General features: G+C 71.4%; 60 protein-coding genes and 2 pseudogenes (1 of these 62 cut by a window edge). 29 read left to right on the forward strand and 33 right to left on the reverse strand.

The genetic code is table 11. The features are described from left to right. Both OM076_RS21915 and OM076_RS21920 read left to right on the forward strand, forming a co-directional pair. Positions 1-394: pseudogene (locus OM076_RS21915) on the forward strand (DUF5666 domain-containing protein); the annotation flags it as partial. A 20-nt stretch (positions 395-414) separates the two neighbouring features. Next, complete coding sequence (locus OM076_RS21920) at positions 415-1065, forward strand: hypothetical protein (protein ID WP_270042204.1); 651 nt, start codon at positions 415-417, stop codon at positions 1063-1065. A gap of 333 nt (positions 1066-1398) precedes the next feature. Here the strand turns inward: OM076_RS21920 and OM076_RS21925 are convergent, their stop codons facing one another. The 5 genes from OM076_RS21925 to OM076_RS21945 form a co-directional block, all read right to left on the reverse strand. Then, complete coding sequence (locus OM076_RS21925) at positions 1399-2418, reverse strand: hypothetical protein (RefSeq protein WP_270042205.1); 1020 nt, start codon at positions 2416-2418, stop codon at positions 1399-1401. A 46-nt stretch (positions 2419-2464) separates the two neighbouring features. After that, positions 2465-2683, reverse strand: a complete 219-nt coding sequence (locus OM076_RS21930) for a hypothetical protein (RefSeq protein WP_270042206.1) — start codon at positions 2681-2683, stop codon at positions 2465-2467. Positions 2684-2815: 132 nt separating this feature from the next. After that, entirely contained in the window at positions 2816-4684 is a 1869-nt protein-coding gene (locus OM076_RS21935) for an alpha/beta hydrolase-fold protein (RefSeq protein WP_270042207.1), read from the reverse strand. 22 nt (positions 4685-4706) lie between these two features. Next, positions 4707-5699, reverse strand: a complete 993-nt coding sequence (locus OM076_RS21940; protein WP_270042208.1) for a LacI family DNA-binding transcriptional regulator — start codon at positions 5697-5699, stop codon at positions 4707-4709. A gap of 39 nt (positions 5700-5738) precedes the next feature. Further along, positions 5739-7121, reverse strand: a complete 1383-nt coding sequence (locus tag OM076_RS21945; RefSeq protein ID WP_270042209.1) for an MFS transporter — start codon at positions 7119-7121, stop codon at positions 5739-5741. A gap of 57 nt (positions 7122-7178) precedes the next feature. Here OM076_RS21945 and OM076_RS21950 point away from each other — a divergent pair, with 57 nt between their 5' ends. Next, positions 7179-7691 carry a PadR family transcriptional regulator gene (locus tag OM076_RS21950; RefSeq protein WP_270042210.1) on the forward strand — a complete coding sequence of 171 codons (513 nt, stop codon included), beginning with the start codon at positions 7179-7181 and terminating at the stop codon, positions 7689-7691. An 87-nt stretch (positions 7692-7778) separates the two neighbouring features. Beyond that, positions 7779-8471 (forward strand): 2OG-Fe(II) oxygenase, encoded by a 693-nt coding sequence (locus tag OM076_RS21955; protein ID WP_270042211.1) that lies wholly within the window; start codon positions 7779-7781, stop codon positions 8469-8471. Here the strand turns inward: OM076_RS21955 and OM076_RS21960 are convergent. Beyond that, on the reverse strand, positions 8468-8902 hold the full coding sequence (locus OM076_RS21960) for a hypothetical protein (protein ID WP_270042212.1): 435 nt from the start codon (positions 8900-8902) through the stop codon (positions 8468-8470). The genes OM076_RS21955 and OM076_RS21960 overlap by 4 nt on opposite strands. Positions 8903-9022: 120 nt before the next feature. Here OM076_RS21960 and OM076_RS21965 point away from each other — a divergent pair, with 120 nt between their 5' ends. Continuing rightward, complete coding sequence (locus tag OM076_RS21965; RefSeq protein ID WP_270042213.1) at positions 9023-10507, forward strand: APC family permease; 1485 nt, start codon at positions 9023-9025, stop codon at positions 10505-10507. Here the strand turns inward: OM076_RS21965 and OM076_RS21970 are convergent. Both OM076_RS21970 and OM076_RS21975 read right to left on the reverse strand, forming a co-directional pair. Beyond that, the gene (locus tag OM076_RS21970; RefSeq protein ID WP_270042214.1) at positions 10482-10931 is read right to left on the reverse strand and encodes a VOC family protein; all 450 of its coding nucleotides are present in this window, start codon (positions 10929-10931) and stop codon (positions 10482-10484) included. The genes OM076_RS21965 and OM076_RS21970 overlap by 26 nt on opposite strands. Before the next feature lie 2 nt (positions 10932-10933). Next, positions 10934-12382, reverse strand: a complete 1449-nt coding sequence (locus OM076_RS21975; RefSeq protein WP_270042215.1) for a WS/DGAT/MGAT family O-acyltransferase — start codon at positions 12380-12382, stop codon at positions 10934-10936. A 136-nt stretch (positions 12383-12518) separates the two neighbouring features. Between OM076_RS21975 and OM076_RS21980 the strand changes: the two genes are divergently transcribed. Beyond that, complete coding sequence (locus OM076_RS21980; protein WP_270042216.1) at positions 12519-12680, forward strand: hypothetical protein; 162 nt, start codon at positions 12519-12521, stop codon at positions 12678-12680. Here OM076_RS21980 and OM076_RS21985 read toward each other — a convergent pair. Next, positions 12677-12922, reverse strand: a complete 246-nt coding sequence (locus OM076_RS21985; RefSeq protein ID WP_270042217.1) for a hypothetical protein — start codon at positions 12920-12922, stop codon at positions 12677-12679. The two genes, OM076_RS21980 and OM076_RS21985, sit on opposite strands and share 4 nt — an antisense overlap. Before the next feature lie 172 nt (positions 12923-13094). Here OM076_RS21985 and OM076_RS21990 point away from each other — a divergent pair, with 172 nt between their 5' ends. Further along, positions 13095-13259 (forward strand): hypothetical protein, encoded by a 165-nt coding sequence (locus OM076_RS21990; protein WP_270042218.1) that lies wholly within the window; start codon positions 13095-13097, stop codon positions 13257-13259. On the opposite strand, the gene OM076_RS21995 is transcribed toward OM076_RS21990, so the two are convergent. Together OM076_RS21995 and OM076_RS22000 are read right to left on the reverse strand one after the other, a co-directional pair. Further along, the gene (locus OM076_RS21995; protein WP_270042219.1) at positions 13252-14493 is read right to left on the reverse strand and encodes an alpha-hydroxy acid oxidase; all 1242 of its coding nucleotides are present in this window, start codon (positions 14491-14493) and stop codon (positions 13252-13254) included. The two genes, OM076_RS21990 and OM076_RS21995, sit on opposite strands and share 8 nt — an antisense overlap. Positions 14494-14524: 31 nt before the next feature. Continuing rightward, the gene (locus OM076_RS22000; protein WP_270042220.1) at positions 14525-16933 is read right to left on the reverse strand and encodes a WD40 repeat domain-containing protein; all 2409 of its coding nucleotides are present in this window, start codon (positions 16931-16933) and stop codon (positions 14525-14527) included. 120 nt (positions 16934-17053) lie between these two features. Between OM076_RS22000 and OM076_RS22005 the strand changes: the two genes are divergently transcribed. From OM076_RS22005 to OM076_RS22035, 7 genes are read left to right on the forward strand one after another with little or no spacing between them, the layout of a single operon-like run. Next, positions 17054-17275, forward strand: a complete 222-nt coding sequence (locus OM076_RS22005; RefSeq protein ID WP_270042221.1) for a hypothetical protein — start codon at positions 17054-17056, stop codon at positions 17273-17275. Then, positions 17275-19302 carry a hydantoinase/oxoprolinase family protein gene (locus OM076_RS22010; RefSeq protein ID WP_270042222.1) on the forward strand — a complete coding sequence of 676 codons (2028 nt, stop codon included), beginning with the start codon at positions 17275-17277 and terminating at the stop codon, positions 19300-19302. The genes OM076_RS22005 and OM076_RS22010 overlap by 1 nt, the downstream gene beginning before the upstream one ends. A 1-nt stretch (position 19303) precedes the next feature. Then, positions 19304-21268, forward strand: coding sequence for a hydantoinase B/oxoprolinase family protein (locus tag OM076_RS22015; RefSeq protein WP_270042223.1), 1965 nt, complete (start codon positions 19304-19306; stop codon positions 21266-21268). After that, positions 21265-21879, forward strand: coding sequence for a TetR/AcrR family transcriptional regulator (locus OM076_RS22020; RefSeq protein ID WP_270042224.1), 615 nt, complete (start codon positions 21265-21267; stop codon positions 21877-21879). Before OM076_RS22015 ends, OM076_RS22020 begins: the two co-directional genes overlap by 4 nt. Then, positions 21876-23729: a flavin-containing monooxygenase gene (locus OM076_RS22025; protein WP_270042225.1), complete on the forward strand. Its 1854-nt coding sequence runs from the start codon at positions 21876-21878 to the stop codon at positions 23727-23729. The genes OM076_RS22020 and OM076_RS22025 overlap by 4 nt, the downstream gene beginning before the upstream one ends. Then, positions 23726-24469, forward strand: a complete 744-nt coding sequence (locus OM076_RS22030; RefSeq protein ID WP_270042226.1) for an SDR family NAD(P)-dependent oxidoreductase — start codon at positions 23726-23728, stop codon at positions 24467-24469. Before OM076_RS22025 ends, OM076_RS22030 begins: the two co-directional genes overlap by 4 nt. Positions 24470-24473: 4 nt before the next feature. Continuing rightward, entirely contained in the window at positions 24474-26066 is a 1593-nt protein-coding gene (locus tag OM076_RS22035; RefSeq protein WP_270042227.1) for an AMP-binding protein, read from the forward strand. On the opposite strand, the gene OM076_RS22040 is transcribed toward OM076_RS22035, so the two are convergent. From OM076_RS22040 to OM076_RS22050, 3 genes are all read right to left on the reverse strand, one after another. Continuing rightward, positions 26056-26925: an aminoglycoside phosphotransferase family protein gene (locus tag OM076_RS22040; protein WP_270042228.1), complete on the reverse strand. Its 870-nt coding sequence runs from the start codon at positions 26923-26925 to the stop codon at positions 26056-26058. The two genes, OM076_RS22035 and OM076_RS22040, sit on opposite strands and share 11 nt — an antisense overlap. Further along, positions 26925-28175, reverse strand: coding sequence for an alpha/beta hydrolase (locus OM076_RS22045; RefSeq protein WP_270042229.1), 1251 nt, complete (start codon positions 28173-28175; stop codon positions 26925-26927). The genes OM076_RS22040 and OM076_RS22045 overlap by 1 nt, the downstream gene beginning before the upstream one ends. An 86-nt stretch (positions 28176-28261) precedes the next feature. Next, positions 28262-28828 carry a CGNR zinc finger domain-containing protein gene (locus OM076_RS22050; RefSeq protein WP_270042230.1) on the reverse strand — a complete coding sequence of 189 codons (567 nt, stop codon included), beginning with the start codon at positions 28826-28828 and terminating at the stop codon, positions 28262-28264. 62 nt (positions 28829-28890) lie between these two features. Here OM076_RS22050 and OM076_RS46240 point away from each other — a divergent pair, with 62 nt between their 5' ends. Both OM076_RS46240 and OM076_RS22060 read left to right on the forward strand, forming a co-directional pair. Continuing rightward, on the forward strand, positions 28891-29565 hold the full coding sequence (locus OM076_RS46240) for a GNAT family N-acetyltransferase (protein ID WP_270042231.1): 675 nt from the start codon (positions 28891-28893) through the stop codon (positions 29563-29565). Positions 29566-29612: 47 nt separating this feature from the next. Beyond that, on the forward strand, positions 29613-30077 hold the full coding sequence (locus OM076_RS22060) for an Lrp/AsnC family transcriptional regulator (RefSeq protein ID WP_270042232.1): 465 nt from the start codon (positions 29613-29615) through the stop codon (positions 30075-30077). On the opposite strand, the gene OM076_RS22065 is transcribed toward OM076_RS22060, so the two are convergent. Further along, on the reverse strand, positions 30064-31284 hold the full coding sequence (locus OM076_RS22065; protein WP_270042233.1) for a hypothetical protein: 1221 nt from the start codon (positions 31282-31284) through the stop codon (positions 30064-30066). The two genes, OM076_RS22060 and OM076_RS22065, sit on opposite strands and share 14 nt — an antisense overlap. Further along, entirely contained in the window at positions 31265-31825 is a 561-nt protein-coding gene (locus OM076_RS22070) for an RNA polymerase sigma factor (RefSeq protein WP_270042234.1), read from the reverse strand. The genes OM076_RS22065 and OM076_RS22070 overlap by 20 nt, the downstream gene beginning before the upstream one ends. A gap of 53 nt (positions 31826-31878) precedes the next feature. Between OM076_RS22070 and OM076_RS22075 the strand changes: the two genes are divergently transcribed. Both OM076_RS22075 and OM076_RS22080 read left to right on the forward strand, forming a co-directional pair. Further along, positions 31879-32841 (forward strand): hypothetical protein, encoded by a 963-nt coding sequence (locus OM076_RS22075; protein WP_270042235.1) that lies wholly within the window; start codon positions 31879-31881, stop codon positions 32839-32841. 127 nt (positions 32842-32968) lie between these two features. Beyond that, on the forward strand, positions 32969-34123 hold the full coding sequence (locus OM076_RS22080) for an alanine--tRNA ligase-related protein (RefSeq protein ID WP_270042236.1): 1155 nt from the start codon (positions 32969-32971) through the stop codon (positions 34121-34123). Here the strand turns inward: OM076_RS22080 and aqpZ are convergent. The 3 genes and pseudogenes from aqpZ to OM076_RS46915 form a co-directional block, all read right to left on the reverse strand. Then, positions 34120-34869 (reverse strand): aquaporin Z, encoded by a 750-nt coding sequence (gene aqpZ, locus OM076_RS22085; protein ID WP_270042237.1) that lies wholly within the window; start codon positions 34867-34869, stop codon positions 34120-34122. The two genes, OM076_RS22080 and aqpZ, sit on opposite strands and share 4 nt — an antisense overlap. An 81-nt stretch (positions 34870-34950) precedes the next feature. Beyond that, positions 34951-35100 carry a hypothetical protein gene (locus OM076_RS22090; RefSeq protein WP_270042238.1) on the reverse strand — a complete coding sequence of 50 codons (150 nt, stop codon included), beginning with the start codon at positions 35098-35100 and terminating at the stop codon, positions 34951-34953. Positions 35101-35126: 26 nt separating this feature from the next. Then, a pseudogene (locus OM076_RS46915) lies at positions 35127-35516 on the reverse strand (isochorismatase family protein); the annotation flags it as partial. A 14-nt stretch (positions 35517-35530) separates the two neighbouring features. Here OM076_RS46915 and OM076_RS22095 point away from each other — a divergent pair. Further along, on the forward strand, positions 35531-36607 hold the full coding sequence (locus OM076_RS22095) for a hypothetical protein (protein WP_270042239.1): 1077 nt from the start codon (positions 35531-35533) through the stop codon (positions 36605-36607). 10 nt (positions 36608-36617) lie between these two features. Then, the gene (locus OM076_RS22100; protein WP_270042240.1) at positions 36618-36968 is read left to right on the forward strand and encodes a TFIIB-type zinc ribbon-containing protein; all 351 of its coding nucleotides are present in this window, start codon (positions 36618-36620) and stop codon (positions 36966-36968) included. Between the two features lie 159 nt (positions 36969-37127). On the opposite strand, the gene OM076_RS22105 is transcribed toward OM076_RS22100, so the two are convergent. After that, the gene (locus OM076_RS22105) at positions 37128-37742 is read right to left on the reverse strand and encodes a DedA family protein (RefSeq protein ID WP_270042241.1); all 615 of its coding nucleotides are present in this window, start codon (positions 37740-37742) and stop codon (positions 37128-37130) included. Between the two features lie 66 nt (positions 37743-37808). Continuing rightward, on the reverse strand, positions 37809-38549 hold the full coding sequence (locus tag OM076_RS22110) for an SDR family NAD(P)-dependent oxidoreductase (RefSeq protein WP_270042242.1): 741 nt from the start codon (positions 38547-38549) through the stop codon (positions 37809-37811). A gap of 25 nt (positions 38550-38574) precedes the next feature. Between OM076_RS22110 and OM076_RS22115 the strand changes: the two genes are divergently transcribed. Further along, entirely contained in the window at positions 38575-39168 is a 594-nt protein-coding gene (locus OM076_RS22115) for a TetR/AcrR family transcriptional regulator (RefSeq protein WP_270042243.1), read from the forward strand. 50 nt (positions 39169-39218) lie between these two features. Here the strand turns inward: OM076_RS22115 and OM076_RS22120 are convergent, their stop codons facing one another. From OM076_RS22120 to OM076_RS22130, 3 genes are read right to left on the reverse strand one after another with little or no spacing between them, the layout of a single operon-like run. After that, positions 39219-39638 (reverse strand): vitamin K epoxide reductase family protein, encoded by a 420-nt coding sequence (locus OM076_RS22120; RefSeq protein ID WP_270042244.1) that lies wholly within the window; start codon positions 39636-39638, stop codon positions 39219-39221. Continuing rightward, a complete protein-coding gene (locus tag OM076_RS22125) occupies positions 39638-40381 on the reverse strand; it encodes a DsbA family protein (protein ID WP_270042245.1) in 744 nt (247 codons plus the stop codon). The genes OM076_RS22120 and OM076_RS22125 overlap by 1 nt, the downstream gene beginning before the upstream one ends. Positions 40382-40427: 46 nt before the next feature. Next, on the reverse strand, positions 40428-40988 hold the full coding sequence (locus OM076_RS22130; RefSeq protein ID WP_270042246.1) for a hypothetical protein: 561 nt from the start codon (positions 40986-40988) through the stop codon (positions 40428-40430). Between the two features lie 107 nt (positions 40989-41095). On the opposite strand from OM076_RS22130, the gene OM076_RS22135 reads away from it, so the two are divergent. Genes OM076_RS22135 through OM076_RS22155 form a run of 5 tightly spaced genes read left to right on the forward strand, consistent with a single transcriptional unit; the run spans position 41096 to position 45795 of the window. Next, positions 41096-41938 (forward strand): BadF/BadG/BcrA/BcrD ATPase family protein, encoded by an 843-nt coding sequence (locus OM076_RS22135; protein ID WP_270042247.1) that lies wholly within the window; start codon positions 41096-41098, stop codon positions 41936-41938. Next, a complete protein-coding gene (gene murQ, locus OM076_RS22140) occupies positions 41935-42825 on the forward strand; it encodes an N-acetylmuramic acid 6-phosphate etherase (RefSeq protein ID WP_270042248.1) in 891 nt (296 codons plus the stop codon). Before OM076_RS22135 ends, murQ begins: the two co-directional genes overlap by 4 nt. Continuing rightward, on the forward strand, positions 42822-43913 hold the full coding sequence (locus OM076_RS22145; protein WP_270042249.1) for an anhydro-N-acetylmuramic acid kinase: 1092 nt from the start codon (positions 42822-42824) through the stop codon (positions 43911-43913). Before murQ ends, OM076_RS22145 begins: the two co-directional genes overlap by 4 nt. Then, the gene (locus tag OM076_RS22150) at positions 43910-45016 is read left to right on the forward strand and encodes a hypothetical protein (protein ID WP_270042250.1); all 1107 of its coding nucleotides are present in this window, start codon (positions 43910-43912) and stop codon (positions 45014-45016) included. Before OM076_RS22145 ends, OM076_RS22150 begins: the two co-directional genes overlap by 4 nt. Before the next feature lie 11 nt (positions 45017-45027). Then, positions 45028-45795: a sulfite exporter TauE/SafE family protein gene (locus OM076_RS22155; protein ID WP_270042251.1), complete on the forward strand. Its 768-nt coding sequence runs from the start codon at positions 45028-45030 to the stop codon at positions 45793-45795. 48 nt (positions 45796-45843) lie between these two features. On the opposite strand, the gene OM076_RS22160 is transcribed toward OM076_RS22155, so the two are convergent. Next, positions 45844-47721 carry a hypothetical protein gene (locus OM076_RS22160; protein WP_270042252.1) on the reverse strand — a complete coding sequence of 626 codons (1878 nt, stop codon included), beginning with the start codon at positions 47719-47721 and terminating at the stop codon, positions 45844-45846. A 75-nt stretch (positions 47722-47796) separates the two neighbouring features. On the opposite strand from OM076_RS22160, the gene OM076_RS22165 reads away from it, so the two are divergent. Further along, the gene (locus OM076_RS22165) at positions 47797-48528 is read left to right on the forward strand and encodes a MerR family transcriptional regulator (RefSeq protein ID WP_270042253.1); all 732 of its coding nucleotides are present in this window, start codon (positions 47797-47799) and stop codon (positions 48526-48528) included. Here OM076_RS22165 and OM076_RS22170 read toward each other — a convergent pair. The 6 genes from OM076_RS22170 to OM076_RS22195 form a co-directional block, all read right to left on the reverse strand. Continuing rightward, entirely contained in the window at positions 48500-48931 is a 432-nt protein-coding gene (locus OM076_RS22170) for a group III truncated hemoglobin (protein ID WP_270042254.1), read from the reverse strand. The genes OM076_RS22165 and OM076_RS22170 overlap by 29 nt on opposite strands. Next, positions 48931-49341, reverse strand: coding sequence for a nuclear transport factor 2 family protein (locus OM076_RS22175; RefSeq protein WP_270042255.1), 411 nt, complete (start codon positions 49339-49341; stop codon positions 48931-48933). Before OM076_RS22175 ends, OM076_RS22170 begins: the two co-directional genes overlap by 1 nt. Positions 49342-49347: 6 nt before the next feature. Continuing rightward, a complete protein-coding gene (locus OM076_RS22180; RefSeq protein WP_270042256.1) occupies positions 49348-49788 on the reverse strand; it encodes an SRPBCC domain-containing protein in 441 nt (146 codons plus the stop codon). After that, complete coding sequence (locus OM076_RS22185; protein WP_308214352.1) at positions 49788-50102, reverse strand: ArsR/SmtB family transcription factor; 315 nt, start codon at positions 50100-50102, stop codon at positions 49788-49790. Before OM076_RS22185 ends, OM076_RS22180 begins: the two co-directional genes overlap by 1 nt. A 96-nt stretch (positions 50103-50198) precedes the next feature. Beyond that, the gene (locus OM076_RS22190) at positions 50199-51119 is read right to left on the reverse strand and encodes a hypothetical protein (RefSeq protein WP_270042257.1); all 921 of its coding nucleotides are present in this window, start codon (positions 51117-51119) and stop codon (positions 50199-50201) included. Beyond that, positions 51112-51630 (reverse strand): RNA polymerase sigma factor, encoded by a 519-nt coding sequence (locus tag OM076_RS22195; RefSeq protein WP_270042258.1) that lies wholly within the window; start codon positions 51628-51630, stop codon positions 51112-51114. The genes OM076_RS22190 and OM076_RS22195 overlap by 8 nt, the downstream gene beginning before the upstream one ends. Positions 51631-51687: 57 nt before the next feature. On the opposite strand from OM076_RS22195, the gene gnd reads away from it, so the two are divergent. Both gnd and OM076_RS22205 read left to right on the forward strand, forming a co-directional pair. Beyond that, positions 51688-53109: an NADP-dependent phosphogluconate dehydrogenase gene (gene gnd / locus OM076_RS22200; RefSeq protein WP_270042259.1), complete on the forward strand. Its 1422-nt coding sequence runs from the start codon at positions 51688-51690 to the stop codon at positions 53107-53109. Continuing rightward, entirely contained in the window at positions 53106-53813 is a 708-nt protein-coding gene (locus OM076_RS22205) for a YaaA family protein (RefSeq protein WP_270042260.1), read from the forward strand. Before gnd ends, OM076_RS22205 begins: the two co-directional genes overlap by 4 nt. Positions 53814-53945: 132 nt before the next feature. On the opposite strand, the gene ligD is transcribed toward OM076_RS22205, so the two are convergent. Both ligD and OM076_RS22215 read right to left on the reverse strand, forming a co-directional pair. Next, entirely contained in the window at positions 53946-54863 is a 918-nt protein-coding gene (ligD, locus tag OM076_RS22210; protein WP_270042261.1) for a non-homologous end-joining DNA ligase, read from the reverse strand. Further along, positions 54863-55105, reverse strand: partial view of a TetR/AcrR family transcriptional regulator gene (locus tag OM076_RS22215; RefSeq protein WP_270042262.1) — the 3' end only. Its footprint extends 318 nt past the window's final position; the window shows 243 of its 561 coding nt (coding positions 319-561); the start codon falls outside the window, past its right edge; it ends in the stop codon at positions 54863-54865. Before OM076_RS22215 ends, ligD begins: the two co-directional genes overlap by 1 nt.

Genomic DNA, 55105 nt, shown 5'->3' on the forward strand with positions numbered 1-55105 from the left:
CGCAGGCGCAGGCGCGACGCGCGGCGGGTTCGGCGGCGCGGCCGCGGGCGGCGCGGGTGCGGGTGCGGGTGCGGGTGGAGCGGGCGCGGCCGGCGGCGCGACCGTCGGCCAGGTCTCCAGCGTGGACGGCAAGACGCTCTACGTCGACGAGGCGAGCGGCAACACGGTCCGCGTCCGGCTCGCCAAGGGCGGCAGCGTCACCCGCACGGCCAAGGCCGACCCGACCGCGATCCACCCCGGCGACACCGTGATCGTCCAGGGCGAGACGGCGTCCAGCGGGACGGTGGTGGCGAGCACGATCCGCGCGACGGCGTCCAATGCCGCCGGCGGCGGGTTCGGCGGATTCGGCGGCGGTGCCGCACCGGGTGCCCAGGGCACGCCGGGCGGCGGTTAGATCTTCAAAGGAGAACCGAGATGTCCCAGGACAGCCACGACGTGCAGTTTGAGGAATACGAGGAGAGCTGGACGGGGCGGCTGATCGTCGCCGGCGTCATCGCGCTCGCGCTGATCGCGGGCGCGTTCTTCGCAGGCAAGGCGATGGCCGGCAGCAGCTCCAGCGGCCCGGCGACTCTGGCCGAGGCCGTTCAACAGGCGCAGAAGGGGACGCTCCCGTGCGGCGACACGGCGACCGCGGCCGCGACACCAGCCGCGACGCCCAACGCCAACGGCGGCCCGCCCGCGGGCGGCGGCGCCTTCCTCCTGCGCGGGATCTGCAGCCGGAACGGGCAGGGCGCCGGCGGTCAGGCCGGCCAAGGGCAGGGCCAGGGCCAGGGCCGCGGGCGCTTCGGCGGCGCGGGCGGCTTCGGCGGTCAGACGGTCACCGCCGTCAGCCCCGACTCGATCACCGTCCAGGGCCAGAACGGCTCCAACACGATCAAGATCGACTCCTCGACCACGGTCAGCAAGACCTCGGGCGCGACCGTGGCCGACATCAAGAAGGGCGACTCGGTCATCGTCGGCGGCTTCGGCGGATTCGGCGGCGGCGGCGGGGGCGCAGGCGGGGCGAACAACCAGAACGCCGCCGCCCGCAGCATCACGATCCTCCCGCAGACGGGCTCGAACTAGGCCCGAAAGTCAACTGCTCCGGTGAGGGAGGGGGCCGCTTCGGTGCGTCGGCCGGTTCTGTCTCGCCGCGCGTCGGGAGGGTGGCCGGCCTCCCCACCTCGCGCGGTGGTCGAGACTGACCGTCAAGGTACGGGCCACGGAGACGGAAAGTGCGTTCTCACGCACGCCGATCACCCATCGGGGGCAAACGACCACCCGCCGCGAGGGCGGTGTGGTCACTAAACCGTGCTATGCGACGTTTAGTGACCACATCCCGCGAGCGAGCCGAGCCGCTCAGCGGATGGCGGCAGCCAAGAGCGAGCGGCACTGCCCACGCAGTTGACGTTCGTCCCTCTAGCCCGCGTACTTCGCGGTGAGCGTGTAGGGCCCGGCGGTGCCGCCCGATCGCCGGATGATCGTGATCTTCAGGGTCTCGGTCCGGCGGTCGCGGCAGGCGAGCTTGTAGTTGATGGAGTCCTGGGAACCCGGGCGGGTGGTGCGGTCCTCGACCTTGCCACCCGACCGCACGATCAGGTCGTAGTTCGCGGTGGCCGGGCCGTCGAGCTTGAGCGTGAAGGCGCCGTCGAGCGTGATCGGCAGGCTGAAGGTCTTGGTGTCCGTGCCCTGGAACGTGGTCGTCACCCGCTTGGTCCAGGGCTGCGCGACGTCGGCCATCGCGGCCAGCGCGGAGCCCTGCGTCGGCTTCAGCAGCGGCGTGAAGCGCCAGGCCTCGGCGGGGAAGACGAGGCGTGCGTAGGCCTCGGCCCACGCCTCGCCCGGGTTGGAGAGGTAGTTGGCGCCTTCGTCGGCGGGCGCGAGCTTCCCGTCGAGCGTGTTCGAGCACACCAGCTCATACGACGCCCAGCGCTTGGGGCCGAAGTCGAGCGCGTTCAGGGGCGCGTTGGAGCGATGGGCGGCGATGTGGTGCCCGTACTCGTGGGTGATGACGTAGTCGACCGAGATGTCGCTTCCGGCGGCCTGGTCCCCGGGCACGATCATCGTCTGGTCGCTGTCGCCGTAGCAGGCGAGGATGCCGTCGCTCGGTGACCCGCCGCAGTCGGACGCGACCTCGGAGGAGGGGACGACGGTGACCTTCAGCGACGCCAGTTCGGGCCCGTGGGGGAGGGTGCCGAGGAACGTCGCGTAGGTCTGCGCGACCGCGGGGTCGCCCGTATAGGTCGAGGCGAGCGTGACCGGGATGCTGATGCTCCCGTCACCGGTTGGGTACATCTGCGTGGTGCCTTGAATCTTCGAGGCGTGTGCGTGCACGCCCGTGATGACCTTGTCCTTGAAGGGCTCGGCGCTCGCTGCGGCGGGGAAGGCCAGCAGCGCGGGGAGGGCGAGCGCCGCGAAACGGCAGCGGGGGAGCGGCATTGCATCGAAGCTAGAGCCGGTTCCTTAACCGGCGCGAAGAAGGTGTTCAGGCGGCCGGGCGGCCGAGGAGCTCGATCGCCCGCTTGAAGCGCTGGTGCGCTTTCTCGGCCTCGCGGCGGGTGGCGAACCGCGCCGCCTGCACGGTCTCGTCCAGCCCTTTGACCGAGAAACACCACTCGCGCCGCCCGTCGCTGGTCTCCTCGGAGGCGACCTCGGTGACGGAGAGCGGCTGGCTCGGCTCGAATCTGCGACCGGATTCGCTCACGACCATGCAGCCTATGCCCAGCGGTGCGTCAGAGCAAGCGGCCTCGATGTCTCCATGGAGACTCAAGCAGCGGCCATCCGCTGCCGATAGGGAAGCTGAGCCGCCCCGCATCACGAGGCGGCTCATCTCGTTCTACGGGGTGGTCGTGGACAGCGTGAAGGTCAGCGTCTTCGAATAGGCGCCCGTGCGCAGCGCGTCCGTCGCGTCGACGTGCTGCTTGAACGTGATCGTGACCGCGTCGTTGGACACCGGCGCGCTCCACGCCGACTTCGAGAACGTCACCGCCAGCGGCGACGGCAGAGCGAACGTGCCGTTCATCAGATGCCCGGGATCGGAGACCGTCAGCATCGCGTCGCCGGCGGTGCTGAGGACGTTGGCGCTGGTCGTCGCGGTGTAGTCCTTCATCACGCCCGGCGTGAACGGCCCGAACGACGCGGGGGCGCCGAGGGTGAGCGCGAGCGTCGCCGCGACGGTGCCGCCGGCGGTGGTGTCGGCGCTGTCGGCGGAGTACGCCGCCGTGCCCGCGCCGGCGTTGTAGAGCGCGTCTCCGCTGTAGGAAGCGGTCACCGACGCGGCTCCGCCCGTATCGGGAACGGCGATCGTGGCCTTGCCGTCGACCAGCGCGACCACGGGCCCGCCGGTGGAGAGCGTGACCGTGCCGGTCGGCACGGCGGGCTCGGTCGTCGCCGCGCTCACGCTGACCTGCAGCTTGTTGCCCGGCAGCGGCGTGACGACGGTCTTGGTCGAGCGGAACGCGACCTTGCTCGCGAACTCGCGCAGGTTCAGCCGCCACACATGCCACTCGTGACCGCCGTTGAAGTTGTCCGCGATGACCGGCACACCGGCGGCCGCCAGGCGCGTCTGCAGGTTGATCGTCTGCGACAGGATCGGGTCCTGCAGGCCCCCGCTGGTGTGGATCGCCAGGACCTTCTTGAGGTCCGGGTTCGCCAGCAGCGGACTGCCCGCGGCGGGCGTGCTGCCCGCGTTGCTCCAGACGCCGTAGTAGCCGAACGAGGTGGTGCGGTTGAAGAGCAGTTCGTTCGTGCGCTGCCCGCCCAATGAAAGGCCGCCGACGGCGCGATCGTCGGGCAGCTTGGACACGTTGTAGTTGGCCTCGACGTACGGGAGGATGTTGTTCATCAGGTCGTTCGTGAGGCCGGTCTGGCCGCCCGAGATCGAGTTGATGTTCGGGAAGATCACGACCGCGGGCTGCATCTTGCCGCTCGCCAGGACGTTGTCGAGGATGCGGTTCGCGACGCCCTGTGTGAGCCAGTGCGCCTCGTGCCCGCCGCCGCCGTGGTGGATGATCATCAGCGGGTACGGCTTGGTCCGCTTGGAGTCGTAGCCCGGCGGGAGGTACACGCCGAGGTAGTGCTTGCCGACCGGGTTGGTCGAGATCGAGGACGGGTACTCGACGTCCTCGAGCTTGCCCGCCGCTGCGATCGGGGCCTGCCAGGAGAGGTCCTCGCTCCCGAACGCGGGATCGCTCGGCACGTACACCTGGCTGGTCGGCTCGACCGTGCCCTTGCCGGTGTTCCACGGCGGGTTCGACGGATCGCTCGTCGCCGTGCAGCCGGTCAGGTTCGGCGGCGTGGCGTTGCAGTTGCGATACAGCGCGTACGTGAACGTGCCGGGCGGCAGCGGCGTCGTGAACGACCAGACGCCGGTCGCGGGATCGAGCGTGAGGTCGTTGACCGGCCAGTTCGGGGCCAGCGCGTTCGGGAACGGCATCGGGAAGTCGCCGGGCCGCCACTGCGACGGCAGCCGTCCCGGCGAGGTCGCCGGCACGCCGGAGGACTCGGACGCGCTCGAGAAGTACCACTCGCCCTTCACCCGGACGCGGGTGGCGGTCGGGTCAAAGACCCGGATCGTGACTTCGTAGCCCGTCGGCCCGGTGCCGGTGTGCTTGACCTCGGGCGACACGACGGTCTGCGCCTGCGCGGCGGCGGGCGCGAGCAGCACTACAGCGCCGAGCGCCCCGGCGACATTCCTCCAATGCATGTGGTTAATCGTGTAACCACTGTCAAGTGCTCCCGTGCGGGACGACGTGCGGGTGGACCACGATCGGCGACAGATCGTCGCTTACGCCCTCGATCGTGTCGTGCAGGCGGGCGACGATCCGCGACCAGTTCCCGGGCGCGCCGAAGGACACCGAGCTGAGCCCGAGGCGCCGCGCGACCATGCTGTCGTCGGTGCCGATCACCGCCAGCTGGACCTCGCCGAGCGCCTCGATCGCGGCCACCGCGAACTCGTCGTTGAACGCGTAGAGCGCCGTCGGCTGGTGGGAGAGGATGGGCGCCAGTGCGGCGGCGATCGCCCCGGGGTCGCAGGGCACGTGCAGCGGGTACGCGGTCGCGCCGTGCGCGTCGGCGTAGGCCTGGGCGCCGCGCAGCCGCTCCTTACCGAGGAGGGCGAACTCCGGCTCGGTCGGCATCACCACCACGATCCGCTCGTGCCCGCGCTCGACGAGGTGGTCCATCGCCGCCTCGCCCACGGTCCCCTGGTCGACCACCAGCGTGGCGACGTGGTCGAGCGGCCGCGGCGCGATCGCGAGGACGGCGCGCGTGCCGTTCTCGCGCAGCGCCGCGACCCGCGCCGGTGGGAGATCCTCCTCCGGCGCGATCAGCGCCACCGGCCGCACCCGGTCACACGCGCGGGCGAAGACGCGGCTGTCACCGCCCGCCTGGAAGTGCACCAGCGCCGTATAGCCGCGGCGCTCGAACTCGGTCACGCCCGCGGTCACGAACTCCGCAACCGCCGGGCCCAGTGGCCACGACGGCATCGCGAGCAGGATGATCTCCGTCCGGCCGGCGCGCAGGGCGGAGGCGACCGCGTTGGGAACGTAGCCGAGCCGCTCGGCGGCGTCGTAGACCCGGATTCGGGTGGCTTCGGAGATGCGGTCGTGGACGCCGTTGAGGACGTAGCTCACCGTCGCGCGCGACACACCGGCGGCGGCGGCGACGTCGGCGCTCGTCACGCGCTGGCCGTTCAGGGGCCGTGGACGGTCGGAACTCACGTCCGCCATGCTACGGCGGGCCCACGAAGGGCGACCCCGCTACGCCGGCGCCATCGCCGGCGCCGGGAGCCGCCCCGCTCCGCGCGGGAGCGAGATCAGTGCGAGCGCGGCGATCAGCGAGCCGACCAGGCCGATCGTCAGCACGCCGGTGCCGGTCGAGACCGCCGGGTCGCTCCCCGCGCGGTAGACGGTCTCCGCGCTTGCCAGCGCCACCGCGCCGCCGACCTGGCGCAGGAGCAGGAGCGTGCCCATCGCGCCGCCGATCTGCTGCGGCAGCACCGACCGCTGCAGCGCGATCTGCAGGCCGGAGAGCGCCGGCCCGATGCCGAGGCCCATCAGGCCCATGAAGATCAGCGACTGCCAGTCGGGCGTGGAGGCGTCGAAGGTCGCGAAGCCGAGCGCGCCGAGCGCCGCCAGCCCCGCGCCCGCCAGCACCGTCCCGCGGAACTCCAGCCGCCGCGCGATCAGCATGCCGGCGACGTTGACCGACACGAGGATGCCGAGCAGCAGCGGGTAGATCAGCAGGCCGGAGTGGGTGGCGCTGACGTCGCGGACCTGCTGGAAGTAGCGCGGCAGCAGTAGCGCGCCGGCGAACAGGCCGAACGTCGACGTCGCACCCGCGATCATGATCGCCGCGACCTTGCGGTCGGCGAACAGCTTGAGCGGGATGATGGGGGCGACCGCGCGGCGCTCGACCGCCAGGAAGCCCGCGATCACCACGAGCCCGCCCGCGATCAGCACGAGGTGGCGCTCGTTGAGGCCGATGAGCAGCAGGCCGACGCCGAGCGTCAGCAGCGCGATGCCGGTGAGGTCCAGCGGCGTGCTGCGCCGCTCGCTACGGCCCACCGAGGCGGGCAGGACGGTGGCGACGACGGCCAGCGCCACGGCGCCGATCGGCAGGTTCACGGTGAACACCGATCGCCAGCCGACGTGGTCGGTGAGAAAGCCGCCGACGAGCGGGCCCGCGATGAAGGCGACGCCCATCAGCCCCGCCAGCGCGCCCTGCAGCGCGGCGCTGCGGCGCCCCGCGAAGAGGTCGGCGACGAGGATGAACGAGAGGCCTTCCAGCGCACCCGCGCCGAGACCCTGCAGCCCGCGGTACCCGATCAACTGCTCCATGTTCTGGGCCGTCGCGGCGAGGCCGGACCCGAGCAGGAAGAGCGCCATGCCGATCAGCAGCAGCGCTCGGCGGCCATGCCGATCCGAGAGCCGCGCGTAGATCGGCAGCGAGACCGTCGCCGTCACCAGGTACGCCGTCGCGACCCACACGTAGAGGTCGTTGCCGCCGAGTGTCTGCACGATCGTGGGGAGCGCCGTGCCGACGATCGACTGGTCGAGCATGGCCAGCAACAGGCCGGACATCACCGCGGCGAGGAGCCAACGGCGGCGGTTGGGGGAGAGCTCACTGGCTGCACCGTTCATATGTCGAAATGTACATGTCGATTTCGACATGTCAAGTCCGTCATTACACTGCTGGGGATGTCCCTTCGCCACGCCGTCCTCGGGATGCTGAGCGTGACCTCGTGCACCGGCTACGAGCTCACGCAGTGGTTCGACAGCTCCCTGCAGCACGCGTGGCATGCGAGCCACAGCCAGATCTATCCCGAGCTGGCCAGGCTCGAGGCCGAGGGGCTGGCCGAGGTCGTGGAGGAGGGCGCGCGGCGCTCGAAGACCTACGCGGTGACCGACGCGGGCCGCGAGGAGCTCAAGCGCTGGCTGATGGAGACCGAGCCCAACCGCGCCCAGCGCAACGAGACCGCGCTGCGCTGGTTCCTCGTGTTCCGCCTGGACCCCGACGACCGGCGCGCCGCGCTCGAGCGGGAGCTCGAGTTCGTCGAGGCCGCGGCCGCCCAGCGGCGCGCGCTGACCGAGCAGCTCGACGCAGAGGGCAAGACCGGCGGCTTCCGCCCGGTGCTCGACCTCGCCGCCCGCGTCGATCCCGCGATGATCGGCTGGCTGCGCGACCAGATCGAGGCGACGAAGACGGAATGACCGGGGGGTGCCCGGTCCAGGTATCGCCAGGCGAGAGTTAGACGGGGCACCCCTCACACTCGCGCCGCGCACGGCGTTACACCGAGCGTGACCATCACCGAACGCGTCGACGCCCTCGACTGGGCTGACCTGACCGCACAGCTCGACGGCCGCGGCTTCGCCGTGACCGCGCCGCTGCTCACCGACGGCGAGAGCGCCGAGCTCGCCGGCCTCTTCGACGGCGGCCACTTCCGCTCGACGATCGACATGGCCCGCCATCGCTTCGGCGACGGCCGCTACCGCTACTTCGAGCATCCGCTGCCGGACACGATCGGCGCGCTGCGCGGCGCGTTCTACGCCCACCTGGCGCGGGTCGCCAACGTGTGGTCGGAGCGGATCGGCGGGGCCACCTTCCCGCTCACGCACGAGGCGTTGCTCGAACGCTGCCACGAGGCGGGGCAGCAGCGGCCGACGCCGCTGATCCTGCGCTACGGCGAAGGCGACTGGAACGCGCTGCACCAGGACCTCTACGGCGACGTCTACTTCCCGTTCCAGATCCTCACGGTGCTGACCGACGAGCACGAAGGCGGCGAGTTCGTGCTGCTGGAGAACCGACCGCGGGCGCAGAGCCGCGCCCACGTCCTGAACCCGCTGCGCGGCGCGTTCGTGATCTTCCCGACGCGCGAGCGGCCGGAGCTCGGCAAGCGCGGCTACTACAAGGTCGGCCTGCGCCACGGCGTGAGCACCGTGACCGCAGGCCACCGCACCGCGCTAGGCGTGATCTTCCATGACGCTCGCTAAGGGTTGATCTTCTTCGCCGCGCTCGAGATCTGGGTCAGCGACTTGTTGATCGTCTTGATCGCCGCCCTGGCCGAGGCTTCGCCCCCTCGGCCGTTGGTCTTGATCGCCTGCGTCAGCGCCGTCCGCAGCTTGTCGAGGCCGTGGTTGTACGTCGCCAGGCCCTTGAGCAGCTGGGTCCGGCCGGCCTTGACCTGATCGGTGTCGGCCTGCTCGGCCCTGACGGCCTTGCGGAACGTGTCGACCGACTTCTGCTGGCGGACCGTCGCCGTCCGCGCCTTGATCGCCTTCGCCCTACTGGTGATCGACTTGGTGGCCTTCTTGAACTTCGCGTCCTCCTTGACCTGGCGCGCCGCCTGGTCCTTGACCACCTGGCGCAGGGAGTCGTCGCTGGCCCGCGCGAGCGGTGTCGCGACCAGCGAAGTCGCGATCACCAAACCAATGAGCATCGACCGTCGCATTGCGTACCTCCTGTACGAATTGACTGGAAGACGGGGCTACCCGAACGGGGCACCCCGCAGTCCGGTCCGGGGTGAGGCGTAAGTTCCCGCGACATGACCACCGCGACGCAGTCGGACGACGCGGCCCAGCTCGCCGAGTTGGGCTATGAGAGCCGCTTCGAGCGGCGGATGGGTCTGTGGGAGAACTTCGCGCTGGGGTTCACCTATCTCTCGCCGGTCGTCGGCGTCTACTCCACGTTCGCGATCGCGTTCGTGGCAGGCGGGCCGCCGATGATCTGGAGCATCGTCATCGCCGGCCTCGGCCAGCTGCTGGTCGCGCTCGTGTTCGCCGAGATCGTGGCCCAGTTCCCGGTCGCGGGCGGCATCTATCCGTGGGCGCGGCGGCTGATCGGGCGACGCTGGGCGTGGATCACCGGCTGGATCTACGGGTGGGCGCTGATCGCCACCGTGGCCAGCGTCTCGACCGGCGCGGTGCCGTTCATCGGCTCGCTCTTCGACTTCACGCCGAACCGGACGACGACCGTGATCATCGCCGCGGCGCTGATGCTGATCGCGCTGGTGATCAACCTGAGCGGGACCAGGACGCTCGGGCGGGTCGCGATGGCGGGGTTCGTCGCCGAGCTGATCGGGGCGCTGTTCGTCGGCCTGTGGCTGCTGCTGTTCGAGCGCCACCACGACTTCGGCGCGCTCTTTGACTCGCTCGGCACCGGCGGCGACGGGTCCTACCTCGGCGCGTTCCTGGCCGCCGCGCTGCTCGGCCTGTACCTCTTCTACGGCTTCGAGGCCTGCGGCGACGTCGCCGAGGAGGTCCCCGACCCGGGCAAGACGATCCCGGTGGCGATGCGCCGGACGATCTACATCGGCGGCGCGGCGAGCCTGCTGATCACGGCGGCGCTCATCCTCGCGCAGCCGGACTTCAACGCGATCCTGAGCGGCGAGCAGGCCGATCCCGTCGGGGCGGTGCTCAGCGACGTCTTCGGCACCGTCGGCTCGAAGATCATCACCGTGATCGTGCTGATCAGCTTCGTCTCCTGCGTGCTCTCGCTGCAGGCGGCGGCCTCACGCCTGATCTTCTCCTACGCCCGCGACCACATGGTCTTCGCGAGCGAGGCGCTGTCGCGCTTCTCGCCCGCTCGCCACGTCCCGCCGGTCGCCCTGACCGTCGCCGCCGTCGTGCCCGCCGCGATCGTCGCGATCGCCGAGATCATCTCTGACAGCGCGCTGCTGAAGGTCATCTCCTTCGCCGCCGCCGGGATCTACATCGCGTTCCAACTGGTGGTGCTCGCGGCGCTGATCGCCCGTTCCCGTGGGTGGGTCCCGCGCGGGAAGTTCACGCTCGGCGCCTGGGGCCTGCCGGTCAACATCGCCGCCTTCGTCTACGGCGTCGCGGGCGCGCTGAACCTCGCCTGGCCGCGCCAGGTGGAGGGGGCGAACTGGTACGACGAGTGGATCGTCGTGCTCGGTTGCGCGATCGTCGTCGGCTCGGGGCTGCTCTACATGCTGCTCGGCCGGCCCTACGCCCGCGGTACCTCGCCGGCCGGAGACGCGGTCATCAGCCGTCGCGTCGGGGAGGCGTGAGCCGGGGTTCGGAACCGGTCACCGCGACGCCCATCTCCATGATCTCGATGATGTTGCGGTCCGGGTCGGTGACGAAGGTGCGCCGCACGCCGTCGCCGCGGGCGATGATCTCCCCGCCGGGCTCGACGCCGGCCGCGCGGACGCGCTCCACGGTCGCGTCCAGGTCGTCGACCACCAGCGCGAGGTGGTTGCCGTAGCCGATCGCGATCTCGGCCGGGTCATACCCCGGGTTCATCTCGCGCGAGCGGCCCTCGTCGGTCTCCCCGATCAGGTGGATCTGATGGTGCTCGCCCACCTGCAGCCACGCCCCGGGCGTGTCGAATGTCGACGGGCGCGGCACCTGTTCGAGCCCGAGCGCACTCGTGTAGAAGCGCACCGCGCGGTCGACGTCCGATACCAGGAGACCTCCGTGATCTAGGCGCATGCTCAGAGAGTGTGCACGAGCGCGCCCGTCAGCTCTTCGAGAGCGCGCCGGAGGCCGGCGAGCATCGACCAGGCGTCGTCCACCTGCTCGCGGTCGGCGATGATCCCGAAGTCGAGGTGGTCGAGATAGCTCATCACGGTGATGTTGAGCCCGACGCCGTCGACCACGACCGACACGGGGTACTGCGCCTCGAGCCGAGCGCCCGCGAGGTACAGCGGCGTTCGCGAGCCGGGGACGTTGGAGATCACGAGGTTCAGCGCCGGCCTCGTGCGGCCGAGGATCTCCATCGTCGTGCGCGCGGCGAGGGCGGCGACCGCGGGCGGGATGAACGCGGTGGCATCGGTCAGGACGTTCGCGGGCAGCGCGCTGTGGCGCTCCTTGGCGGACACGAGCAGGTCGTGGGTGCGCTGGAGCCGGCGCAGCGGGTCCGGCTCATCGGTGGCGATCGGCACGATCATCATCGAGACGCGGTTGCCGAACGCACCGCGTTGCTCCTTCGTCCGCACCGACACGGGGACCATCGCCACCAGCGGCTCTTCGGGGAGCGCGTCGCGCTCGAGCAGCCATTCGCGGACCGCGCTCGCGCACAGCGTCACGACGACGTCGTTGACGGTGCACCCGACCGCGTTCTTGAGCGCCTTGACGGTGTCGAGGCTGAGCTGGCCGAACGCGAAGCGGCGATGGGCCGAGATCCGCCCGTTGAACGGCGTCGACGGCGCCCGCGCGGTGGTCTCGTCCAGCACCCGCGGGTCCTGGCGCATGAAGCGGCCGACGGTCCGACTCAGCATGGGCCCGGCGGGAAGCGCGGTGATGCCGGGCAGCTCGGTGAGGTGGGGGAGCGCGCCCGGGATCGAGCGGGCGGCGCGGAACGGCGCCTTGACGAGGCCGAGCGCTCCGCGGCCGGCCATGGCGAGGTCGTGCGGGACGCGGTCCGGACGGGGCGAGGTGCCCGGCGGGATCTCCCGCCCCGCGGGCTCGGCGTCGAGCAGCACGCTGAGGATCTCGTTGCCGGAGACACCGTCGACGACGGAGTGGTGGATCTTCGTCAGCAGCCCGACCCGCCCGTTGGACAACCCCTGGATCAGGTAGATCTCCCACAGCGGGTGGTTGCGGTCGAGCGGGCGGGCGAAGATCCGCGCGACCGTGTCGGCCAACCGCTCGTCGTCACCGGGCGGCGGCACGGCCGACTCGCGGATGTGGAAGTCCAGGTCGAAGTCCGGATCCTCGATCCAATACGGGTGATCGAGCCCGAACGGCACCTCGACGAGGCGCCAGCGAAACGGCGGCAGCAGGTGCAGTCGCTGACTCACCAGCCGGCACAGGTCCTGCACGGTGAGATCACCGCCGGGCGCCGTCGCCGGGTCATACACCGCGAGCGTGCCCACGTGGCCGTAGGTCCTTGCGGACTCGACCGCCAGGAACTGCGCGTCGAGCGTGGTGAGCTGCCGCATCGTCTCTCTCCTCCGTCGTTCGAGAGCGTTGCTACCCACTGACGCGCCAAATGGTCAGTTCACAAACGCAACCTTGTTCGGGAAATCGCGGGTGCTGGGTAGTCAGCCGTCGTCCTTGAATGACGCACGGAGGCTCATGACCGACCCGACCAAACCGACGCCCGCGCGGCCCGCGCCGCCGATCGCGGAGGTTCGCCGCCTGCTGGATCGCTACCGGCGGACCGCGAAACCCGCGCAGCCGCGCCGGCTCACCGATCCGCCGGCACTCTCGACGCCGGTCCGTAAGCGCGGCGACTAGCTCTCGCTGTTGTCCTGAGCGCGCTCGCCGCGGATGGTGCTCGCCCGCGGCAGCGTTCCGATCTTGCCGGGCGACTGGTGGATCGCGGCCTTGTGCGGGGGAACGCGCGGGGTGGTCTCGGCCGCGTGGGCAGAAGCGGCGAACGGCGCGCTGGCGGCGATCGTGACCGCGGCGACCGCGGTGGGAAGGAGCTTGCGGAAGCGCCGGTTGGGGAGACGCTGACGAAGGTGGTCGTTGGGCATGTCCACACCTTCCTTTCGCCGTGTGGGAGCGGCCTCGGAGGTCCCTGGGAGGGACCTGAGCCTTCGACCAGGGGTCCGGCGGCCGCGGACGAACTGGCACCCCCCCCGCCCGGGGGGTCATCGTCCGCGCCGGAGCGGATCCGCCGCCGCGACGTTCAAGGTTTGTGGGGTGATGACTCCCGATAAGCCCCAGACGGCCACGTCTCACAACGACACGCCGCCGTTTCCCCACCACGCCGCCACGCCCCAGACGCCGCTCGAGGCCGCTGAACGTCAGTACGCCGAGCGCCCCACGGGCGTCCCCAACTGGCAACCCGAGGACGGGGATTTCACCTAACGAGGTGGATCATCTCGGGCCCGAGGTCTGAGATCCGCGGGTAGCCCGCGAGCGCGAGGGCGGTCGCGAGCTCGCCGTGCAGCAGCTCGAAGGCGCGGCGCACGCCCGCCTCGCCCGCGGCGCCGAGGCCGTAGACCATCGGGCGACCGATCAGGACCGCCCGCGCGCCGAGCGCCAGCGCGGTGATGATGTCCGTCCCGCGCCGGATCCCGCCGTCGAGATAGAGCTCGGCGCGGCCGCCGACCGCTTCGGCGATCGCGGGCAGCGCTTCGATCGTGGACCGCGTGTGATCGAGCTGGCGGCCCCCGTGATTGGAGACGATGATCCCCTCGACGCCGTGCTCCACGGCGCGCACGGCGTCGTCCGGGCGCATGATGCCCTTGATCAGCAGCGGGCCGCCCCAGTGCTCGCGGAACGTCGCGAGGTCATCCCAGGTGACCGACGGGTCGAACTGCCGGTTGACCCACTCGGCGTGGGCCACCGCGCCCCCGCCCGCGGGCACCCGCGGCGAGGTCGTGTTCCCGGTGGTCAGACGGGGGCGCGCGATGAAGTTGCGCGCCCAGCGCGGCCGGACGAGCCCCTGCGCCGCCGCCCGCAGCGTCAGCCGCGGCGGGATCGAGAACCGGTTGCGCACGTCGCGCTCGCGCACGCCCGCCACCGCGACGTCGACGGTGAGGACGAGCGCCTCGTACCCGTGCGCGGCCGCGCGTTGGAGCATGTCGTAGGCGACGCCGCGGTCGGTCATCACGTAGAGCTGGAACCACTTCGGCCCCGGGGCCATCGCGCTGACCTCCTCGATCGAGAGCGAGGACAGCGCCGACTGCGTGTAGATCGTGCCCATCGAGTGCGCGGCGCGCGCGACCGCGCCTTCGCCGTCGGGATGGGTGAGCCCTGTCGTCCCGGTCGGCGCGCCGATGATCGGGAGCGCGATCTCCCGCCCCAGCGCCGTGGTCGCCAGCTCGAGCTTCGACACGTCGACGAGCATCCGCGGCAGCAGCTCGAAGCGTTCGAAGCCGTCCCGGTTGCGCCGGCGGGTGACCTCGCCCCAGGCGGCGCCGTCGACGTAGTCGAAGATCGGCTGCGGGACCGAGCGCTTGGCCATCACCCGCAGGTCCTCGATGTTGTGGCAGCGAGCGGCGCGGCCCTCGTCCGAGAAGCGCCGGCGCGTCGCGGCGGGCACGCCGCGCAGATCGGCCGCCAGCTGGCGGGCGACGAGATCGACGAAGTCGTTCACAAGTCCGGAACGTACCCGCTCCGGCCCCGGCTCACTTCCCCCGGACCTTCGGCCGGATCGGCGCGATCGGCACCGGACCCGGCGCGGGGGTGGGGGCGGGCTGCCCGACGCGGCGCGGCGCGGGGGTCGAACCGGCGGGACCCGCGACGATCGTGACCGGCGCGCTACCGGCCGCCGGCCCGCCCGCCGCGACCTCGCACTGGACCGGAAGACCGGCGTCGGCGGCGGTCAGCAGCAGCGAGCGGGTGTCCGCGCCGGGCACCGCGACGCCGCCGACGCGCCAGCCGAAGGCATACGCGGCCGGGTCCCCGGACCAGGCGCCCGGATCGCACGCGACGAACGCGTTGGCCGTCGCGCTGCCGACGACCCGCGGCGCCGCGTGGTTGAGCGGCGTCGCCGCGTCGCGGTCGCCGCCGAAGCGCACGCAATAGCCGGAGATGAACCCGCGGGCCGTGCGGTAGCTGGAGTCCCCGCCGGCGTGCAGCGTGTGCCCGTCGGGGTCGAAGACGATCTCCGAGATCGCGGCGCCGTCATCGCCCTGGAAGCCGGGACCGGCATCCCAGCCGAGCTTGGCGCCGGTCGTCCCGTCCAGCGCCAGCAGCCAGCGGTACTCGTGCGTGATGGGGTCTTCGAACCCGCCGCCGAGCACGACCGTCCGCCCGTCGGGTGACGCCGCGATCTGCGCGCCGCCGTACGAGGTCGACCACGCGACGGTCGCGTCGGTGGTGCGCAGCGCGACCGCGCCCGTCGTCGCGCGGCCCGCGATCCCCTGGTAGGAGCCGACGAGATAGAGGCGCGAGCCGTCGGGCGAGAGCTCGAGGTCGGCGATCCGCCCTTCCTCGGCGTTCACGCGCGCGTCGAAGCCCAGCAGCGCGCCGGTGCGCCCGTCGAACGCCGCCAGGTCCTTGCGCGGCGCGTCGAAGCGCCCACCGGCGTAGACCGCGTCGCCGTGGGTGGCGAGCGTGGCCACCGGTCCACCGGTCACGACCGGCGCCCACGGGAGGACCGCGCCGGTGGCGGTGTCGATCGCCGCGAGGCCGGAACGGGGCGCGCTGAAGGCGCCGCCCACATAGAGCGTGTGCTGGTCACTCGACAGCGCGACCGCATTCGCGGTCCCGGTGAGAGGGACACGCCAGCGCAGCGTGCCGTCCGGGGTCGTCGCGCTGACCGAGCCGTCGTCCCCGCCCTCGCGCGCGGTGTAGACGGCCCCGGCGGCGTCGATCGCCGCCGCGGTCGCCACGCTTCCGTCGGCGAACGCGCCGTCGCTCCACGGCACCGGTTGGCCGGTCTCGTCGAGCAGCGCGGCGCGCTCCGCGCGGACGGAGCCCGCCGACGAGGCGCCGAGCAGCACGGAGCCGCCGCCCGCCGCGACCGCCACGGTGTACAGGTCCCCCGCGACGTTCGGCAGCCAGGCCAGGACCGCGGCGTCGGTGGTCGAGAGCGCGACCGCGCCCTGGCTCGGCCAGCCCGGCTTGAACGCGTTGGTGACGTAGGCGACGGACCCGTCGCGCGACAGCGCCAGCTCGCCCGGATCGCCGGTGAAGCCCCTCGGCGCCCAGTCCAGCAGCGCGCCCGTGTCCGTGCGGAGCGCGCCGAGCGGGGCGGACATGTAGAGCGTGCCGCCGTCGGGGCTCAGCACGAGCGAGTCAGGATCCCGGTCCGCGCGGGTCCAGCGTTCCTGCAGGCCGGGCGTCGCGTACGCGGTGACCTCCGCTCCCGGGCGGTCCGCGTTGATCAGGCTGACGTAGACGGTGCCCGGTGCGGCCACGAGCGCGCCGGCGGTCCCCGCCGGGCCGCGCGCGAGCACCGCGCCCGTGCCGGCGTCCAACGCCAAGAGCGCGGCGCCGGTCGACGAACGGCCGGCGAAGTACAGGACGCCGCCCTCCTGCGCGACCTCCCACCCCTCGGCGGCCTCCGAGGCGTTGAAGGCCCGCAGCGCGCCGTCACTCGTGGCGACTGCCGCCACCGCCCGCCGCAGCGCGCCGTCAACCGTGGACAGGTTCCCCGCGAGCCACAGCGTCGCACCGTCGGGGGAGAGCGCGATCGAGCGGATGAACCCGCCGACCGCGACGCTGAACAGCGGGTCCACGGTCCCGTCCGCCCGCAGGTGGCGCACGCCGGACTCGCCCGCGACGTACCAGCCACCGGCCGGGTCTGCGACCGCGTCGTCGATCACGCCGAGCCCGGCGTCGTCGGGCACAGCGCGCAGCGCGCCGCTCACCGGTGAGACCACCGCCGTTCCGAACGTTCGCGTGGCGAACATCGTCGCGCGCTCGGTGGCGACGTATGTGCGCGAGCCGTTGACCGCGATCGCCAGGGCCGTGCGATTCGGGTTGGCGGCCGACAGATCCGGCAGCGACGAGAGGTCCGCTGCCGCCGTCGCGGGTGCGAGGAGGGCCAGGCCGGCGAGGGCGGCGACGAGGAAGCGTTCGGGGTTCATCCAGCGGAGCGTCATCCCCCTGGAAAACGGTTCTCTAACCCGACGCTCCGGCTTGACGGCTCCGCGACGTGGTTGGTACAACATACCGACCGGTCGGAATGTTCACGGGAGGAGCGACTGATGCAGGTGTATCCGCGTCCGACGGAGAAGCGCGTCGACGTCCCTAGGGAGGACGTCGAGGGCGAGTGCCCAGAGTGCGGCGAGGCGTCGTTGCAGGCGTACCCGGTGCTCTCCGAAGGGGGCTGGTGGAACGTGACCAAGTGCCAGAGCTGCCTGTGCTCGGTCAAGCGTGAGCCCGGCCCGCTGCTCGGCGGGATCCAGCTGCTGATCGACGCCGTCTGATGCTCGGCGTCGACGTCGGCGGCACGTTCACGGACGTGGTCGCGGTCCGCGACGGGCGGATCATCACCACCAAGGTCCCAACCCAGCGGACCGACACCGAGCACTCGGTGCTGGAGGGCGCGAAGACCGTCGGCGTCGAGGGCGCGACCGTCTTCAACCACGCGTCCACGGTCGGCCTGAACGCGATCATCACCCGCAACCTGCCCAAGATCGCCTTCCTCACGACCGAGGGGCACCGCGACATCCTCGACGTGGGCCGGACATGGCGCCCGCTGGAGGCGCTGACCGACCCCGGCTGGCGCCGCTCGTTCGGCGACGCCGCGCGCCCGCTCGTCCCGCGCTACCTGCGGCGCGGCGTGAAGGAGCGCCTGCTGGCGACCGGGGACGTGTTGATCGAGCTCGACGAGGACCAGGCGCATCACCAGCTCGAGGTGCTCAAGCGCTGCAACGTCGAGGGCGTCTCGATCTGCCTGATCAACTCCTACGTCAACGCCGCCCACGAGGAGCGGCTGCGCGAGCTGACCCACGAGGTGCTCGGTGATGACATCGCGGTCAGCATCAGCGCCGAGGTGTCACCGCTGGCCAAGGAGTACCCGCGCGCGTCGACGACCGTCGTCGACGTCTTCATGAAGCTGATCTACAGCACGTACTCCGACCGACTGGACGCCGGCCTCACCGACCTCGGCTTCCCGGGCCAGCTCAACTTCGCCGACTGCGCCGCGCAACTCGTGGCGCGCGACCACGCGATGGCCGCGCCGTTCCGGGTCGTGTTCTCCGGCCCCGCCGCCGGCACGGTCAGCGCCGCCCACTTCGGCGACCGGATCGATGTCGCCAACCTGCTCTGCGCCGACGTCGGCGGGACGAGCTGTGACATCAGCATCGTCACCGACGGCCAGCCGACCGTCAACACGACCTTCGAGCTCGAGCACGACCTCGTCGTCAATGCCCTTTCGACCGAGATCTCGTCGCTGGGCGCCGGCGGCGGATCGATCGTGTCGATCAACCGGGCGGGCGAGATCCAGGTCGGCCCGGGCAGCGCGGGTGCCGATCCCGGGCCCGCCGCGTACGGCAAGGGCGGCACCGAGCCGACGATGAGCGACGCGTTCCTGCTCATCGGCATCCTCGATCCCGGCCGCTTCGCCGGCGGCAGCCTGAGCCTGGACAAGGCGCTCGCGCAGGGAGCCTTCGAGACGCTCGAATCGAGCCTCGACCTGGGCGAGCGCGTCGCCTACGCCTACCGCATGGGCCTGAACAACATCGCCGAGGGCATCGTCGACATCTCGATCGGCCACGGCGTCGACCCGCGCGACTACTCGCTGCTGGCCTTCGGCGCCGCCGGCCCGATGATGCTCCCCGCGCTGCTGGACGAGACGCGCGTGAAGAGCGTGATCGTCCCTCCGCATCCGGGGCTGTTCTCAGCGCTCGGCCTGCTGTCCTCCGACCTCGTCTACGCCGACAGCCGCAGCTCCTACCAGGTGCTCAGCGCCGACACCGCGAGCGCCGTCGACGACCTCTTCACGCAGATGGAGGACGGATTGCGCCAGGAGCTCGGCGAGGGCGTGCAGGGCGTCGAGTTCGGGCGCTCGATGGACGCCCGCCTCGTCGGCCAGACCTGGGAGACGCCGTTCATCGCCGTGCCGGGCGGCACGATCGACGAGGCCGCGATCGCGACGATGATCGAGAGCTTCCACGTCGCCTACCTGCAGCGCACCGGCAACCGCTTCGACGCGCTCCCGGTCCAGGGCGTGACCTACCGCGTGCAGGCCAGGGTGCCGATCGAGAAGGTCGCCTACCAGCCGATCGATCGCCGCAATGGCGGCGCGCCCCACGCGGGCCGCGAGATCACCTTGAAGTACATCTACGGCGCGGAGGTCAGCGCACGCGAGTACGACCGCGCGCTGCTGCAGTCCGGCGATGTCATCGAGGGCCCCGCGATCATCCGCGAGGAGCTCTCCACCACCCAGGTCTGCCCCGGCCAGCAGGCGACCGTGGGCCAGTACGGCGAGATCGTGATCGAGAGGATCTGACATGACCGCGACCGACCTCCTCTACGAGCAGCCGTCGAAGCTGATCCGCGACCTCAGCGACGCGGAGTTCGAGGAGCGCTACGACTGCGAGCGCTTCACGGCCAGCGTCCTCGGCAGCCGCTACCGCTACATCGTCCAGCACATGTGCACCGGCCTGCTGAACAACGCGTTCAGCGTGATCCTGCGCGACTGGTACGACTTCGCGGCGACGATCTCCGGCCCGCCCGAGCACGAGTACTCGATGCCCGCGCTCTCCAACAGCCTCGTGCTGTTCATCGGGACGATGACCGACGCGGTGCGCTCCGCCGTCGTCGAGTACGGCCCCGAGAACCTGCACGAGGGCGACATCCTGATGGTCAACGACCCGTACCGGATCGGCACCCACGTCAACGACGTGTGCTTCATCCGGCCGGTGTTCAAGGACGGCCGGATCGTCTCGTTCGTCAACCTCCAGGCGCACATGCTCGACATGGGCGGCGTCGTGCCGGGCGGGTTCGCCGGCACCAAGCAGAACGTCTTCGAGAACGGCCTGGTGATCGCGCCGCAGCTGCTCTACCGGGAAGATGTGCCGGTCAAGTCGGCCTGGAGCCTGATCTTCGACAACGCCCGCTTCGGCGGCCTGCTGCTGCCGGACATCAAGACGATCTGCGAGAACCTGCGCTTCGGCGAGCGCCAGCTGAAGGAGACGATCGACCGCTACGGCCTCGACGCCGTGCACGGCAGCATGCGGTACGCGTGTGACGTCTCCGCCGAGACGATGCGCGAGGCCGTGACCGAGCTGCTGCCCGACGGCGTCTACGAGGCCGAGGACATGTTCGACGCCGATGGCATCGACGACTCCGAGGGCGGCTACACGATCAAGGTCAAGATCACCAAGCGCGGGCACCGCGTCGAGGTCGATCTGAGCGGGTCGTCGCGGCAGGCGCCGACCACGATCAACGCCGGCTGGCTGGACACCAAGACCGCGGTCGGCGTCGCGTTCAAGATGCTCTTCGACCCGCGCTCGCCGTTCACGAGCGCCGCCTACCGGGACATCGACATCGTGCTCCCGGAGGCCAGCGTCGCCAACGCCTACCCGCCGGACGGGCCGATCTTCCTCTACTGGGAGAGCTCACAGACCCTGCTCAACGCGATCCTCCGCGCGCTGGACAAGCCGCTCGGGGATCGTGCGGTCGGCGGCGACTTCGGCTCCTTGAGCATCCACAACGCCCACGGCGCGCTCGACGACGGGACGCCGTGGCTCTCCGTGGCGCAGGTCGGCGGCGAGCACGGCCCGTGGGGCGCGACCCGCGACGGTGACGCCGACAGCTACCAGGTCTTCTACCTGGCCAACAACCTCGACCCCGCCACCGAGGCGATCGAGGCCGACATGCCCGCCGTGGTGCTGCGCAAGGAGTACGCGCCGGACACGAGCGGCGCCGGCTACAACCGCGGCGGCGCGGCCGTGCTCAAGGACACCATGTTCCTGCGCGACGCGCACCACTTCTCGATGCCACTGCACCTCAAGAAGCCCAGCGGCACCGGCGTCAACGGCGGCGAGTACGGGCCGACGGGCGGGACGTGGGTGATCGAGCCGTCGGCGTTCGACGTCTCCGAGCGCGGCGAGCTGCCGCTCACGGGCGCCGACTCGCCGAAGGACATCACGCCCGTGGCCGGCACGCTGGACCCCGAGACCAAGCTGCCGGACCCGGAGGGCGAGTACTTCTACTTCGCCCGCGTGCCGATGTGGGACACCAAGCCGCACACGATCTTCCGCTACCTGACCAACGGCGGCGGCGGCTTCGGGAATCCGCTCGAGCGCGAGCCTGAGCGGGTGATGACCGACGTGCGCGACGGCTACGTGACGATCGCGGGCGCGCTGCGCGACTACGGCGTCGTGGTCACCGGCGACCCCGAGAACGACCCGGAGGGCCTGGCGATCGACGCGCCGGCGACCGAGCGAGCGCGGGCTGAGCGCGCCGCATGACACAGGCACCGACTGCCGGGCGCCGCAGGGCGCGCGACCCCGAGGCGACCCGGCAGGCGCTGCTCGACGCCGCGACGGAGCTGTTCGGCACGGCCGGGTTCGATGCCACGTCGGTGCAGTCGATCGTCGACCGCGCGCAGGTCACGAAGGGCGGCTTCTACCACCACTTCGCCTCCAAGCAGGCGCTGCTGCACGAGATCCACGATCGCTTCATCGAGTTCCACCTGGAACAGATGCGCGAGCTGCTGGCCGAGCCCGATGTCCCCGCCGAGGAGCTGCTGCGCCGCCTGATCCGCGACATCCTCGTCGTCGGCGCCGTCCGCTGGCGCAATGACATCGAGATCTTCTATCAGGAGCGCCGTCAGCTCGCGGGCGAGCAGTACGCGGCGGTCCTGCGCAAGCGGCACGAGTTCGAGGGCTGCGTGATCGAGGTCGTCCAGCGTGGCATCGCGGAAGGCGTGCTCGCCGACCGCGGCGATCCCAAGGTCGTCGCGTTCGGGATCATCGGCATGACGATGTGGGCGTACCACTGGTTCGACCCGGCGCGGGGCGGCGAGCGCGAGGTGGGGGAGCTGTACGCCGGGATGGTGCTGGACGGGTTGCGGGCATGAACGTCTCCGAAGCGATCGCGAGCGCCAACATCCCCGCGCTGATCCCGACGCTGGCCATGCTCACCGGGGACGAGAAATGGCTCCAAGCGCCCTACGCGCCGGCACGCCAGAGGGGCCTGGACGACAACCACGACGGCGGTCTGCCGCCGGAGATCCAGGCGGAGATCCGCGCTGCGGCGGCCACGGCGATCGCGGACGGTACGGTGCGCCTGCCGGAGCCCTCGCACGAGCAGCTCGTGCGGATGCTGAGCGTGGCGATGGGCGAGCCGGTCCCGCCCGAGTACGGGCCGATGATCGCCCACGAGCTCGGCCTCGGTGACCCGCCGCCCGCGCCCGAGGCGGTGCCCGAGGGCTTCCGGGCGATCGTCGTCGGCGCCGGCATCAGCGGCCTGGCGACCTCGATCCGGCTGGCCGAGGCGGGCATTCCGCACACCGTGCTCGAGCGCAACGCGACCGTCGGCGGGACGTGGCTCGAGAACCACTACCCCGGCGCCGGCGTGGACACGCCGAGCGCGCTCTACTCCTTCTCGTTCGCGCAGCAGGACTGGTCGATGTACTTCGCCCTGCGCGACGAGCTGCACGGCTACCTGGAACGCCTGGCGGACGACTTCGGCGTGCGCGGGCGGATCCGCTTCGGCACCGAGGTGCTCGGCGCGGCCTACGACGAGGACGCGCAGCAGTGGGTGGTGCAGACCGACGCGGGCGAGACGCTGCGCGCGAACGTCCTGATCACCGCCGTCGGCGGCTTCAACAAGCCGAAGTGGCCGGCGCTGCCGCTCGCGGACTTCGAGGGTCCGGTGGTGCATACCGCGCGCTGGCCGGCGGGACTCGACCTGCAGGGCAAGCGGGTGGGCGTGATCGGCAACGGCGCGTCGGCCATGCAGCTCGTGCCCGCGGTCTGCGAGGCGGCCGCGCACGTCACGGTCTTCCAGCGCTCGCCGCAGTGGGCGGCGCCGTTCGACCAGTTCCACGAGGCGGTGCCGGAGGGCGAGCGCTGGCTGATGCGCAACGTGCCGCTCTACCGCGCCTGGTACCGGCTGCGCAGTGGCTGGACGTTCAACGACAAGGTCCATCCGGCGCTGCAGAAGGACCCGGAGTGGGAGCACCCGGACCGGTCGGTGAACAAGGTCAACGACGGGCACCGCGAGTTCTTCACCCGCTACATCGAGTCCCAGCTGGGCGACCGGCCGGACCTGATCGAGAAGGTGCTGCCGCGCTACCCACCCTTCGGCAAGCGGATCCTGCTCGACAACGGCTGGTACGCGGCGCTCAAGCGCGACGACGTCACGCTCATCACCGATCCGGTGACATCGCTCACCGCGGGCGCCGTGAACGGCGTAGAGCTGGACGTGCTGGTGTGCGCGACCGGCTTCGACGTCGTGCGCTTCCTCGCGCCGATGGAGATCCGCGGGCGCGGCGGCGCCGTGCTGCGCGAGGTGTGGGACGACGAGGACGCGCGGGCGTACCTCGGCACCACCGTTCCCGGCTTCCCGAACCTCCTGATGGTCTACGGGCCGAACACGCAGGCGGGGCACGGCGGGTCGCTGATCGGTTCCGCGGAGGCGCAGCTGCACTACATCCTCGACCTACTCGAGCGGATGCTGGCCGCGGGCGCCGGTGCCATCGAGGTCCGCCAGGACGTCTACGAGGCGTACAACCGGCGGGTCGACGAGGCCCACGAGCAGATGGTCTGGACGCACCCGGCGATGGAGACGTACTACCGCAACTCGCGCGGGCGGGTGGTCGTGACGACCCCGTTCCGCGTCGTGGACTACTGGCACATGACCCGCTCGGCGGATCTCGGCGACTACGTCGTCGAGCCGGCCGTGCGGGAGGAGGTCCGGTCATGAGTGGGCAGTTGGAGGGGCGCGCCGGGATCATCACCGGCGCCGCGGGTGGCATCGGCCGCTCGCTCGCGGGAGCGTTCGTCGAGGCGGGCGCGCAGGTCGCGGTCCTGGACGTCGACGCCGAGGGCGCGGCGCAGGCCGCACGCGAGCTCGGCGGACTCGGCTTCGGGGTCGACATCACCGACGCCGGCGCCGTCGAGGAGGCGGTGGCGCGGATCGCGTCCGAGTTCGGGCATCTGGACTTCCTCGTCAACAACGCCGGCATCCGCCACCAGGCGGCGTTCCTGGACCACGGCCTGGCGGAGTGGCGGCGCACGCTCGACGTCAACCTGACCGGCGGGTTCATCTGCTCGCAGGCCGTGATCCGGCGCATGAAGCCGGGCGGCCGCGTGGTCAACATCGCGTCGATCGCGGGTGTATTGGGGTTGAAGAACCGGATCGCCTACTCGACCACCAAGGCGGGCGTGATCGGGATGACCAAGGCGATGGCGTTCGAGCTGGGCGAGCGTGGCATCTGCGTCAACGCGATCGGGCCCGGTGTCATCGAGACGTCGCTGACGAAGGCCTACTTCGAGGACGAGGCGTTCGCGGAGCTGATCCGCTCCAACGTGCCGCTCGGGCGCTGGGGTCAGACGTCCGACCTGCACGGCGCCGCGGTGTTCCTCTGCGGGCCGGGCGCGGAGTACGTTTCGGGGCAGGTGCTGTGCGTCGACGGCGGCTGGGTCTCCGGCAAGGGGTACTAGGGCGATGATCGTGCGAGGAGAGAGCGGCGACCGCTATCCGTGGGAGCCGATCACGTTGGCGCAGCAGCTCGCGCGCACCGCGGAGGCGCATCCCGACCGCGACGCGCTGGTGTTCGAGGGGCGACGGCTCAGCTGGGCGCAGACGCAGACCGAGGTGAACCGCGTCGCGCGGGCCCTGCAGGCGGCGGGCGTCGAGCGCGGTGACCACGTCGCCGTGTGGGTACCGAACCACATCGAATGGATCCTGCTGTGGCTGGGCGCGAACTCGATCGGCGCCGTGATCGTGGCCATCAACACCCGCTACAAGACCGAGGAGGTCGCGTACATCCTGCGTCAGTCGGACGCGAAGCTGCTGGTGATGGTCGGCGCGTTCGCGGGCATCGACTATCTCGCGATGCTCGCCCGGCTGCGCAAGGAGGACCTGCCGGAGCTGCGCGACGTCCTCGTGATCTCCTCGCCCGAGTGGGACGCGTTCCTCGATGCACCGGAGGTCGAGATCGACGTCGACGCGATCGCCTACGACGACCCGAGCTTCATCGTCTACACGAGTGGCACCACCGGCTACCCGAAGGGCGCGGTGCACTCCAGCCGCGTGCTGCGCAACGAGTGCTCGATCGCTGAGGCGATGGACATCGACGCCTCCAGCCGCGTCATGAACCACATGCCGTTCTTCCACATCGCCGGGGCGTGCACGGGCGTGCTCCCGCCGCTGATCACCGGCGGCGCGATGATCCTGATGGAGCGCTGGGACCCCGCGCACGCCTTCGAGCTGATCGAGCGCGAGCGGGTGACGGTGCTGAGCGGCATCCCGACCCACTTCATCGACCTCCTCAACCACGACGCGCTCGAGACGGCCGACGTCAGCACGTTGAAGACCGGCTGGATCGGCGGCGCGAACAACCCGCCCGAGGTGATCGCGGCGATCGTCTCCTCGCTCGGGATGAAGGGCATCCTGCCGGTCTATGGCATGACCGAGACGACCTCGATCACGACGATCCCGAAGCTCGACGACCCGCCGGCGCTGATCGCCTCGGGCAAGGGCTTCCCGGTGAGCGACTTCGAGCTCAAGGTCGTCGACACCGTCAGCGGGGCGGAGCTGGACGCGGGCGCCGAGGGCGAGGTCTGCGTACGCGGCCACCTCGTGATGCAGGGCTACTACGAGAACCCCGAGGCGACCGCGGAGGTCATCGACGACGACTGCTGGTTCCACACCGGCGACCTCGGTGTCATCGATCCGAACGGCTACCTCGCGATCACCGGCCGCAAGTCCGACATGTTCATCGTCGGCGGCTCCAACGCCTACCCGGCCGAGATCGAGCGGGCGCTGAGTGAGCACCCGGCGATCAAGCAGGCCTACGTCGTCGGCGTGCCCGATCCCCGCCTCGGCGAAGTCGGCTTCGCCTATGTCGAGTTGCGCCGCGACGCGGACCTCGACCACGCCGGTGTCATCGCGTTCTGCAAGGGCCGGCTGGCCGACTTCAAGGTCCCGCGCCACGTCGAGTTCGTGACCGAGTGGCCACTGACGGCGACCGGCAAGATCCAGCGCTTCCTGCTGCGCGAGCGGGCGGAGGAGGCGAGGACCGAAGTCAGTCGCTGAGGAGCTGCTGGATCGTGCGGACGGCCATCGCGGTGAACGCGGAGTTGCTCTCGCGGTAGTACGGGACGATCATCGCGGCCTGGTGTAGCGCGATGCCACGCGCTCGCTCCCACGTACCGTCACCGACCTTCAAACCGGCGCGGTAACGCGTTCGCGCGGCCGGTCCGAACACGCTCCACGCGGGGATGACGTCGGTCGCCGGGTCGCCGACGCCCGCTCCGCCGAAGTCGATCGCGGCGGCAAGCCCGCCGTCGCGCACCAGGAGATTGGGCGGCAGAAGGTCGCCGTGGATCCATACGGGCGTCCCGTCCCAGACCGGCGCCTCGAGCGCGCGCTCCCAGGCGGCCGTGGCGGCGGTTGCGTCGACGTCACGAGCGGCCGCGGCGATGGCGTCGCGGGTCATCGCGTCGAGTTCACGAAGCGGGCGGCGCCCGCCGCGCGGAGCCCCGGAGACGGGCTCGATCCGGCGCAACGCCGCCACGAAGTCGGCCAGCGCGTCGGCGACAGCGCACGGGTCGTCGACGAGCGCCTCGGCGTAGGGGTCGCCGTCGATCCACGCATAGATCGCCCAGGAGAACGGGTACGCGTCCCCGGCCCGCCCCTGCCACACCGGCGTCGGAACCGCCAGCGGGAGGAGCGGCGCCAGTCGCGGCAGCCACTCCCACTCGCGCTCCAGGTCGGCCGCCCACTTCGCCACCCGCGGCAGCCGCGCGTAGAGATCGTCGCCGAGGCGATAGATGGCGTTGACGGTCCCGGTGGACCGGACGGCCTGAACCGGCCGGTCCGCGAGGGCGGGGAACTGCGCGGCCACCAACCGGGTCACCAGCGCTGTGTCGATCTCGACCTCGCCCTCGTGCATCACCCCAGGTTGGCAGCGAAGAACGCCGTCACGCGCTGCTCGTATTGGCGCGGGGCCGCGTGCAGCCCGCCGGTGTGGCCGGCCTGCGGGAGGTTCCAGTGCTCGACGTCGCGGTCGCCGGCCACCGCGTCGTAGTGGACGTTGAAGTCGTACTCCACGTCGCGCCCGCCCGACACGAGCAGCAGCGGCGCATGGCCGTGGCGGACCATCTCCTCCAGCGGCGGCCCGGACTTCGCGCCCGACGTCAGCCGGACGGTCGCGAACTCGGCGGCCAGGAACGGGGTGAAGCCGGTGATGCCCTGCAGGCGGCGCCAGTCCTCGAACGAGCCGGCGGCGGTGCCGTCGCCGACGACCGCCCGCAGGTCGTCGTGCTGGCCGGCGGCCTCGACGAGGACGTCGGCGCCGGTCGAGAGGCCCAGCCCGCCGATCCGGCGCGGGTCGACCTCCGGGCGGGTCTTCAGGAACGCGACGGCGCCGGTGACGTCATGACCCCAGCCCCACCCGAACGAGTTCTGCGTGCCCTCGCTGCGCCCGCGGCCACGGGCGTCGTAGAGCAGGACGCCGTAGCCGTGCCGGGCGAGCATGCGGGCGTGGGCGACCGCGCCGGTACGGTCGCCACCGCCGCCGTGGAGCACGATCACCGTCGCGCCGTTGCGGGTCGGCCGGTACCAGCCGGAGAGCTTGACGCCGTCGTCGGCCTTGAACGCGACCTCGCGATAGTCGCCGCTGGGGGCGGCCCCGATGGGCGTCCGGAACTTGTGCGTCTCGGTCAGGGCCACGCCCATCATCACGATCATCAGCAGTCCCACCAGCGTGGCCGGAACCGCGAGCACCCGGTACGCCCAGCGGCGCCGCGTGCTCGTTGCGCCCGCGCCGCGGTGCCGGAACGGGATGTAGGCCGCGAGCAGGACCAGCGCGCCGCCGGCGACCGCCGCCAGCACGCCGGTCAGATCGCTCGCCGCCATGCTCTCGGCGCCGAGGTGCTTGATGTGCAGCGCCCCGTTGACGAGCGCCAGCGAGCCGAAGAGGAGCGCGAACGCGGCGCGGGCGCTGGGGCGCACGCGCGGGAAGAGGGACACGGCACCCACCGCGCCGAGCAGCGCCACGAGGGCGCCGAGCGCGTGCTGCATGAAGCCGACGCCCGGCTGGCGCCCGAGGAAGGCGTCGTCGAGCGCGTGCAGCAGCGCGACTCCGGTGGCGGCGGTGAAGACGACGGTCTCTGGAGTCCGGCGTGCGAGCTTGGCGGGCATTCCGTACACCGTGCCGAGCGCCCGTCGTCGCGCCGAGGGAGGCTCCCGGTGTCTCGGCGGCTCGAATCGCCCCGGCGGGGGTGCGGTTAGCCCCGCGCCCGCCGAGCGCGAGAGGCGCGCAGGTTCATGACATTGCCGCACGTCTTGGTGTCATGCCACACGCGGCTCCCGTTGCGGGTGCGGTCGTAGAACGCCGCGCCGCACACGGGGTTCTCGCAGGTCTTGATCCGCTCCCACGCGCCGGCGTGCTGGGCGAGAAGAAGCTCGACGTGGACCAGTCCGGAGACGCTGCGCCAGCCCTCCCCGGTCGGACGGTAGGTGACCTCGCCGCCGGTCAGCTCGAGCTCGATCCGCTGCGACGGCACCGCCGGCACCGCGCGCTGGAGCAGGATCGCGCGGACGGCTTCGCGCAGGGCGCGCAGGCGGGGGAGATCGCTCGCGGTGAGCGTGACGGTGGGCGCGGCGCGCCGCGTCGACTCCGCCCAGATCAGCAGCGCCGCGTCGAGCCAGCCCTGGGCGCTCTCGACGCTCGCCAGGAGGTCGGGGACGCGGCTGTGCGGGTCCAGCAGCGCGGTGTTGATCAGCTCCTGGACCAGGGAGAGCCCGGCGGGGGCGAGGTCGAGGCCGAAGCGTGCGCTGCTGCCTTGAGGCATGACCCAAGAGTAGTGACAGAAGCTAATTGACTTAGCCACTGTCATGTCGTAACGTGAAGCCTGTGCTCCCCCTCGACAACCCGATCTACTCCGCCCTCGCCACCGACCAGGCTCCATTCGCGCTCACCAACGGACTCGCACGCCGGTTCCCACTCGAGGTCTCCCCGCTCGCCGGACTGCGCGACGGTTCCCCGGAGGCGTTCGCCGACCTGCGCGAGCTCGCCGAGCCCGGCGACCGCTTCGGCCTGTTCACCATCGCCGAACTGGAGGTCCCCGACGACTGGGAGCTCGTCGGCGAACGGTGGATCGACCAGATGGTGCTCGAGACGCCGGTCGAGCCCGTCGAAGGCCCGCCGCTCGTCGAGCTCGGCGAGGCCGACGTCCCCGCGATGCTGGCGCTCACCGCCGCCACGCAGCCGGGCCCGTTCGGGGCGCGCACGTTCGAGCTCGGCCGCTACCTCGGCATCCGCGACGGCGAGCGCCTCGTGGCGATGGCGGGCGAGCGCATCCGCCCCGAGGGGGCGATCGAGATCAGCGCCGTCTGCACCGATCCCGACTACCTCGGCCGCGGCTACGCCAAGACGCTGATGACGACCCTGGCTGCGGGGATCTTCGCCGCCGGGCGCCAGCCGATCCTGCACGTCAAGACCGAGAACGGCGCGAAGCACCTCTACGAGAAGCTCGGGTTCCGCGTGCGCCGTCCGGCCCGGCTGACCCAGATCAGGCGACCGCGCTGAGCGACCCTTCGAAGCCGACACATCCGGTGCGCAATGATTCGCAACGGATGGCGGTGCTGGACGAGATTGATTGCACGATCCTCGCGGAACTGCAGGAGCGCGGCGACATCCCGAACCTCGAGTTGGCCCGCCTCACCGGCCTCTCGCCCGCTGCGACGTCGCGCCGTGTCGCCCGGCTGCGCTTCGAGGGCGTCATCGAAGCGGTGCGCGCGGTGGTCGTGCCGGAGGAGGTCGGCCTGCCGATCGAGGCGTTCGTCCTCGTCACGCTCGCCGGGCACGCTCCGGACGCCGAGATCCGCTTCGCCCGCGAGGTCGCCACGATGCCCGCCGTCCTGCGCGCGGACGGCGTTGCTGGCGCCGAGGACGCGCTGCTGCAGGTCGCGGTCGCCACGCCTGGAGACCTCCAGCGCCTGCTGCTCGCGCTCAAGCGGGCGGGCGCCGCGCAGCTCACCACGATGCTTCGCCTGCAGACGATCAAGCCCGCCGCGCCGCTGGCCGTCAGGGCTTCGTGACCGTCACGCGGTCGACGATCTTGCCCGGGTAGCGCAGGCCGGAGCTCCCCGGGCGCGGGTACGGCCGCCGGCTGCGGTAGCTGACGACCACCCGATAGCGGCCGTTGCACCCGGAGCCCACGGCGATGTCCTTGACGACCGTCTCGCCGACGGCGACGTTGTGCTCGACGTCGGTGCCCACCGCGGTGGAGGTGTCGCAGTGCGGGAGGCGGACGAGGACGTTGTAGGCGGCGTTGGCGCCCGTGACGGCGACTGGCGCGCGGAAGCGGATCCGGAGGGCGTGGGCGCCGATGAAGCGCGCGTGCACGCTCGCCCTGACGTCGACGTTCCCAGGCTTTGGGATCGGGACGAAGCCCGGCGGGTCGCCGCACGAGCCGCGCGGGTCGGTCGTCGTCGTGACGCGGCAGGTCCGCGCGCCGTAGTCGACCCGGGTGAGCTTCGGGGAGCTCGGCGTGAGCGCCGCGCGCGAGTCGTCGACGATCATGATCGCGCCGCCGTGGACGGTCTTCACCTGCGGCGCCCTGCCCTTGCCGACGAGCAGGTAGCCGCGGTCGGGCCCGAGCAGGTCGACCTTCGCCCCGCCGCGTGCGGTCAGCGCCGTGGCGCTCGCCCCGAGCAGACCGAGGTCCACCGAGCGCAGCTCGGCCGTGCGGCAGGCCGACAGTCCCGAACGCGCGGTCAGCGGCGTGGTCGAGCAGTTCAACGGGTCGGCGCCCGCCGGGAGCGCGGTGTAGTGCAGGGCCAGGAAGCCGTGACCCGCGCCGTCGTCGGCCACGCACTGGGTCGGGTTGGTCACGACGCCCGGCCGCAGCTCGTGGAACATCCGGTCGCGGCCGACGAAGCCCAGCTTGCCGTCCTGCACCCGCCCGACCTGCAGACACGTGTAGCCGCGGGTGGTGGCGAAGCTGCGCAGCCCCCACGGGAGGCCGCCGACGGGGTCCTTGACCGAGTCGGTGAGCATCCGCACCGAGCCGTCCACCGGTGTCCCGTATCCCTTGCCGGGCGCGGGCTTGCCGAGCCGGTAGGCGACGGGCGAGCCGGTGGGGAGCAGCGAGGTCACCGCGAACGCCGCCCCGCCGGCCGTGAAGGTCGCCAGCACGGCCGCGAGGAAGAGGAACCGCCGGGACCGGCGCGGCGGTGTCGCGAGCTGCCGGCGGGCGGCCTCCTCGAGGCGGCGCTCGAGGACGTCAAGCGGATGATCGGCCATCGGCACAGTCCTTCGGGGTCATTTGGCTTCGCAGCGTGCGCAGGCCGCGGCTCACGCGCTGGCGGACGACGCTCTCCGAGCAGCCGAGCCGCCCCGCGATCGCGTCGTAGCCGTCGTCGTCGAGGTGGTGGGCGGTGATCGCTTCGCGCTGGTCGGCGGGCAGCGCTTCGAGGGCGTCCAGCGCCGGCGTCTCGGCCTCCAGCAGCTCGATCGCCTCGTCGTCGAGCACGATCGGCTCCATGGCCAGCGCCCGGCGCGCCCGGTCCTCGACCGCGCCGCGGCGGATCGCATCGCGGAGCAGATTGTGGGCGATGCCATAGAGCCACGACGCCGCGGGGGTGGGCTTCGGCTCGAAGCGCGGGACCGAACGCAGCGCGACCGCGAACGTCTCGGCGGTGAGGTCGAACGCCGCCTCGGTGTCGAACACGCGCCGCCGGAAGTAGGCGAGCACCCCGTGGGCGTGGCGCCGGTAGAACACGGCGAACGCCGCGGCGTCGGTGCGCGCCAGCACCAGCAGATCGCGGTCGTCGAGCAGCTCCATCCACCTCGTGTATGGCAGGAATGTGACGGCTGTGACCGAGTACCGTCCGCGGTGTGCGTCAGGCCGTTCTCGCGCTCGTAGGGCTGCTGGTGTTCCCGGCGCTGGCGCGCGCGGACTACACCGTCGCGACGGTGCAGCGGGCGACGCCCGTGTCGGCGTACGCGGGACACGTCGTGTGGAGCCAGTTCGAGGGCGGGGCGTTTCACCTCTACGAGGCGCACGCGAGCCCCGCCAGGCTGGTCACGAACGCGCTGCCGGTCCCGCCGCGCGCGGTGCCATTCGACGCCGACATCGGCCCGGGCGCCGATGGCACACCCACCGTCGTCTACTCGCGCTGCTCTCGGGAGCCGCGGGCCGGCGCCGACGGGCTGCCGGTGTGGGCCACCGGGCGCGGGTGTGACGTCTACGCGTTCGCGCTCGGAGCGGCCGCCGAGGCGCGTGTCCCCGGTGTCAGCACGGGCGGCGCCTCCGAGTTCCTGCCGACCATCTGGCGCGACCACGTCGGGTTCGCCCGCGTCTACGTGGGGCGCAACCGCCTGCCGTACGTCTACGTTCGCGGCGACGGTCCATCCGAGCGCCAGCCGGGCGGGATGCGGGGCGACACCGGCCTGCCCGGGCCGACCTCGCTCGACCTCGCCGGCGTCCGGCTCGGGCTCACCTGGGGCGCGACCGTCAACGGCGACTTCCGCTCCGACGCCCGGCTCGACACGACCACGGGCGGTCACACGCTGCTCGAGTTCACCACCGGGCAGGGCGTGGGCAACCGCGTCGTCAGCGCGTTCGTCTTCTCCGGGCGGGTGTGGTGGGTGCACGAGACGACGAGCGGCCCGCAGCACGTCTATCGCCGCTGGCGGATCAGCACCGAGAAGCTCGAGCAGGCGGAGATCCCCGCGACGCGGCAACGGACGCTCGCGATCGCGCCGCAGTCGGTCTCGAGCGTCTACTGGTCGAAGTGCGGCGACGCGGGCTGTCTCATCGGTGGCGACGGCTTCGCGAATTTCGTGGCTACGCTGTAAAGCGATGAGCTCGACGACCCCCATCCGCATCCTGGGTGTCGTCGCCTGCCTCGCGCGAGCGCTTTAGCCGCGGGCCCTTCCCGCCCGCGGCTCACCAGCCCTCGCAACTTCTAGGCAAGGCAGGACCATGCTCACGTCTGACGACATCCGGCGTTCCTACGTCGATTTCTACACCTCCCGTGGCCACACGGAGATCCCCGGCTCGACGCTGATCGGGGACTCGACCGTGCTGTTCACCAGTGCCGGGATGCAGCCGCTCGTCCCGTACTTCTCCGGCGCGCCGCACCCGTCCGGGCGGCGGCTGGTCAACGTCCAGCGCTGCCTGCGCACCGTCGACATCGACGAGGTCGGCGACGACAGCCACCTCACGTGCTTCGAGATGCTCGGCAACTGGTCGCTGGGCGACTACTACAAGCACGAGTCGCTCAGCTGGACCCTCGAGTGGCTGCTGTCGGTGGGGGTGCCGTTCGAGCGCCTCGGCGTGACCGTCTTCTCCGAGGACGCGTACGCGCGTTCAATCTGGCGGCGCTTGGGGGTGCCGGACGAGCGAGTGCGGGTGCTCGGGCGCGAGGACAACTGGTGGGGTCCGCCCGGGCCGCACGGTCCCTGCGGGCCCGACTCCGAGCTCTTCTACGTCCGCGACGACGGCGAGTGGGTCGAGCTCGGCAACAACGTCTTCGTCACCCACGAGCAGTTGCCGGACGGCTCACTGCGGGCGCTGCCCCAGCACAACGTCGACGTCGGCCTGGGGTTGGAGCGCATCCTCTGCGTGCTGCAGGGGGTGACGTCGGTCTATGACACCGACCTGTTCACCGGCGTGCGCTCGGTCGTGCGTTCGCTGGCGCGCGTGTCCGACGAGCGCGCGGAGCGGATCGTCTGCGACCACGTCCGCTCAGCGGTCATGCTCGTGGGCGACGGCGTGCGGCCGTCCAACACCGAGCGCGGCTACGTGCTGCGGCGGCTGCTCCGGCGTGCGATCCGCCAGGGCCGCGTGCTCGGCATCGAAGGCCCGTTCCTGCGCTCGGTGGGTCGCGGCGTGCTCGACGAGCCGGCGGTGCTCGAGGTGCTCGAGCAGGAGGAGCGGCGCTTCGCGGGCACTTTGCGGCGCGGCCTGCGCGAGATCTCGCGGCTCTCAGTGGTCGACGGCGGCGAGTTGTATCGCCTCTTCGAGACCTACGGGCTCCCGCCCGAGCTGACGCTCGAGGAGCTCGGGGTGCCCGCGCCCGGCTGGGAGGAGGAGTTCAGCCGGGCGCGGGACGAGCATCGTGCTCGTAGTCGTTAGGCCATCTGCTTGAAGCGCGGGGCGTCGGAGGCGACCGCGGATTCCTCCGCGCTCACGGCGCTGGCGTCCTTGAACAGGGCCATATGGATGCCGGCGCCGATCACCGCGCCCACCACGGGCGCGACGATGAACAGCCACAGCTGCGACAGCGCCCACCCGCCGACGAAGATCGCCGGGCCGATGCTGCGTGCCGGGTTGACCGACAGGTTGGTGATCGGGATGCCGACGAGGTGGATCAGCGTCAGCACGAGGCCGATCGGGATGCCGGCGAACGCGACGTTGGCCAGCTTGTCGGTCGCCGAGAGGACGGTGAAGATCAGGAAGGCCGTGAGGATCGTCTCGGCCAGGAACGCGCCGCCGAGCGAGTAGCCGCCGGGGGAGTGATTGCCGTAGCCGTTGGCGCCGAGGCCCATCACGCCGGCGTCGTAGCCGCCCTTGCGCGAGTTGGCGATGATCAGCAGCACGCCCGCGGCGACGATCGCGCCGAGCACCTGGGCGATCCAGTAGCGGACGGCCTCGCTGATCTCGATCTTCCTGGACACGAGCAGGCCCACCGTGACCGCCGGGTTGATGTGGCAGCCGGAGATCGGGCCGATCGCGTAGGCCATCGCCAGCAGCGAGAGGCCGAAGGCGAACGCCACGCCCAGGTTGCCGATCTTGTCGCCGGCGATGACCGCCGCTCCGACACCGCCCAAGACCAGGACGAACGTTCCGAAAAACTCCGCACCTGCACGCCGCAATGGCATTGCAACTCCCCTTGGTTGCCCGACTCTGCCTGAGAAGCCTCCCACGCCGCGGGGCCTATGTAAATGCAAGCAACAAATGCGTCACAGGCGGAACGGGGCCGGGCCGAGCACCCCGGAGCTGAGCATCGCGGTGCTGTTCTCGACGGTCCGCATCCACTCGTAGGCCAGTGCTTTGGCGTGGGTGAGGCGGGCGCCGGCGTCGCGCAGGCGGGTGAGTCCGCGGGCGTGCATCTCGCCGGGGGAAACGTCGCGTCCTCCACGACGATCACGGTCAGGCCCTCATCGAGAAGTCCGACCGCGGACTGGTAGACGCAGATGTCGGTCTCGAAGCCGAGCAGGACGGCCGTCTGGCGGTGGGGGTGTTTGACGGCCTCGAGGATCTCCGGGGTGCCGGCGAGGCCGAACGTCGGCTTGATGTGGGCGGGTTCGACGGCGAGGCGCGCGTCCGTGGGGCCGTTGTGCTCCGGCTCCTCCTCGGTGACCACGACCGGGACTTCCAGGCGCGTTGCCAGTGCGACCAGCCAGGCCATCCGATCCAGCGCCTGGCTCGCGTCGGCCTTGTCGCGGTCCGGCAGATCGGGCGGGTGAAAGCCGGGCTGCGCGTCGATCACGATCACGACGCAATCTTCGTGGGCGGTCAGGGGCATGGGAGAATGATGAGATGCCGTTGGTAGACGAGACCGTCGACACCGTCGACCTTGACCTGCACCCTAACGAGGCCTCCGACCTCGCCGTCGTACCGGGTGGCATCGCGCGCTTCGACCAGGCGTTCGTGACCGTGTTGGATGAGGGCGTGATCGAGGAGTCGGTCGCGGTCCTCGGGCATCGCGGGGGCGATGTCGGTTCCGGCTGGGACGCGGTCCGGCTGTCGTTTGCGCCGGTGTCCGACGCGGGGCGGACCGAGGACGCCGAGGCGTGCGACTTCTGGGGCGAGCACCTCTACATCCTCGGCTCGCACTTCGGCTCCAAAGACGGGCCGCTGGAGGCCAAGCGGGCGTGGATCGCGCGGGTGCGCGTTTCTGACCTCGGCGCGGCGGTGGACGGCGGGGTGCCGCCGATCGAGATCGCCCGCAACCGCTTCGGCCTGCACCGGGCGATCAACGACCGCCTGCGCTCGTCGGGCGTCGCGTTGCGCGAGCTGGGGCCGCGGGCGCGGGAGCGGCTCGTGCTGCGGACGATCGAGCGCGGCGTGGCGAAGGGCAAGTCGTGGGCGTCGCGGGTGCTGCCCGACGACCAGCCGCTGAACATCGAGGGCTGCTGCTTCCTCGAGGACGGCACGCTGCTGCTCGGCCTGCGTTGTCCGGTCACGACCGAGGGCGACCCGCTGCTCGTCGAGCTCTTGAACTTCGAGGCGTACTTCGCCTCACCCGACTCGGTCCCGGAGCTGGGCGCGGTGTGGGTGCTGACGCACGCGGGCACGCGTGAGGACCCGGTGGGCATTCGCGCGCTGCACCGGACCGCCGACGGGCACGTGCACGCGATCGTCGGCTCCTTGGATGCGCTGGGCAAGGACAGCGCGCTGGTCTTCGATCACGCGGCGGCCGGGCAGGCGCACTGCGAGCACTGGGAGCTCGAGGTGCCCGGCCATCGCGGCGGGGGCGTCGTGGAGGTGGGCATCAAGCACGCCTTCCCCGGCGAGCGCAGTGTCGAGGGGTTGGCGAAGATGCCGTCCGGCCCGTTCCTGTATGTGGTGGACCGCGATCAGAACGTCCACCTCCGCTTTCTCATGGCGGACTAGGCTGGTACTCATGTCTGCTCAAGGCCCCTGCCCGAATTGCTCCGGCCAGCTCGTCGGGATCGAACGCAGCGGCGTGCATATCGACGCGTGCCGCAACTGCCGTGGCGTGTGGCTCGACCGCGGCGAGCTCGACCAGATCCTCGAGCGTGAGCGGCGCGCCGTCGCCACTCATGACGATGACGACGCGGAGTTCTTCCGTGAGATGACCGGCGGGAGCGGCGGCGGGCATGGCTCCAAGCCCAAGCACGAGTCCTACGGGTTCGACAAGAAGACCGCCGAGCGGCTGCTCGGCGACTTCCAGTCACATCAGAAGCACAAGAAGACGCGCAAGAAGAGCATGCTCGACGACCTGTTCGGCTAAGCCTGGATCCACCGATTCTCGCAGGCCCTCGCGGCCGTGGACAGCGCTCCTCGCCGATCGGCCGGGACCCGAAGGGAACCACCCTGAGGGTGCCCGGCCGATCGACGATCAGCGGTGCCCACGACCACGAGTCATCCACGATCGATCGGTGGATCCAGGCTAAGCGGCGCGGCGCCGGCGCAGCGCGGCGACCACGAGGCCGAGCACTGCGAGGGCGCAGAGGCCGACGACCGCGGTGCCGATCGGGCCGACGATCCCGCCGACCTTCTCGTAGTGCTCGCCGAGTGCCCAGCCTGCGCCGATCAGCGCGGCGTTCCAGGCCGTCGATCCGGCGGCGGTCAGCGCGGTGAACTTGAGCACCGGCATCTCGGACAGGCCGGCGGGGATGCTCACGAGGCTGCGCGCGCCGGGAACGAGCCGCCCGAAGAGCACGACCCAGCTGCCGTGACGGTCGAACCACTCGTCGCTTCGGTCGAGGTCTCGCTCCTTGACCCGCAGCACCTTCCCGAGCTTGAGGACGAACCGGCGACCGCCGAAGCGGGCGATCGCGTAGAGCAGCAGCGCACCCGCCAGGCTGCCGATCGTCGCCGCCAGCACGGCCAGCACGAACGCCATCTCGCCCTGGCCGACGTAGTAGCCGGCCAGGGGCAGGATCAGCTCCGAGGGAATCGGAGGAAACAGGTTCTCGGCCAGGATCAGGCCCGCGAGCGCGGGATATCCGCCCGAGGAGACTGTGTTGCGCACCCAGTCACCGGGCGCCACCGCGAAAGTCATGCCCCAAACCTAAAGGGGGTCTGACCCCATTTATCTAAAGAGGGTCTGACCCCATTTAGGTGACGTTTAGGCGGCGATCACGGCCACGCCCATCCGGCCGCCGTCGACGTCGATCACCGTGCCGTGCACGAACTCGGCCTCGTCGGAGGCCAGGTAGACGGCGGCGTGGGCGATCGCGTCCGGCGAGCCGATCGTCCCGAACGGGGTGCCGCGCATCATCGACTCCGCCAGCTCATGGCCGACGACGCCGGGGGAGATGCCGTTCACCCGCACGCCCTGGGCGCCGAACTCGGCCGACCAGGCGCGGGTGAGGGTCTCCAGGGCGCCCTTGGTCGACGCATAGAGCGTCCCGACGGGGAGCCCGAGGCGGGCGTTCCAGGAGCCGAGGTTGATGATCACGCCGCCGCCCCGCTCGATCATCGCGGGCGCGATCGCCGCGACGAGGAAGAACGGCGCCTTGACGTTGACGCCGTAGACGCGGTCGAACGTCGCCTCGTCGGTGGTCGGCGTCGTGTCGGCGGGGAAGATGCCGGCGTTGTTGACGAGGATGTCGATGTGGCCGCCGAGGGTCTCCGTGGCCTGCTCGGCGAGCCGCTGCGAGGCGGCTTTGGTGCCGTCGAGATCGGCGGCGACGAAGTCCGCCTGACCGCCCGCGGCGCGGATCTCCTCGACCACCTGCGCGCCGCGGGTCGCATCGCGCCCGCTGACTACGACGTGCGCGCCCTGGCGGCCGAATTCGACCGCGATCGCCCGGCCGATGTTGCTGGTCGCGCCGGTGACGAGCGCGGTCTTCTCGTGCAATCTCATCTTTTGGACTGTACAGTCCATTCCTGTGTTGACCAAGAAAGGACAGGCGACGAGGACCCGGATCGTCGGCGCGGCGGCCGATCTGGTGCTCGCCCGCGGGGCGGCCGGCACGTCGTTGGACGACATCTGCGCGGGGACGAGGACGAGCCGCAGCCAGCTCTTCCACTACTTCCCGGGCGGCAAGTCGGACCTCGTCCTGGCGCTGGCGGCGTTCCAGGCGGAGCGGGTGCTGGACGCCCAGCGGCCATGGCTGGACTCCCTCGACACGTGGGAGACGTGGGACCGCTGGCGCGACTCCGTCCTCGCCCACTACGGCTCCCAACCCCATTGGGGCTGCCCGATCGGCGCGCTCTCCTCCGAGCTCGCGGGTCGTGATCCGGAGGCGGGCGCGCAGGTCGCCGCGCACATGGACCGCTGGCGGGCGCTGCTGCGGGCGGGCATCGAGCGCATGAACCTCTCGGGCGACGCCGAGACCCACTCGCTCGCGCTCTTCGCCTCCCTCCAGGGCGGCCTGCTGCTGACGCAGACGATGCAGAGCATCACGCCGCTCGAGGCCGCCTTGGACAGCGCGCTCGTGGCGCTGCGCTCGCACGCTTCCGGCGCGCGATGTGGTCACTAAACGTTGTCAGGCAACGCTTAGTGACCACTCTCGGGCGAACGCGCTCGTGATCAGCGCACGTGAGCGAGTTCCTTTGGGGACACCGTGAGCACCCGCGAGACGTTGAGCACCGCGAGGATCGTCATGCAGATCGCCGAGCCGACGCACCAGATGCAGATCGCGTTGATCAGCGCCAGTTCGGTGTAGGTCAGCCAGGCACTGAAGCCGAACCCGACGATCGACAGGAACGCGGCGATGGAGCGGGAGTTCTCGTCGTCGCGGATCAGGGCGGCGAGGATGCCGATGTAGCCGAGCAGGCCGAGCACCGCGACCGGGACGCCCCCGAGCTTGGAGTAGTCGGACTTCTGCACGGTCTCGCAGCCGTGGGCGATCGCGCACACCGGCGCGCCGCCGGTGTAGTGCACGATGGTCAGGTAGGTCGCGATGCCGAGGCCGATGAGGGCGACGGCGATGGCGGCGACGCGGGTCATCAGGCGACGGCCTTGTTGAGCTTGTTGGTCAGATCGGTGAGGCCGACGGCGATGACCTTCTCGGCGCTCCCGTTCTTGCTGACCGTGAAGCTCGGGGTCGAGTTGACGCCGAGCGTCTGCGCGGCGGCGTCGGCCTGGTCGAGCGCGGACTGCGCGGACTGGCCCTTGGAGAAGTCGATCGCCTGCTTGGCGTTCACGCCCGCCGCGTCGGCGACCTTCGTCAGGAAGTCGGTGGTGACGTAGCCGGAGTTCTCCTCGCCTTGGGACGCGTAGAACGTCTCGATGAAGGACCACAGCTTGCCCTGCTGCTCAGCACCGTGGGCGACCTTGGCGGCGGTGACGGAGTCCGGGCCGATGAAGCTCAGCGTGCGCGCCTGGAGCTTGACCTTGCCGGTGCGGACATACGTGTTGATGAAGGCGGGGAGGTTGGCCGTGGAGGCCTGCTGGCAGATCGGGCACTGCAGATCGAGGTACTCGGTGACGGTGACCGGCGCCTTGGGATCGCCGAGCACGCCGTTGTGCTCCTGGATGCCGGCGACGAGCTTGGACGCGCTGCTGGGTGCGACGGGCTTGGCCTTGGCTCCGCCGGTGGCCGAGATCGCGATGCCGGCGACGACGAGGACGACCGCGACGCCGGTGGCGCCGAGGAGGGTGCGGATGCGACGACGGCGGGATTCGGCGACGACGGCCGCGCGTTCGGCGGCCCGGCGCTGCTCGCGCAGCTCGCGCTTGGACTTCGACATTTCGGGTGCTCCTTTGGGTTCGAGTGCTTGACCTGGGATTGGCGGACTACGCCAAGGCAGGTGGCGCTCGATCCCGCGCGAAGCGGGTGAAGCGAAGGAGCTGCGGGGTCGCCGGCGGCGTGAAGCCGACGGCGGTGAACTCGACGAGGCGGGGGAGCCGCGGCGCGAGCCGGTGGATCAGGGCCCGCGCGGCCGGAACGGCTTGGAGCGCGAGCGTGACGAGCGCGCCGGCGGCCGCGCCCAGTACGGCGAGCTGCAGCCAGCCGCCGCCGATGACGGCCCCGCCGCCGAAGAGCTCGGCGAGGATCGCCTGGCCGCCGCACACGGCGTACACGCCGGCGGTGGCGACGATCCAGAGCAGCGCGGGCGCTCTGCGCCGTTGCGCGATCCGCCCGACGAGCGCGGCGATCGCGGACGCGTAGACCGCGAGGATGAGCATCGCGGCGACGCCGAACCGGCCGTCACCCGCGGTCTCGAGACAGCTGCGCACGTCAGGGCCGCAGGCGAACGAGACCCGCAGCTGGTCGATCCCCACCGCCAGCAGCGGAACCAGCACCAATGCGCGAAGCATCAGCGGCAGGCGGGTGATCAAGGCGCGCAATTGCACTCACTCAGCATCGTCGGACATTCCGAAGGCTTCTTAAACCGTGGGAACTACGGATCCGGCTTCGCTGGACGGATGTGGGGCGGAGTGGTATAGACCACTTGGCGGGGATGGAGACGAGGCTGCTCATCGACGGCGGGCAGAGTGGGTGCCGCGCCCGGTATGACCCGGGCGGCGAGACGGTGCGCGTGCGCGGCCTGCCCCGGCGTGGGCGCTCATACGCGGCCTTGCGTTCGCTGTCGCGCGCCGATTTGGGCGTCGTCGCCGCGGGTCTGACCGGGTTCGCGGGTGAGATCGGAGCGGTCGCGGCGGCCGTCCCGGCACCGCGGGTGATCGCCACCAACGACGCGGTCACGGCCCACCTCGGTGCGCTCGGAGGCGAGGTGGGTGTGGTGATCGTCGCCGGGACGGGAGTGATCGCGCTGGCGACGGGTGAGGACGGCGCCTGGGCGCGGTCCGACGGCCACGGAACCTTGCTCGGCGACGACGGCGGCGGCTACTGGATCGGCCGCGCGGGCCTGGCCGCCGCGCTCCGCGCCGCCGACGGCCGCGGAGGCTCGTCGGACCTGTTGCGGCGCGCAGAGGCGCGGTTCGGAGGGATCGTCGCGCACGTCTACGACTCCGCCGATCCCGTCGCGACCATCGCCTCGTTCGCCCGCGACGTCACCGACGCCGCGCGCGACGGGGACGTGGTCGCGCACCGCATCATCGAGGAGGCCGTACAAGAGCTCGCGGCCACCGCGCTTGCCGCCGCCCGGAACGCCGGCGTCGGCGGCGGGCCGTTCTCGTACGCCGGTGGGTTGTTCGCCGCCGGCGACCTGCTGCTCGACCCGCTCCGCGACGCCTTGCCCGACCTGCGCCCACCACGCGGCGACGCGCTCGACGGCGCCGCCCGCCTGCTCGACCGACCGACGCTCTTCAGCGACCTGATCCACGAGACCGGAGACCCATGACGCGACTTGGCCACCTCTCCACCGAGGGCGCGCGTGCCGAGCGCGCGGAGATCGATCGGTTGCCGACGGGCGAGCTCGTGCGGCTGATGAACGAGGACGATGCCGTCGTGCCGATGGCGGTGAGCCACGCCCAGCACGCGATCGCCGCGGCGGTCGATGCGATCGTCGAGCGGCTGGAGGCCGGCGGGCGGCTGATCTACGTCGGCGCGGGGACGGCGGGGCGGATTGGCGTGCTCGACGCCAGCGAATGCGGCCCGACGTTCAACACCGACCGCGTCGTCGGCGTGATCGCGGGTGGGCAGGTGGCCGTCAGCAACGCGAGCGAGAGCGCGGAGGACAACCGCGAGGCGGGGGCGATGGCGCTCGCCGCGCTCGGGCTCGGCGCCGCGGACGCCGTCGTGGGCATCAGTGCCAGCGGCCGCACGCCGTACGTGCTCGGCGCGGTCGAACGAGCCCGCTCGACCGGTGCGCTGACGGTCGGCGTCGCCTGCAACGAGGGCTCGGAGCTCAGTGCGAGCGTCGAGCACCCGATCGACGTGGTCGTGGGACCGGAGTTCATCGCCGGCTCGACCCGCCTGAAGGCCGGCACGGCGCAGAAACTCGTCCTGAACATGCTGTCGACGCTGACGATGGTCCGGCTCGGCAAGACCTACGGGAACCTGATGGTCGACGTCCGCGTGACCAACGCGAAGCTGCGGGACCGCGCGACGCGCATCGTCGAACAGGTCGCGGGTGCCGACACGCATGAGGCGGCCGCGGCGCTCGCGGAGGCGGGCGACGACGCCAAGGTCGCGGTGACGATGCTGCGCACCGCCACCAACGCCGACGGTGCGCGCGAACGACTGCTCGCGGCCGACGGCCACCTGCGCCGCGCGCTCGGCGAGTGAGGGTCGTCGGGCTGATGTCCGGCACGTCGTTCGACGGGATCGACGCGGCCGTGGCGGACATCGAGCTCGAGGGCGAAGTCCTCAAGCTCCGGCCGATCGGGACGCTCGACGCGCCGTACGACGCCGGGCTCCAGGACGAGATCGAGGCGGCGCTCCCGCCCGCGCCGACGACCTTCGAAACGGTCTGCCGTCTCGACACCCGCATCGGCCAGGCGTTCGCGGCGCTCGCGGCGGAGGCGGTCGAGCGCCACGGCGGCGAGCTGATCGTCTCGCATGGCCAGACGGTCTTCCACTGGGTCGACGACGGCCGCGTCGAGGGGACGTTGCAGCTCGGGCAACCGGCGTGGATCGCCGAGCGGACCGGCCTGCCGGTCGTCAGCGACCTCCGGGCGCGCGACGTCGCGGCGGGTGGGCAGGGCGCGCCGCTGGTCTCGTTCCTCGACCGGCTCCTGCTGCAGGGCCGCCCAGGCACGCCCGCCGCGCTCAACCTCGGCGGGATCGCGAACCTCACGGTCGGGACACTCGCCTTCGACGTCGGCCCGGCCAACGCGCTGCTCGACGCCGCGGCGCGCCACTTCACGGGCGCCCGCTACGACGAGGGCGGGCGCCTGGCAGCGAGCGGAACGGTGATCCCGGCGCTCCTCGAACGCCTGCTGCAGGACCCCTACTACGCCCGTCCGGCACCCAAGACGACGGGCAAGGAACACTTCCACGCGCGCTACGTCGACTACGGCGACGCGACCGGGCCGGACGTCCTGGCCACGCTCACCCGCCTGACCGCGCAGACCGTCGCCAACGCGGCCCGTGTACACGGCGTGACCGAGCTGATCGCGTCCGGCGGCGGGGTCCGCAATCCGACGCTGATGGCGGCGATGCGAGAGGCGCTGCCCGTCATCACCAGCGACGCGCTCGGCCTCCCCGCGCAGGCGAAGGAGGCGTACGCGTTCGCCGTCCTCGGCTTCCTCACCTACCACGGCATTCCGGCCACGCTCCCGAGCGCGACCGGCGCCCGCCACGCGAGCGTGCTCGGCTCCGTCACGCCCGGATCCGGTTCCGGATCGCCCCCGCGGGTAATGCGACTCGGATGATCCGGAAGATCGTCCTCACCGCGCTCGTATGCGCCCTGCTCCCGCCCGCCGCCGCACAGGCCGACACGTTCAAGTCCGTTCCGGCGACGGGGCTGACGTGGACCCGGCACGGCGTCGACGCCGCCGCGTACGCCCGCCTCGACAACCTCGCCAAGTTCCTCCCGCGCCGCGACCTCAAATTCGTCCTCGAGCACCCGCGGCAGACGACCCAGTCCGCGGCGGGCTCGCCCTCGCTGGGACAGGTCGGTCCGGGCGCCGTCTCGGCCTTCAAGTGGTCCGACCGCGACAACACCGGCAAGTGGATCCCGCAGGGCATCACCGGCAGCGCCGCGGCGCAGGCCGACGGCCTGATCGGCGGCCACCGGTCGCTGCTGGTGAGCTGGTACCAGGACACGGCCGCGAGCCCTGCGCGGGTCAGCTTCGTCAACGCCGACAGTCTCGACGGCGCGACCTACAACAGCGCCACGCTGGTGATCCCGAGCGGTCGCACCGTCCGCCCGATCAAGACCCACGCGGGCGGCATCGCCTGGTACACGCACTACCTGTTCGTGGCCGAGACCGACGTCGGCGTGCGCGTCTTCGACACCAACTACATCCTCGGCGCGAAGAAGCTCCCGCCGACGGCCGACCTCAACGCGCCGTTCGTGCTCCCGCAGGTCGGCTTCTACAGGCAGGCCAAGGGCGCCGGGCTGACGTTCTCGTTCGTCGAGACCGATCGCACCGCCCCCGCGCTGATCACCGGCAAGTACCAGGACAAGAAGTACAACCGCCGGATCGTGCGCTGGCCGCTGGACCCGAACTCCGGGCTGCCGGCGCTGCAGGCCAGCGGCGCGTGGAAGATGCCGGCCAGCAACGTCCAGGGCGGGCTGATGCACAACGGCCGCCTGCTCGCGGCGTCGAGCTATGACCCGAAGGCCTCGGGCGGGATCGGCGAGCTCGTCTCCGGTCTCCCGGACCAGCCTGCGGCGCACTTCCGCTGGCCCGACGGCGCCGAGGACCTCCACTACGCGGGCACGAGCAACCGCGTCTACTCGCTGACTGAGAAGAGCGGGGACCGGATCGTGTTCGCGATCGATGCGTCCTCGGTCGGCTTGACGCCCTAGGCTCCGATGACGTGACCGCGATCGCGATCCTGCTCGGGCTCGCGATCGGGATGGTCGTCGGCGCGGTCGGCGGCGGCGGCGCGATCCTCGCGCTGCCGGTGCTGATCTACGTGCTCGACGAGCCGGTCGGGCCGGCGTCGACCGCCTCGCTCGTGGTGGTCTCGCTCGCGGCCGCGATCGGCGCGGGATCGCTGGCGCGCCACGGCCGCGTGTGCTGGCGGCTGGCGTTCACGTTCGCCGCACCCGCCGCATTCGGCTCGCTGTTCGGGACGTTCGCGAACCGTGCGGTCGGAGCGAGCGCGCTCGTCCTCGCGTTCGTGCCGGTGATGCTCGTGGCGGCGCTCGCGACCTGGCGCCGCACCGGCGAGGAGGCCGACGATGCGGGCTGTCCGCACCCACCGCTCGTCCGCGTGGTGTTTGCGGGTGTGATCGTGGGGCTGTTGACCGGGTTCTTCGGCGTGGGCGGCGGGTTCGTGATCGTGCCCGTTCTCACCCTGTGGCTCGGGGCCGGCTTCCGGCGCGCGGTCGCGACGTCGCTGGTGATCATCACGCTGACCGGCGTCGCCGCGCTCACCACGCACCTGATCGCGGGGTCGCGCCCGGACCTCGCGGTCACCGCGGAGCTCGCGTGCGCCACCGGGATCGGCGCGGTGCTCGGGACGCTGGTAGGCGAGCGGCTCCCGCAGGACGTGCTGCGGCGCGGATTCGCGGTGCTCGTGACCGCGGTCGCGGTGTGGCTGCTCGTCGACGTGCTAGTGCTCGGCGGCCCGCCGCACTGAGGGGTGCCCCGTTTCGGTCTCGCTCAGCGATACCTAGACGGGGCACCCCTACGTGGCGACGGGTTCCGCGGGGCGAGAGACACGGGCGAACTGCGGCGACGAATCGCGCGTGAGGATCGAGACGCGGTGCACGCCCCAGGCCAGCGCGACAAGGAACGCGAGCGCGATCGCGAGGACGACGCCGTACGCCGCCGCCCACAGCCAGCTCGCGGCGGCCTTGCGCTCGCGCTGCAGGAGCTTCTGCTCCGGGCCGAAGGCGCGGTTCACCGAGGGGCGGGCGGGGACGCCCGCGACCGGGATCGCCTCGTCGGCCGGCAGGTAGAGGGGGAGAGCGGTCAGGGCGTTGCCGGGGTGCAGGCGCAGCATCGTCTTCCAGTCGCCGGTGAGCGGCAGGGGCCGCGTCGTGCGGTAGACGCCGGGACCGATGCGTTGGAGCCGATCGACGACGAGCCCGCCGCCCTGCCAGGCGGTGGCGGTGAACCAGAGGGCGTCGTCGGCACCGGACCGCGGGTCGACGCGCACCACGACCGTGCCCGCGGGCGCGACGGCGGTGGGCGGCGAGCCGGCATGGTCGGTCGCGGCCGAGCGGGCCGGCGAGGGCGTCGCGGTCGCCCGCGCGGCGGCGGTGTCGGCCGCGCGCGTGATCGTCACGGTCGCGCGCACGCCCTGGCTGCCGCTCGGGAGCAGGCCGTAGCCGACCAGCGCGAGGATCGCGAATGCCGCGGGCACACCCGCGTGACGCAACGAGGGTGTCCGGTCGGCGCTCAACCGCGCGCCGAGCCACCCGCCCACACACGCACCCGCGATCGCCATCGCGAAGCCGAGCAGCGCGCCCGACGGCGCCAATGCTGAGGGCCAGGGCAGCGGCATCCACACGTGTGACCAGCCCCACTCGGCCGCCAGGCCCACCGTGCCGATCGCCACGCCGGACGCCAAGGCGACGCCCAGCGGCCGCCGCACGCGCAGCGCGACGAGCTCGACCGCCGACGCCGAGACCAAATAGAGCGGGAAGTGCGGGGTCGGCTCGCCCAGGACCGGCCCGACCGCGAGCGCCATCAACCCGCGCATCACGAGGAAGAACAGCGCTGCTCCCAGCGCGGCGCCGGGCCCGAGCCACACCCGCGCCGCGACCAGCGCGACCCCCGCCGCGAGCATGACCAGCATCGGCGCGAAGACCATCCGGAACTGCGGGACGCCGAAGTCGAACTCCGCCTGGAAGGTCGACAGGCCGAGCAGGAACGCGCCTGGGAGTGAGATGCGGCGCATGAACCGCGCCCACGGGAGCTCGCCGCGGCGGCCGGCGGCGGCGTTCGCCGCACCCGCCTCGGCGAGCAGTACCGCCAGTCCCACGAGCGCCATCGCGGCGCCGCCGATCAGCATCAGGTGCGTCGGGCCCCAGAGCGTCACGTCCTGGCCGAACAGGCGGTGCCAGACGTCGTCCAAGGGGAACCCGACCAGCGAGAACGCACCCGCTGCGGCGATCAGCACGCCGCCCAGCGGCGCGTCCCACCCGGGCGCGAGCCGCACCGACACGCTCGAGGGCTTCTGCAGCGGCAGGCACATCGACAGGAACCCGCTCGAGAAGACCCCGAACAGGCCGGCGAGGATGACGTAGTGCGCGGGGTTCGCGAGCGGGCCGTTGTCGCGCCCCTGCGCGATGTGCAGCGAGATGTCCCAGAGCATCCCGAACAGCGCGGTGACGAGCGAGACGACGATCAGGCCCGCGGGGATCGCCGCCCACGCAGGCAGTCCGGACACGCGCCGGCTGAAGCGTCCGACTCGCGCCAGCACGCGGACCCGCCCCGACCGGTGCCCGAGGCCGAGCCAGAGCAGCACGGCGGTGACGAGCAGCGCGGCGCCCGAGGCGATCGCGACCTGGTCGAGCGCGGCGCCACCCGCGGGCTTCGCGGCGAGCAAGGCGAACATGGATTCCGAACGTATCGTCATTTGATGTCACGTTGTGTGATGTAACACCAATACCCGGTACGCTCAGTGGCGAACGTGCTGACGATCGACGAACTCGCCCGCGAGGCCGGCCTGACGGTCCGCAACGTCCGCTCCCATCAAACCCGCGGGCTGCTCCCGCCGCCCGAGGTCCGTGGCCGCACCGGCTTCTACGGCCCGGAGCACGTCGAGCGCCTCAAGCTGATCCTCCAGCTCCAGAACGAGGGCCTCAAGCTCGACGGCATCAAGCGCTTGCTCGCCGATCCCGGCGACCGTCTCCTCGCGCTCAAGAAGGCCGGGGAGGAGCGCGAGCCGCCCGCGATCGTCGACGCCGCCGCGCTCCGCACCCGCCTCGGCCTGCAGCCCGACGAGGCGGCGTTCAAGCTGCTCGGGCGCGCGATCCAGCTCGGCATCCTGGACTCGCGCGGCGACGGCTCGTTCAACGTGCCGAGTCCCGCCCTGCTCGCCGCCGCCGAGGAAGTCGTCACGCGCGGCATCAGCCTGGACCACGCGCTCGACCTGATCGATCGCGTCACCCGCCAGTCACGCGTCATCTCCCGCGAGTTCGTCCAGCTCTTCCTGGAGGACCTCTGGAAGCCGTTTCAGGCGTCCGGGATGCCCGACGAGCGCTGGGACGAGCTGGCGGAGTCGATCGAGCACGTCCGCCCGCTGGCCGCCAAGGCGCTGCTCGCCGTCTTCCGGCGCACGCTCGACGAGGAGGTCGACGCCACCATCGACGAGCTCGCGCGCGGTCTCCGGGTCAGCCTCGGCCCGGACCGTGCCGGGTGACCGTGAGGCCGGCGGACGGCGGCGCCGCCGTCATCGCCTCCAGGCGCCCGTGGAACGCCCGCGCCACCCGCAGCGCGTGCGACTTCGCCAGCTCCGCCCGCTCACCCGAGAACAGCTCGTCGACCGTCTCGCGCCACAACACCAGCCAGCGCTCGAAGTGCCCGCTGCGTAGCCGCACCTTCATGTGCAGCTCCGCGTGCGGCCGGAACGCCCCGCCGCGGTAGGACTGCGCACCGAGCAGGATCGTCTCCCAGAACGAAGCGATCTCCGGCACGTGCGCCTCGAGGTCGAGCTTGGCGATGTCGGTGAAGATCCAGCCGATGATCGGATCGGTCAGCGCACGCCCGTAGAACGCTCGCACCAGCCGTTCGACGTCGGCGCGGGTCTCGATATCCGCAAGCACTACGCGAGGTCGCCGAGATCGGCGACCTTCACCGAGGTCGCGCGGCCGTCCTTCACCCGCCACGTCCACACGGACGAGCGGCGCACGTCCAGATCCTGCCGGCGACCGGTGACGTGCCCGATCACGATCACCGAGCCGGGGATCACGCGGATGTCCTCGGTGTGCAGGACCAGTTCCTGCCACACGCGCTCGACGTCGCGGAAGTACTCGCGCAGCCCGTCGTGGCCGAAATAGGGCTCGCTGCGGCCGGCCAGGCGGGCCGTGCCGGCCAAGTCGAGCTCGCAGTCCGAGCTGAAGTAGCCGGTCGCCGCTTCGACGTCACGCCGGGCGAACGCGTCGTAGATCGCACGGACGACGTCTGCCTCATCGGTCAGGCCGGCCGGGTTGCCGTAGTAGTCGGGGCGCGCCACTTTCCCCTAGAGCGTGACAGAGCACGCGGCGCGATAGTGCCCAACCAGACCGCCCCAGCCGCGGTGGTTGCGCTCGCGCCACGCGTCCGCCTTGGCGCCGAGCCGTTCCCAGCCGCTGTGCACGATGGTTACCAGCGTGTGTTCGCCCTCGCCGGTGAACGCGACCGTGACCTCGGTGGCGTCCGCGCGGTCGGTCCGCAGGTGCCAGAGGTAGCTGAGCCGGTGCGGTGGGTCCCAGGCGACGACCTCGCCCCACTCGTGCTCCGTGCCATCGGGCGTGCGCTCGAAGATCCGCCCGCCCACGCGCGGCTCCAAAGTGACCTTCAAACCGGGATCGGCGGAGACGGAGTGACCCTTCGGCCACCAGGTCCCGATCCGCCGCGCCCAGGTGTCGAACGCGTGCTCCGGCGAGCACTCGACGGTGAACGCGAGCTCCAGGGGCTCCATCAGTTCTCCGCCGTGAGCTTGAACCGCGCCGCCGCCTCGCCCCACACCTGCTGGAGGTACGCGCGGACCGCCTCGACGCCCTCTTCGTGCAGCCGATAGAGCCGGCGCGTGCCCTCGGCATGGTCGGCGACGAGCCCGGCGTCCTTGAGCAGCTTCAGGTGCCGCGAGACCGCGGGGCGGCTGATCGGCAGCGCGTCGGCGAGCTCCTGCACGGAGCGGTCGCCGGTGCGCAGCAGCTCGACGATCGCGCGGCGATTGGGGTCGCCCAGGGCGTTGAAGGGGTCACCAGCGATGTCCGTATCGTAACCGTCCAGCTACGGTAACTTTTTAGTTACGATGCGATTCTAAGAGAGCACCGCCGACATCGACGCGATGCCCGAAGCCGTCTGGCGCGGCCTCGCCGCCCGCGCTCAGCAGCCGAGCGCCTCCCGGTAGGTCCCGTCAACGCTCAGGCCCAGCTTGCCGCCGGGGACGTCGCCCTTGCCGTTGATCGCGTCCGCGTACTGCCAGACGACCTCGGGGTAATCGCCCTCGGCGTTCATGTCCTGCAGGAGCGGCCAGGAGCGTGAGCCGGCGAGGGCGCGCGCGGCGGCCGCCGTGTCCCCGTGCAGCCACTCCTCGATCCACCCGCACACGACCGCGCCGGCGACCTTCGCGCCGAGCTGGTAGCGGTCGCGGGTCTCGTCCGTGGCCGGTGGGGTCTTGAAGCCGGGAGGGAGCGGGATGCCCATCAGCATCTGGCTTGCCGCCGCGGCTTGCGCTTTGGGCTCGACCGCGGTGGCGGGAAGCGCCGCCAGCCAATCCTCCGCGCCGACCTGGTAGATCCGCTCGAGGACGTCGATGAACGCGGCCGGCGTGGCGGCGTCGCCGCGGGCCTGGACGAACGCGTCGCCCTGCCGCCACCGGGCGACGTAGTCGGTGCTGCCGGGATAGCGCCCGACCCAGGCGTCGGCGCCCGCGACCTCCGCGCCCGCCACCCGCACGAGGTCCTTGTTGCCGTTGTCGACGGCCGTCCAGCTGACCTCCACGCTGCGCCCGTCGCGAGCGAAGGTCATCTCCCCGGTCCCCGCGTCCCACTCGTCGACGCGGGTGACCTTCCAGCCGTTCACGAGCAGCCGCGGGCTCGCCTGCGCGGCGCGGATCGCGGCCTCGGCGAACGGCTGGCCGCCGCCCAGCTGCGTCAACACCACGGCGAGGATGACCGCGCCGACCGCGATCGGCGTGGCGAGGAGGACTGGGCGCCGCCCGCGCGCCGGCGGCGGCGTGAACGCGCGCGGCGGTGGCGGCTCGACGGGCGGGGCGAGCGTGCGGAGCAGGTCGAGATCAGGCACGGGAGGGCTCCAGGATCGGGTCGGTGCCGAGCGCGCCGCGGGCGCGGCTCAGGCGGGAACGGACGGTGCCGACGGGGATGTCGAGCGCGCGGGCGATCTGCTCGTACGACAGATCCGCCCAGACGTGCAGCAGGACGACTTCCCGCTGGCGGCGGGGGAGGCGGGCAACGGCTCTGATCGCCTCCTCGGCGGTGTGGGCGTCGACGCTCGGCGTGTGCTGCGAGGCGACCCGCGCGTAGGCGTCGAGGCGTCGGCGCTCGGTGCGCCAGTGGCGGCGCATCAGGTTGGTGGCGATGCCGAGCAGCCACGGCAATGCGTCCGCGTGCGAGTCGTCATAACGCTTGCGGTGCGCGAAGGCGCGGGCGAAGGCCTCCGCGGCGACCTCCTCGGCCAGCTCCGCACCCACCCGCCGCTGCGCGAACGCGTGCACCGCGGCGAAGTGGCGGTCGAAGACGGCGCCGAACGCCGAAGGTTCAAGCAGCGAGCGCCGGATCGCCTCTGCGTCGTTCATGTCAAGGATTGCCCACACGACCGCGCGCGGTTCCACGACTTTGTAGGGTCCTTGGCGATGAGCCAGATCGGAGTCACCGGGCTCGCCGTCATGGGCGCGAACCTGGCACGAAACATCGCACGTAACGGCGTGCCCATCGCCGTGCACAACCGCACGGCGTCCAAGACCAAGGACTTCATGGATGAGTTCTCCGGTGAAGGCGACTTCACGGGAACGGAGACCCTGCAGGAATTTGTCGAAGCGCTCGAGCGCCCGCGCCGGATCATCGTCATGGTCAAGGCGGGTGCGCCCGTCGACGGCGTGATCGCCGACCTCGAGCCGCTGCTCGACAAGGACGACATCATCATCGACGCCGGCAACTCGCACTACGTCGACACCCGCCGCCGCGAAGAGGAGCTGACCGCCAAGGGGCTGCGCTTCATCGGCTCCGGCGTTTCCGGGGGCGAAGAGGGCGCCTTGAACGGCCCGTCGATCATGCCGGGCGGCCCGCGCGAGGCATATGGCGAGGTCGAGGAGATCTTCACCACGATCGCCGCCCAGGTCGACGGCTCGCCGTGCTGCGCTTACATCGGGCCGGACGGCGCGGGCCACTACGTGAAGATGGTCCACAACGGCATCGAGTACGCCGACATGCAGCTGATCGCGGAGGCCTACGACCTCCTGCGCCACGGCATCGGGCTCGACGTGCCGGCGATCAAGGCGATCTTCGACGACTGGAACCGCGGCGATCTGGAGTCCTTCCTGATCGAGATCACCGCCACCGTGCTGGACAAGGTCGACGCCGAGACCGGCAAGCCGCTGATCGACGTGATCGTCGACCAGGCCGAGCAGAAGGGCACCGGCCGCTGGACGGCGCAGGACGCGCTGGAGCTGGGCGTGCCGCTGACCGGCATCACCGAAGCGGTGTTCGCCCGCTCGCTGTCGGCGCTGCGCGACCAGCGCCGCGACGCGAGCGGCGTGCTCGCCGGCCCGAAGCCCGGTGGGCTCCCCGAGTCGCTCGTGGACGACATCCGCGCCGCGCTGTACGCCTCGAAGGTCGTCGCCTACGCGCAGGGCTTCGAGCAGATGGCCGCGGCCGCGAAGACCTACAACTGGGACCTCAAGATGGGCGAGCTGGCGAAGATCTGGCGCGGCGGCTGCATCATCCGCGCCCGCTTCCTGAACCGGATCACCGAGTCCTACGACGCGCATCCCGACCTGGTCAACCTGCTGATGGCGCCCTACTTCCAGGACGCGGTCGCCTCCGCCCAGGACGCCTGGCGCAAGGTGATCGTGTCGGCGGTCGAGCAGGGCGTCGCGGTGCCCGCGTTCTCGTCGTCGCTGGCGTACTACGACGGCTACCGCCGCGAGCGCGGGCCGGCGAACCTGATCCAGGGCCAGCGCGACTTCTTCGGCGCGCACACCTACCGGCGCGTGGACAAGGACGGCTCCTTCCACACCCGCTGGTCGCAGGACGGCACCGAAGTCCGCACAGATTGAGAATCCTGCTGCCGCCCTCCGAGGGCAAGACCGCGCCTTCGGAGGGCGAGCCGCTGGACGTCTCGGAACTCGCCTTCCCGGGGCTGACGAAGACCCGCGAGCGACTGCTGGACGTGCTCTCGCGGCTGACGTTCCCGCGCGCGCTGAAGTACCTCGACGTCGGGCCCGGGCTTCTCGACGAGGCCCAACGCAACCTGACGCTGCGCGACGCTCCTGCCGCGCCCGCGCACGAGATCTACACCGGCGTCTTGTACGAGCACCTCGGGCTGGGCTCGCTGCCGGGCGAGAACGTGCTGATCGCGAGCGCGCTGTTCGGCTTCCTGCGGCCGTCGGACCGCATCCCCGCGTACCGGCTCTCGATGGGCTCGACGCTGCCGCGCATCGCGTCGCTGCCGGCCTTGTGGCGCGACCCGCTGCGGCGCGCGATCCCCGACGAGGGCCTGATCGTCGACATGCGCTCGAGCTCCTACACCGCGGCCTGGAAGCCGAAGCAGGCCACGCTCGTGGGCGTGCGGGCGTTCGTGGACGGCAAGACCGTCTCGCACATGGTCAAGGCGACGCGCGGCGATGTCGCCCGCCTCCTGCTGTCGTCTCCAAGCACGCCTGAGACCCCGGAGGACGTCGCCTCGCTGGTGCGGGCAAACGGCCAATCCGTCGAGTTGTCCGGCAGCGGACGCTCGTGGTCGGTCGACATCAACCTCTAGCCGGTCGCGGCCGATGACGGGGGTGTCAGACAGCGACGGCGCCCCGAGGGCAGAGACCTCATACGACGTCCCCCTCCCAACCTTGCCTGATCTTCTGATGGCCGAAGCCCGCTCTCGAGCGGGCTTCCGCGTTTAACGAGGCGCCTCGCGCACGACCTCGCGGGCGGCCTTGTCGAAGCGCAGGCCCTGGAAGCGCGGGTGGCGCAGACGCCCGGCGGTGGTCCACTCCGAGAAGCCGAGCTGGGCGACGAGCTCGGGCTCGACCCACGTGGCGTCGCGGTAGTTCGGGGAGTCGGCGAACGGGGTGGTGTCGCGGGTCAGCTCGCGCAGCCGCGCACCGAGGTCCTTGAGCGTCTCGCGGTCGAAGCCGGTGCCGACCTTGCCGGCGTAGCGGAGGGTGCCGCCGGGCTCGAAGTGGCCGACGAGCAGCGCGCCGAACTCCTCGCGCGAGCCGCGTGGAGCGGTGAAGCCGCCGATCACCAGCTCCTGGCCCTGCTCGCACTTGAACTTCAGGCAGTCCTTGGACCGCTTGTCGGTGTAAAGGGAGGAGGCGCGCTTGGCGATCACGCCCTCCCAGCCGTTGGCGCACGCCTCGGCGAACATCGCCTCGCCGGCCTCCTCGCGAAAGGCCGTCCAGCGGACGTGGCCCTGAAAGTTCAGCGCATTTTTTAGGAGCGCTTTGCGCTCGCGCAGCGGGCGGTCGCGGACGTCCTCGCCGTCGAGCCAGAGCAGGTCGAAGACGTAGTAGAAGATCGAGGCGTCGTGATGACCGAGCGCCTGGAAGCTCGTGCGGGTGCCCTCGAAGGCGACGATCTCGCCGTCGATCGCGAACCGCGTGCAGGCCTCCGCTTCGAGGTCGGCGACGACGCCCGGGTAGCGCCCGTTGAGCGAGAGGTCGTTGCGGGAGAGCAGCTTGACCGTGTCGCCGTCGCGGATGGCGATGCAGCGGATCCCGTCGAGCTTGCGCTCGTAGATCCATTCCGGGTCGCTGAAGCGCTCCTGGGTGAGCACCGCCTTCATCGCCGAGGCGGTGGTGGGGGCCGCGGGCATCAGCCCGAAGTGTGCCGCAAACCGTCCATCAAGAGCCGCAACAGCGTGCGGATCTGGTCCTCGGAGTCGACCGACCACACGGAGCCCATCGCTCGCCAGACGTCGTCGGCGTTCACGTCGGAGCGCAGCGTCCCCGCGGCCACGCCCGCGTCGAGGAGCTGCGCGATCGCCGCGACGATCTGCCGTCGCGTCTCACCCCACAGGTCCGAGCCGGCCGCGACCGACTGCAGCGCGCCCTTCAT

Source organism: Solirubrobacter ginsenosidimutans, assembly GCF_027587205.1.

Coding starts and splice junctions, on each gene's coding strand:
- OM076_RS21990 (WP_270042218.1), top strand. CDS start 13,095: ATGACTCCCGATAAGCCCCAGACGGCCACGTCTCACAACGACACGCCG.
- OM076_RS22050 (WP_270042230.1), bottom strand. CDS start 28,828: ATGCCTCAAGGCAGCAGCGCACGCTTCGGCCTCGACCTCGCCCCCGCC.
- OM076_RS22065 (WP_270042233.1), bottom strand. CDS start 31,284: ATGGCCGATCATCCGCTTGACGTCCTCGAGCGCCGCCTCGAGGAGGCC.
- OM076_RS21965 (WP_270042213.1), top strand. CDS start 9,023: ATGACCACCGCGACGCAGTCGGACGACGCGGCCCAGCTCGCCGAGTTG.
- aqpZ (WP_270042237.1), bottom strand. CDS start 34,869: ATGCCATTGCGGCGTGCAGGTGCGGAGTTTTTCGGAACGTTCGTCCTG.
- OM076_RS22150 (WP_270042250.1), top strand. CDS start 43,910: ATGATCCGGAAGATCGTCCTCACCGCGCTCGTATGCGCCCTGCTCCCG.
- OM076_RS21945 (WP_270042209.1), bottom strand. CDS start 7,121: ATGAACGGTGCAGCCAGTGAGCTCTCCCCCAACCGCCGCCGTTGGCTC.
- OM076_RS22020 (WP_270042224.1), top strand. CDS start 21,265: ATGACACAGGCACCGACTGCCGGGCGCCGCAGGGCGCGCGACCCCGAG.
- OM076_RS22080 (WP_270042236.1), top strand. CDS start 32,969: ATGCTCACGTCTGACGACATCCGGCGTTCCTACGTCGATTTCTACACC.
- OM076_RS22090 (WP_270042238.1), bottom strand. CDS start 35,100: ATGCACGCCCGCGGACTCACCCGCCTGCGCGACGCCGGCGCCCGCCTC.
- OM076_RS22180 (WP_270042256.1), bottom strand. CDS start 49,788: ATGGAGCCCCTGGAGCTCGCGTTCACCGTCGAGTGCTCGCCGGAGCAC.
- OM076_RS22035 (WP_270042227.1), top strand. CDS start 24,474: ATGATCGTGCGAGGAGAGAGCGGCGACCGCTATCCGTGGGAGCCGATC.
- OM076_RS22060 (WP_270042232.1), top strand. CDS start 29,613: ATGGCGGTGCTGGACGAGATTGATTGCACGATCCTCGCGGAACTGCAG.
- OM076_RS21980 (WP_270042216.1), top strand. CDS start 12,519: ATGACCGACCCGACCAAACCGACGCCCGCGCGGCCCGCGCCGCCGATC.
- OM076_RS21975 (WP_270042215.1), bottom strand. CDS start 12,382: ATGCGGCAGCTCACCACGCTCGACGCGCAGTTCCTGGCGGTCGAGTCC.
- OM076_RS21925 (WP_270042205.1), bottom strand. CDS start 2,418: ATGCCGCTCCCCCGCTGCCGTTTCGCGGCGCTCGCCCTCCCCGCGCTG.
- OM076_RS22135 (WP_270042247.1), top strand. CDS start 41,096: ATGGAGACGAGGCTGCTCATCGACGGCGGGCAGAGTGGGTGCCGCGCC.
- OM076_RS22125 (WP_270042245.1), bottom strand. CDS start 40,381: ATGTCGAAGTCCAAGCGCGAGCTGCGCGAGCAGCGCCGGGCCGCCGAA.
- OM076_RS21935 (WP_270042207.1), bottom strand. CDS start 4,684: ATGCATTGGAGGAATGTCGCCGGGGCGCTCGGCGCTGTAGTGCTGCTC.
- OM076_RS21985 (WP_270042217.1), bottom strand. CDS start 12,922: ATGCCCAACGACCACCTTCGTCAGCGTCTCCCCAACCGGCGCTTCCGC.
- OM076_RS22105 (WP_270042241.1), bottom strand. CDS start 37,742: ATGACTTTCGCGGTGGCGCCCGGTGACTGGGTGCGCAACACAGTCTCC.
- OM076_RS22040 (WP_270042228.1), bottom strand. CDS start 26,925: ATGCACGAGGGCGAGGTCGAGATCGACACAGCGCTGGTGACCCGGTTG.
- OM076_RS22110 (WP_270042242.1), bottom strand. CDS start 38,549: ATGAGATTGCACGAGAAGACCGCGCTCGTCACCGGCGCGACCAGCAAC.
- OM076_RS22160 (WP_270042252.1), bottom strand. CDS start 47,721: ATGTTCGCCTTGCTCGCCGCGAAGCCCGCGGGTGGCGCCGCGCTCGAC.
- OM076_RS22120 (WP_270042244.1), bottom strand. CDS start 39,638: ATGACCCGCGTCGCCGCCATCGCCGTCGCCCTCATCGGCCTCGGCATC.
- OM076_RS22045 (WP_270042229.1), bottom strand. CDS start 28,175: ATGCCCGCCAAGCTCGCACGCCGGACTCCAGAGACCGTCGTCTTCACC.
- murQ (WP_270042248.1), top strand. CDS start 41,935: ATGACGCGACTTGGCCACCTCTCCACCGAGGGCGCGCGTGCCGAGCGC.
- OM076_RS22070 (WP_270042234.1), bottom strand. CDS start 31,825: ATGGAGCTGCTCGACGACCGCGATCTGCTGGTGCTGGCGCGCACCGAC.
- OM076_RS22025 (WP_270042225.1), top strand. CDS start 21,876: ATGAACGTCTCCGAAGCGATCGCGAGCGCCAACATCCCCGCGCTGATC.
- OM076_RS22015 (WP_270042223.1), top strand. CDS start 19,304: ATGACCGCGACCGACCTCCTCTACGAGCAGCCGTCGAAGCTGATCCGC.
- OM076_RS22005 (WP_270042221.1), top strand. CDS start 17,054: ATGCAGGTGTATCCGCGTCCGACGGAGAAGCGCGTCGACGTCCCTAGG.
- OM076_RS21950 (WP_270042210.1), top strand. CDS start 7,179: ATGTCCCTTCGCCACGCCGTCCTCGGGATGCTGAGCGTGACCTCGTGC.
- OM076_RS22100 (WP_270042240.1), top strand. CDS start 36,618: ATGTCTGCTCAAGGCCCCTGCCCGAATTGCTCCGGCCAGCTCGTCGGG.
- OM076_RS22000 (WP_270042220.1), bottom strand. CDS start 16,933: ATGAACCCCGAACGCTTCCTCGTCGCCGCCCTCGCCGGCCTGGCCCTC.
- OM076_RS22095 (WP_270042239.1), top strand. CDS start 35,531: ATGCCGTTGGTAGACGAGACCGTCGACACCGTCGACCTTGACCTGCAC.
- OM076_RS22030 (WP_270042226.1), top strand. CDS start 23,726: ATGAGTGGGCAGTTGGAGGGGCGCGCCGGGATCATCACCGGCGCCGCG.
- gnd (WP_270042259.1), top strand. CDS start 51,688: ATGAGCCAGATCGGAGTCACCGGGCTCGCCGTCATGGGCGCGAACCTG.
- ligD (WP_270042261.1), bottom strand. CDS start 54,863: ATGCCCGCGGCCCCCACCACCGCCTCGGCGATGAAGGCGGTGCTCACC.
- OM076_RS22195 (WP_270042258.1), bottom strand. CDS start 51,630: ATGAACGACGCAGAGGCGATCCGGCGCTCGCTGCTTGAACCTTCGGCG.
- OM076_RS21970 (WP_270042214.1), bottom strand. CDS start 10,931: ATGCGCCTAGATCACGGAGGTCTCCTGGTATCGGACGTCGACCGCGCG.
- OM076_RS21920 (WP_270042204.1), top strand. CDS start 415: ATGTCCCAGGACAGCCACGACGTGCAGTTTGAGGAATACGAGGAGAGC.
- OM076_RS22010 (WP_270042222.1), top strand. CDS start 17,275: ATGCTCGGCGTCGACGTCGGCGGCACGTTCACGGACGTGGTCGCGGTC.